The sequence below is a fragment of the Streptococcus cristatus genome, assembly GCF_003943505.1.
In the GTDB taxonomy this organism is placed as follows: domain Bacteria; phylum Bacillota; class Bacilli; order Lactobacillales; family Streptococcaceae; genus Streptococcus; species Streptococcus cristatus_E.
Window position 1 is genome coordinate 114,854 of the sequence record NZ_RJPS01000004.1, and the last position, 57,671, is coordinate 172,524.

Below are 57,671 nucleotides of genomic sequence, written 5' to 3' on the forward strand. Positions count from 1 at the left end.
ACCAGAAGTAAAGATGATGTAGTAATTATCATCGCCCTTGACTGGATGACTCATCTCATAGGCAGTCTTCTCTGCGTAAGCCGCTCGAACCTGATCCAGACTGAGAATGGCTGCATCTGTATCCGCCAGCGGAAAATCCGCAATGGCGATAATCAAGCTTGGCTCAGCTACTTCCACGATAGCCGTCACGCGCTCCAAGGCTGAATGACTATCAATAGGAATATAGGCATGACCTGCCTTGGTCAAGGCCACAAAAGTAGCCAGCATTTCATACTCCTGACCACCGTAGACCACGACGGGTGACTTGGGAGCCAGCCCCAAGCTATCAATCTTGGCTGCCAGTGCATCGGAGTCGGCCTTTAGATCCCCGTAAGTATGAACTTGTCCGAGGACATTGTAGACAGGGAAATCTGGCTGCGTCTGAGCAAAGTGCTCAATCGCTTCAATCATATCTGTAATTGCTATATTTGACATGTGTATAGTACTCTCTTACATTAAAATTCATTGTAGATAAAGCCACCTTGACCTTGACCAAGATAACTAAAGAAATAAAGCAGGGCTACGAAAATTACAAAGTATAGCAATGTCTGCCCTACAAACTTATAAATCGTCTTATATTTCGTCATTTCAATCACTCTTATCTTTTTTTAGATAGACATAGATTATTTTACCATTTTATAGAGAAAGATTTCAATATAAAAGCTATCAATTGTGTAAAGTTCTTGTAAGGAAATAAATAGAAAAAGAGTTACTTCCCTTATCTTTCAAGGGTGAAATCCTTTTCAAAATCTATAAGTAAAATTTCTATATATTACTTGACTTTTAGCTCGAAAGAGGATATTCTATATGTAGAAAGTTTATATATAATATTTTTATATATAGGAGGTAGTACATGTATTTCCCTACATCTTCTACCCTGATAGAATTTCTGATTTTAGCAATTTTAGATAAAGAAGATTCCTACGGCTACGAGATTAGCCAGACCATCAAGCTCATTGCAGATATCAAGGAGTCCACGCTTTATCCTATCCTGAAAAAATTGGAAAAGAGTCAGTATTTAGAGACTTACTCTCAGGAATATCAAGGTCGAAAACGAAAATATTACTCTCTGACCCCAACGGGTCAGAAACAACTGGTCAGCCTCAAAAAGGAATGGGAGCTTTATACCAGCATGATTAAGGGCATTATCGAAGGGAGCATTCGCCATGACAAGAACTGAATATCTAGCCCAACTAGATCACTATTTGAAAAAGTTGCCAGCAAAAGACTATCAAGAAGCCATGGACTACTTCACCGAGTATTTTGACGAGGTCGGTCCAGAAGGCGAGGCAGCGGCTATGGCCGAGCTGGGCAGTCCAAAAGAAGCCGCTCACGAGATTATCATCAATCTTTTGGACAAGAAAATAGAGGAAGACAGCCAAGAAGCTGGCTCTGTCAAAAACAGCAAGCAGATCGTCCAGATTGCTATTCTGTCCATCTTGGCGGCTCCACTAGCAATTCCTCTATTAATTTTGGCCTTGACTTTGATTTTTACTTTCTTCCTCCTCATCAGTGTCTTTGCTTTTGTTATGGCCGTCTTTGCTTTTGCTATGTTTGCCATAGGGGCGAGTCTGATTTGGGACAGCCTGACTCTCGGCATGAGCACTTCTCTTCCTGCTTTTGCCCTCAGTTTGGGAATGAGCCTCTTAGCCTTGGGACTGGCTGGACTCTTCTATCTCAGCACTGGCCCTATCCTTCGCTTTATCAAACTGAGTTTTGTCAAACTCGCTCAAGCCTTGGCACGAAAAGGAGGCCGTCATGTCTAAAGTAAGAAAAACCATATTCCGCTTTGCTATTGCTGCCTGTCTGCTAGGAGTAGGCCTGATATTGGTCGGTCTAGCTAGTGGTGGTCTGCAGGATCTGGTGAAGAGCTCAGTCGCTAACACCAAGATGGCCAAGCAAGAAGAAACCTATGGCAATATCCATTCCTTAAATCTAGAGCTGAGCAACCGCTCGGTTATTATTGAAGAATCGCCCGATGATAAGGTTCATTTGACCTATTATCAAGGAGACGGCAAGACAACTGAAAAAATCAGTACTAAGGCCGAAAACGGTAGTTTATACATTAAGGAATCCAGCTTTTTTATCAACATTAACAGCGGTCTACGCTCTCTACTGGGCTTGATAAATGGAGATTTTGAAAGGACTCAACAAATCACTCTAAGCCTACCTAAAGGAAGGAACTTGGAGCAGGTCAAGGCCAGTTTAGCTAATGGCAGCCTATCAATCAATGACCTGACAATCAAAAAATTAAAAGCCGATCTCAGCAATGGTTCAATCGAACTCAGTCACAGCCAGATTGAGAGCGGTAGCATTGAAAGTGCTAATGGTAGCATAGAGCTAGTCCAAACCAGCCTGACCGATACGCAAATCAGTCTCGCCAACGGGAGTATTCATAGCGATAATCTGACCCTCAAGGGCAATATCAACATGTCCAGCGACAATGGCTCCATCGCTCTCCATCTCACTGAAGAGACCTACAAAGCGATCTCACTGGACCTGCAAACAGACCTAGGTGACATTGAACTGCCCAAGGATATGCAAACGAGCCACGACCAAGAGGACTTCATAGGCGATCGGGTCATTCATACCAATGAACAGGCTCAAGCCAAGCTGACCGCCAGCACCAGCACCGGCAGCATTGAGATTAGTCATTAAAAATGGAACGGAGCCTGATTGGTTCCGTTTTTTATGGTCAAAATGGTAAAATAAGATAGAGAGGTGTTTCGAATGACAAATTATAAATGGATATTTTTTGATATTGGTTCTACTTTAATCAATGAAGAGAAAGCTTATCAAGATAGAATTGAACAAGCAATTGCAGGAACAAATATCACTTATGATGCATTTTATCAGCAGATGCTACTATCATTTAAAAAGGGGCAAAAGGGAGATTTAATAGCATTACAAGAGTTTGGTCTAAAACGTCCGAAATGGAACTCTGAGCTAGAAATACTTTATCCAGATGCAAAAATAGTTTTAGAAACTTTGCATAATCGCTATAAAATAGGTGTTATTGCTAATCAGCTACCTAACTTAGAAAAGCGGTTAGAAAACTTTGGTATCAGACAATGGATTGACCTGATTATCTCATCAGCTGACTGTGGATTTTCCAAACCTAGTTCTAAAATTTTTCAACTAGCCCTTGAACAAGCTTCATGTTCTGCTTCATCTGCTATTATGATTGGTGACAGACTTGATAATGATATTGTGCCAGCTAAGGCATTAGGCATGAAAACTATTTGGATAAAACAAGGATTTAGTGCATATAGTCCAATCCAACCACCGTCAGAAGAACCTGATTTTACTATAAATTCCTTATCGGACTTGCTAAAAATTCTCTAATCCTACCTTTACTTCCTATAGCCTTTGTGTTATGATACTCTATAAAAAATTATCACAAGGAGGTTCCTATGAAAAAACTCACACCTGGTATGCATATTCGGGTCGTCAGCCCCTCGTCGTCAATCGAACACATTGGAGGCTTTGAGGCCAATCTAGCCGCCAAGGAGCGCTTGGAAAAGCTAGGATTTACTGTGTCTTTTTCGGAGCATTATCTGGAAAATGATATGTTAGGTTCTGCCTCCATCGAAAGCCGGGTGGCAGACATTCATGCTGCCTTCTCAGATGACTCCGTTGATGCTATTCTGGCCACCATCGGAGGTTTTAACTGCAATGAGCTCCTGCCCTATCTGGACTTTGAATTGATTGCTAGAAATCCTAAGATTTTCTGCGGCTACTCAGACACGACAGCATTGCTCAACGCTATCTATAGCAAGACCGGCATGAAAACCTACATGGGACCGTCTTACTCTAGCTTTAAGATGGATGCTCTGCAGGACTATCAGACCGAGAGTTGGCTCAAGGCTGTCAGCCAGACTTCTTATGAATTGACTCCTAGTGAAAAATGGGGCGACAATGCCTGGTATCTGCCCGATGCCCCACTGACCTTCCATGAAACAGAGTGGAAAGTTTATCATCACGGACAAGCCCAAGCCACTGCTATCGGCGGTAATCTCTCCACCTTCTCACTTCTGCGTGGAACACCCTATGCCCCAACAGATGAGAACTATGTCCTCTTTGTTGAAGAGGCGGAGGAAGATGATTATGTGGAGTTTGACCGCAATCTAGCCGCTCTCCTTCAGGCCTATCCTAACCCGCAAGCTCTTCTCATCGGCCGCTTTCCAAAAGAATGCCAGATGACAGAGGAGCTGCTCCTTTATATCTTGGATAAACATCCAATTCTAAAGACGATTCCCGTCCTCTATGACTTGGACTTCGCCCATACTCAGCCACTCTTTACCATTACCATCGGTGCTCAAGTGACCGTGGATACGGAGAAGATGTCTATCAGAATTGATGAATAAACAAGAATCCCTCCTTCCAGCTGGAAGGAGGGATTTCTCTATTTAGATTTTATTGCATTAAACTGTCATGATTGGGCTTAGTGTCCACCGGAACCTCCGCCTTGGCCGCCTGGGGCACCGCCGCCACCAGGGCCATCGGCTGTGATTTCGGTTCGGCTTTGCCCATTAACCGTGATGGTCCCGCCCGTATAGGTGGCTGTTCCGTCAAAGTCAAAGGCAGATACAGTGGACGTGATAGCTAAGTTGCCACCCGCCATGATGATATCGCCGTTGGAGTCAAGGGCGTCTGTATCGCCTTGACCGACCTCGACCTTGATATCACCACCAGTAATCTTGATGAAAATCTCAGCCCCAGTCGCTGTACTAGCTGCATTGATCCCATCATCCGTCGCATAAAGATCAAGTGTACCACCATTAATCGTGACATTTGTTCCCTCTAAAGCTTCGACACTGGACTTAACTGTGATCGTTCCGCCGTCAATCACCGCTGCATTGCTGGCATGAATGCCGTCATCGCCAGCATTAATCGTAATGGTCCCAGACTGAATATAGAGATTTCCGAGCGAAGTGTCCTCATCATTATCAGCGTGGATCGCATCCTCCGTCGCGGTAATATCCAGACTAGCCTCCTTGATGTTGATAGCATCATTGGCTGACAAGCCATTCTTATAGCCTTTAATCGTATAAGTCCCGCCTGTGATGCGCAGGTCATCATTAGACTCGACCGCGTTACCGTATTTTCCTTCGATGGTCAGACTGCCTGAGCCGTTGAAAGTCAAGTCGTCCTTACTATAGATGGCTGCATCGTAGTCAGTATTGGTGTGATTGGCTGAGTCAGAAATGCTATTCTTACTGCCTTCAGCTAGGGTAATAAAGGTTTTATCCGCATTTTCTACCACAATGGCTGCATCCGTCCCTGTCATAGTCACACCATCCAAGACGATTTGTACCTTGTCTTGATCGCCAGCCTTGACGACAATCTGCACATTTTCACTGCTGCCAGAGAGGACATAAGTCCCAGCTGCCGTAATGGTCACCGTGGATCCAGAAACGCTCGCTCCATCACCAGATGTCTTGGCTGTGGAGCCGCTCAAGCTAATCTTGGTCGCTGTCGACTCATCATAAGAAGCATCCTGATCACGATCCGTGAAATAGCTAGATGTGTCTGTCTTTGTCGTACTGGTAGCCGTTTGAATGGTCGTGGTACTAGCACTCGTACTAGTGCTGGACTGGCTGGTCAAACTACAAGCCCCCAAGGTGACGCTCATTAGCGCTAGGGGCACCATTAGTTTTATTTTCTGAAATATTTTTTTCTTGCCTGTTTTCATGATTGGCCTCTTTCTAGATATTATAATTCATTTTCTTTCGTAATATAGCGGCTTATGGCAATCTCTAGATTTCCATTGCGCGTGCGCAAGGCATCGATGAGCTCTTTTTCGGTCATTCGACCATTCAGCTGAATGATGTATTTAATCTTGAACAAACTTCCCATATCAGAGGTTTTGACATTGGCCAGTTCAACATGATTGACAGCTTTGTTGAAAATATCATCAAAAATGCTTTCATAGTCCAAACTTTCTGGTATAACGATAGTCAGCTGGCGCATGGAATGCTTCATCTGCCCAAAATTAACCACCTCAAGCAGCAGCATGACGAGCGACATGATGAGGGTAAAGACGGTCGCAAAGACCAGATAGCCCATTCCGATAGCAATCCCGATTGTCATGACCAGGAAAATGGACACCAGCTCCTTGGCTCCTCCCGGTGCGGAACGGAAACGAATCAAACTGAAGGCCCCCATGACAGCAACCCCTGCTCCCAAACTTCCATTGACCAAGAAGATAACAATTGCAATCAAGGTCGGCAAAAGCGCCAAACTCATCACAAAGGATTTGCTGTAAACCGTCTTAAACTGGTAAACCTTGGCAACGACCAAACCCAAAAGCAAGGACACTCCGATTGCCAGCATCATCATAGTCGGATCTACGGCCGTATCGGTAAAAATATCATAAAATAAGTGACTAAGCATGATTTACAACTCCTTTATAGTCTGTCGTTTTCTTGTAAGCAACCCCGTATTTGGAAAAGGAGCTTGGGAAGACCTGATGGCGATCCAAAATCTCACTCAGCCAGAGCGGATAGGCTCCTGGCACCTTGACTTCCATAATCACATGATGATCTGTTAGAAGATTTTCCCCATAATGGCCATGCAAGAGGCTCAAATCATAGTTGCGGTAGGTCAAATCGTGGTCAATGGTAATCCGAACATTGGGATCCTCAATCCCCTTCATAGAATAACGATTGTAGTAGATATACATCATGGGCTGCAGACCACCATAGCGCTGACTCAGCCAGTCGATTTCCTCACGAATCTGACAATCTTCAATCTTACTGTGATCGCCCTCCAAGTAAGCCTCTGCAGCGACTAGATCTGTCGAAATGCGGCGTTTGTAGACAATCTTGCGCACTTTTTTCTTGATTTCCAAAAAGACTTGACTGTCTTCTTTCGGATGTTCATCGTAAGTCCGCACGCGCAATTTTTCTTTAAAATACGGCTTTTCCAAGGACTCACGAATCATTTGATAGGTCGGGGTGTCGTAGTAAAGATTATTAATGGTCGAATAAGCATGCTCATCCTCCACCAGATGGCCTTCAAATTCGGTCAATAAATCAGCCAAAGTTTCTTTGGAAATAATATATTTGGTTTCAAATCGTTGAAATTTGTCTTTAAATGTTTTTTTAGCCATGGGTTTTTCCTCTTTCTTGTAACTAGAGCCATTTTACGGATGAAAACTTAAAGCAAGGCTAAAGAAAACTTAAAGAAAACAAAACATTATTATTTTCATATCAAATAAAATAGACTTGTGGAGAACATCTATACAATAACATTCTCTGCTGTTTAACGACTGTTTCACGTGAAACAAAAAAACTTGGTTCTGTTCACAAAACCAAGTTATTCCTTTCGAAGAGAAAATAGTCTGCCCTCTTCTCTATCTTAAATGATTTTCTTCTTATCAGGACGATAGGTCATTGTGCCTAAGACCATGAAAAGCAGTAAAGTCGCGGTCAAGAAAGCTAGTTGGCCACCGATTTGACCATTCATCGAGATCGTTTCCCGCAGTCCTGACACCGCATAGCTCATCGGTAAGATTGGATTGAGCTTTTGGAAGATTTCTGCCGTTAGGGGCAGCGGATAAGTACCAGCGCTGGAAGCCAGTTGCAGGAGTAAGAGGATTAAGGAGATAAAGGCCCCGACCTTACTATCCCAAGTGACTAGAGCCGTCACAACTGCCATAAAGGCCATGCTGGCTAAAACAGTCAAGGCCAGCGTCATCCATTCATAGTTGGCCTCAAGACCAATCAAATGAACCGCTCCGTAAACCAAGATGCCAGCCAAAACAGAAATCAAACCATTGACCTCCAGACGAGCCTTGAGCCAAGCTTTGCGAGAAGCTGGAACTTGACCAGAAGGGAGCGTGCCGAAAATAACATTGGTCGAAATCGCTGCTACAAAAAGAGCAACAGAAATCATGTAGGGGGCCATACCAACACCATTTTTACCAACCTGATCTTTATCTGTCTTTTTCAGCTCGACAGGGCCAGCCAAGGCAGCCGCATTGTCCTCTGTCACTGAAAGCTCGGATAATTGACCCTTGGCACCCGTCAACCCTGTATTTAGAGTCTGAGCACCGATTGATAAATCTCCCAGCCCACTAGTTAAAGTGAGACTACCAGTCGCTAACTGCTGAGAACCATCCGTCATTTGAGTGGCACCCGTAGATAATGTTTGCATACCTGTGACCAAAGTAGATGATTTATCATGTAATTGAGAGAGGCCTGAGCTGATTTGACCGATTCCTGAAGTCACTTGGTCATTATGGCTCGCTAGATTGGCCGCTCCTTGAGAAAGCTGATCGACACCTGTAGTATAAGCGGCTACTCCCTGAGCTACTTGAGAAAGGCCACCTGTATAAGCCGTAATACCTTGAGAAAGGGTCGCTGAACCAGTGCTGGCAGAGGATAGAGCTTCATTTACCTGACCCAAGCCACCATAAAGACCACTAATCATAGCTGAAGCACCTGGCAGGACTTGGTTGGCTGCTGCCGACAGCTGACTTGCCTGACTGCTGGCTGTTTGCATACCTTGCAGATTCGTTTGGATAGCTTGGACTTCCTGTACAATAGCTGCTGCTGCACTACTGCTAGAATCAGTACCGCCTGCTAGAGCTGCTTTTAGTTCTTCTTGCTCATCGGTAGAAAGTTTTTGGTAAGCAGCTGTTCTTTCCAAAGCCGCTACGGCTGCCGCCCGATCACTTTGTGCACTACTTGCCAAAGACTGGGCATTGGTCGCAATCGTCGTGAGAGAAGCCGCAATTGTTTCCGTTGGCAAACTCGTTCCTGATGTGGCATTCTGAATAGCTGTATTTAGCTGATCTAGACCTGCCGTCAACTGAGCAACCTTTTCTTGATTAGCAGTAACACTACTATTAACAGATGATTGCAGTTCTGCCAAACCACTATTTAGTCGCTCCACACCAGCAACTAATTCCTGTGAATTGCCCGTCAGTTGGTTGGTTCCATTCAGTAATGTTTCTGACTGAGCGGTTAATTGACTGGCACCAGCTGAAAGCTGCCCAACTCCATCTGTATATTCCGTCATCTTGCTAGTAAAAGTTGGCAAGCCAGCATTGATCTGAGCCACTCCATTTGTATATGCTACCAGACCAGTTGACAGCGCTGTGGCTCCATCTGAGAAAGTGAGGCTGGACTGGGCTAGGCTTTCCAAGTTAGTAGACAGCTTTTGGCTACCATTTGCCAATTCCTGACTGCCTTCGGCCAATTTAGCAGTCCCATCTGCGGCTGTTCCAAGTCCACCTTTTAGCTTATCCATACTCGCAAAAAGGCTTGTCACATAGCTGTTCGTAATCTTCTGACTGACAGACTGCTTCATCGAAGTCATGGCAGAATCGCTCATTTTACTAGCGATAAAACTATGCCCACTGGATGTTTGATAGTGAATCGTGACTTGCTTGGGCTGATTGCTCAAGATACTAGCCGCATTGGCTGATAGATCCTTGGGAAGAGTCACCACCATGTAATAGTCGCCCTTTTCCAGTCCCTTCTCTGCCTGACTCTCATCCACAAAATGAAAATCCAGCGCTGCATTTTTCTTCATATCTTGGACCATATCTGACCCAATAGACAGGTCTTGTCCATACAGGCTCGCCTTCTGGTCCTGATTGACCACCGCTACTGGCAAATCAGAAAGTTTGCCATAGGGATCCCACATGGAACTCAAAAAAATCACATTATACAAGGCTGGAATCAAGGCAACCCCCAGCATGACCACAATAATCTTCGGTTTTTTGAAGATCGCTTTCCATTCTTTGAACATCTCTTCTCCTTTTTATACACGTTGTCTAAAAATTTGATATAATAGATTATACACAATAAAAAAATTAAGGCAAGCAGAAAATTCTATTTTTTGTACACCTTGTCTAATTTTGTACAATTCAATCATAAAGGAAGGATTAAAATGACAGAAAGTAATAAACGTAAAAAAACCAAGGCCATCATTGAGAAAGCTATGGTTGACTTATTGCATCAGGAGTCTTTTGACCACATTACAACAGTCGAATTGGCGCGAGCTGCCGGTATCAGTCGCAGTAGCTTTTATACCCACTACAAGGATAAATATGATATGATTGAGCGCTATCAGCAAGGGCTCTTTCATCAACTAGAATACATCTTTGAGCACAATCGTGAAGATGTTGCAGTCGCTATCACAGAGGTCTTTCAGTTCTTGACCCAAGAGCCTCTTCTGGCTGCCCTCTTGACGGAAAACGGTACTAGAGAAATCCAAAATTTCCTGCGCCATAAGCTCCAATCCTTACTTTCCCAAATCCTACAAGAACGGTTTCGACACAAAGCTTTCAATCAAATCGAAAAGGAATACGGCATCGTCTACCTCGTTAATGCTTTCTTTGGCGTCTACCAGATGTGGATCGCCCGAGGCAGTAAGGAAAGCCCTGAACAAATGGCTAATCTTCTTTTAAAGATGCTATAAAACTCAACAACTAATAAAGACTGGGAAATTTTGTCCCAGTCTCTTTTTGTTAATCGAATAAAAAAGAAGCCGAAAACGGCTTCTGAATAAATTTCCAATAGAAATTAAAGCATTTTGTTGTAGAATTCAACGACAAGTGCTTCGTTGATTTCTGGGTTGATTTCATCGCGTTCTGGCAAGCGAGTCAATGAACCTTCCAATTTTTCAGCGTCGAATGATACGAATGCTGGACGTCCAAGAGTAGCTTCTACTGCTTCAAGGATTGCTGGAACTTTCAATGATTTTTCACGAACTGAGATCACTTGACCTGGAGTTACGCGGTATGATGGGATATCAACGCGTTTTCCGTCAACAAGGATGTGACCGTGGTTTACGAATTGACGAGCTTGACGACGAGTAGTCGCAAGACCAAGACGGTAAACTACGTTATCCAAACGACGTTCCAAAAGAAGCATGAAGTTGAAACCAAGGATTCCGCCTTTGATTTTTGTAGCTTGTACGAACAAGTTACGGAATTGTTTTTCACCTACACCGTAAGTGAAACGAAGTTTTTGTTTTTCAGCCAATTGCAAACCGTATTCTGACAATTTAGAACGGTTGTTTGGTCCGTGTTGTCCTGGTACGTAGTTACGACGTGCCAATTCTTTACCTGTACCTGTAAGTGAAAGGCCAAGGCGACGAGCTTGTTTCCAAGATGGTCCTGTATAACGTGACATATGTATGTCCTCCTGATATAAATAATATTTCGGTGGAAATAGTCACTTAGAAAGCCCTGATTCGTGCAGATGCCCTTCGCCTAAACAGCCAAGGTTACTTTGTTATAAGACACCTGTTGACGAGCTTCATGCTTTCCTGCTGCTATTTCACACAAAGGCTATTGTACCATGAATAAAGTCAAAAGTAAAGGGGAATAAACAAAAAGAGTCTGGGACAAAAGTCCTAGCCTCTCAATTGTCTTTGGATTGTCGAGCAAGACGCAGTGGTTGAGTGGGCTCTATTACGCTGATTTCATCAGCTTTTACAGCCCTACTCAACTATGCGGAGGTGGGACGACGAAATCGAATTCTAACGAATTACCGATTTCTGTCCCACTCTCTAAAGTCATTTTTAGAAAACAAGGCAACTTATAGCCCCAAAAGCTTCAAAATCTCCTGCTTGTATCGCAGCTTTTGTAGTTCCTTATCCTCACTGTCTGACCAAGTCAGCTGGAGATTAGCTATGATTTGTCCAGGCCGATTTTTCAGGATATAGATACGGTCGCTGAGAGCCAGAGCTTCCTCGATGCTATGAGTAATGAGAAGAGTCGTCAGACCCAGCCTATGATGAATGTCCAGATACCACGCGTGCAGATCCATCTTGGTCAGCTCATCCAAGGCACTAAAGGCCTCGTCCAGAAGAAATAGCTTGTGCCCGAACATATAGGTCCTTAGCAGGGCCACGCGCTGCCGCATTCCCCCGCTCAGCTCATGTGGATACTTGTCTGCCACATCAAAGAGCCCGAACTCCTTCAAAATCTGGGTCGCCTGCTCCGTCGCTGCCTTTTTGGATACTTTTCGGATGAGGAGGGGCAAGATGACGTTGCCCAGCACTGTCTTGTGCCCCAGCAGCAAGTCCTTCTGCAGCATATAGCTCACCCGCCCCTTAGGATTTTCCTGCCCGTCTAGGACAATCCTGCCCGACTGGACCTCCAAAATCCCAGCAATCAGATTAAAGAGGGTCGTTTTCCCGACTCCACTAGGACCCAAAATCGCTACGATCTGGCCAGATTCTACCTCTAGGCTGATATCTTTCAAAATCTGCTGCTCATCATAAGCATAGCTTACATTTTCAAGTTTAATTTCTGTCATTATTTTATATAATCGTTGCTGAATCCCTTGTCAGTCAAATCATTGTTCACGATGCCATTGTTCTTGGCCCATTTGTAAAAGGCATTCCAACGGCTAGCCTCAAACTGACCCCACTTGTCCTTATCCGATGCATATTGCTCAGACAGATATTTTTGGGAAGCCAAGACAAAGTCACGCTTGCTTTTCAGCTCTGGCGCATGCTTGATTAAAATATCCGCTGCTTCTTCAGGGTGCTCCATGGCATATTGATAACCCTTCTTGATGGCCTGCAGGACCTTTTTCGCCTCGTCTGGATTCTTCTCCAGATAGTCATTATTGGCAATGATGACTGGAGAATAATAGTCAAACTCCTTTACATAGTCCTTCATGTAAAAGAAATTAGTATCCATGTCCTGAGTCTGAGCCATGATGCCGTCCCAGCCATGATAAATCCAGGCCGCATCAAACAAGCCATTTTCAATCGGCGTAATAGAGTTGGAATCGTTGTTGGGAACTTTTTCTACCGCATCAAACTGACCGCCTTGGCTTTCGACCAAAGTTTTGAGCATGCCTAGCTCCACTGGATCATTCCAAGTACCGTATTTCTTGCCAGCCAGATCCTTAGGGCTTGTAATCCCAGCAGATTTTTTGGAAATAATGCCCGAAGTATTATGCTCTACAATAGCCGCGACAGCTGTGATTTCTGCGCCCTTATCCAGTTTTTTAGCCATAGAGTCCTGGAAGTAAATACCAAAAGGTGCCTTGCCGTTGATAATCAAATCCGAACTGCTATCTTCAGGCGGCAACTTGATATCCACATCCATACCTGCTTCCTTGAAGTAGCCCTTTTCCTGAGCCACATAAAGGCCGGTATGGTTGGTGTTTGGTGACCAATCTAGGATAAAATCAATCTTTTTGTCCTTACTAGCAGACTCTGAGCCTGACTTGCTGCAAGCCGCTAGGCCAAAGATAGAAACGGCAGCCAAGCCTGCCAGCAATATTTTATAAGTTTTTTTCATTATAATCCTCTTTTCTTTTTTGGAAATAGCAGAGCTGAGCTCCTATTTCCATTTAATAACATATTTTTCACTGACAGCCACCAGCTTCATCCCCAGAAGACTGATAACCGAAACCAATATGATAATGGCAAACATGGTATCGTACTGGAAAAGTTTCTTGGACTGAATCATATAAACACCCAAGCCTTCAAAACCGCCCAACCATTCGGAAACCACAGTCGTGATAAAGGCATAGGAAACACTAACACGCAAGCCCGCATAGAAATAGGGCAGACTAGCTGGAATCTTAAAATGCCAGAGAATCTGCCAGCGATTGGCCTGCATAAGCTCAAATAGCGTCAGAGTATCCCGATCACAATGCCGAAAACCATCCAGAATACTGACGATAATCGGAAAAGTCGTCGTCAGAGTAATGAGCACAATCTTAGGCAAAATCCCATACCCCAGCCAGAGAACCAGAATTGGCGCCAAAGCAATGGTCGGAATCGTCTGCACCACGACCATCATGGGATAGATCAGATCATTGAGCCAGCTCATGCTGTCCATGAGCACAGCTAGTATACAGGCCAAGATGACACCCAAGACTAAACCCAGCAAGGCTACTTTTAAGGTGGCCCAGCTATGACTTGCTAGAAAGCCCGCATCTCTGATAAAGGCCTGACCGATCTCCAGAGGCGTCGGCAGGATAAACTTGGGCAAGAGCTTGAGCCAGCCCATGACCTGCCAGATGACAAGAATTACCAGCATACCCAAAAGGCTAATCTGCTGCCGCAGGATATTTTTCAAGTTTTTCATCAATACTTAAAATCTTTCCATAGTTTATTTTCACATTCGCAAAAACATTGTCTGCCTGAGTGCCTGCAAGTTCAATCGCCTGCTGCAGAATAGGAAATAAAGTCTCCCATTCCCCTTCTAAAACGGTCTCAAAAGGCGTCACGACCATCCTCACTGGCTGTTTTTGCAAAAACTCAATCACTTCCTCTATGACTGCCAAACGATTCACATCATGTGACAAAGGAAGAATTTGTAAAGCGATACTGGCTTTCATCTCTTCACCTCCTTACTTTCATGCTTCATCTGAGAATAATGTATGCAGATAGGATTAAAATTCACAAGAAAATAACTTGGTTTTTAAACAAAAAGACAGCGAGCTCCCTTTATAAACACCTTGCTTTCCATACAAAAACACCTTCTCCAATATGGAAAAGGTGTTGCACGCATTAGTAAACTAAAGATTGGTGAATAATCCCCATTTTAGCAAAACCACAAGGTCTTTACAAATACAATTCCCTACGCTGGCATTACCCAGATCAGATGCGGTCGAAGCTTACACTTCCTCTCAGACTGTACACAGACTCCCATATATAGGATTATGATAACGCAATCATCAGCAAATGTCAAGATTGGAGCTTGGACTCACTACTTTTCAACTACAAGTGAATCAAACGATCATCAATCAGACAAACTCTCCTTTCGCAGCCAACAAAGCCTCCATAGCCCTGATATTCTCTGACTCACTTATGGATAAGATGGTTTCAAAACCCAGTTCAGCTGCCGTATCCAAGTTAGCCTGAATATCGTCAATGAAAACGGATTCTGTCGGATCAATCTCGTACTTTTTCAGCAGTTTTTGATAAATCTCTGGCTCTGGCTTGACAACCCCGACTTCTGAGGAAAGAATATAGCCCGACAGTAGTGGATAGATGGGTAGCAAACCAGCTTTTTCAATATGATAAAAAATCTCGCAAGTAGTTGACAGGATGTAAATGCGATAGCCTTGATCAGCCCATAAGCCAATCTGCTCCTGTAAACCACTGTAAACCTCCACAACCTCATACCAATTGTATAAGATATTCTGAACAGCAGAATGATACGAATCTTCCAGCTGAGCTAGCACTTCGTCACAAGCTTCTTTCAAGCTTAGCTCTCCCTTGTCTGTTTGATGCCAGACACCCGACTCAAAAATGACCTGTCTAAGAAACTGTCGCCGCTCTTTCTCAGGTTCAAAAGAGGTCAAGATTTTCTCAGAATTCCATTCAATCAAGACATTTCCTAAGTCAAAAACCAAGTTTTTTATCATTTCCTTCACCAGCTCTTTCCCTTTTATAGAAGCTTTCGTAAATTCTAGCTCATGCCACTGCAAATCTGCCATTCCAACCTATCTTGACTATCCCTAATATAGCATGTTTAGGTTAAGAAAAATCCCAGAAATGAACTGTTCCTCAAAGTTGGGTTTTGCCCAACTCTAGGAAACAATACAAAGTTCTGGAATCACCTATTATTCTTAGTCAAAATAGCGAATTAAATTTTTCTCTGTCAAAATATCTGAGTAAGTATAGGACTCCACATAGGTGTTAGCAATTTCACCTGGTTGGCCTCCTTCATTTTCATACTCAACGATAAATAGAGAAGGATAAACTTCAATCAAGCGACCTTGTTTNCTCTTTTGGCGCTTACGGCCATTTTCNAAGGTCATCTCTACCATNTGCCCCTCGTGAGCCTTGATGTCCTCCTTGATTTTCTTCATTTTTGCTACATCTGTAAATGCATCACTCATACTATACATCCTCTCTTTTAGAAATACTTGAAAATTTATTATATTCTTTTTGGAAAATTAGCTCAACCGTACCACGCGCTCCGCTCCGGTTTTTCTCAATAATGACTTCAACCTTATTGTTCGGAATGCCCTCCTCTTCCTCACCAGCCCGCTCATAATAGTCATCCCGGTAAAGAAAGGCTACGATATCCGCGTCCTGCTCGATAGACCCAGACTCCCGAATATCTGATAGTACTGGGCGCTTATCCTGCCGCTGCTCCACGCCACGCGAGAGCTGACTCAGAGCAATAACCGGCACCTTGAGCTCCTTCGCTAAAATCTTAAGCTGGCGGGAAATTTCCGAAACTTCCTGCTGACGGTTTTCACGACCCGTTCCTGTAATCAACTGCAAGTAGTCAATCAAAATCAGGCCAAGATTCCCTGTCTCCTGAGACAACTTACGAGCCCGCGAACGAATCTCTGTAATCCGAATCCCTGGCGTGTCATCAATATAGATACTCGCATTGGCCAGATTTGCCGTCGCAATGGTATATTTTTGCCATTCTTCATCTGTCAATTGCCCCGTACGGATAGAATGAGAATTAATCACTCCTTCTGAAGCCAGCATCCGGTCTACCAGACTCTCTGCCCCCATTTCTAGGGAGAAGATAGCCACTGTCTTATCAAGCTTAGTCCCGATATTCTGAGCGATATTGAGGGCGAAGGCCGTCTTTCCGACCGCAGGACGAGCAGCTAGGATGATTAACTCTTCTTCGTGCAAGCCCGTCGTCATCTTATCCAGCTCACGATAACCCGTCGCAATCCCCGTAATATCAGTAGTTTGCTGAGAACGGGCTTCTAGATTAGCAAAATTAAGATTTAGAATATCTTGAATATTTTTAAACCCACTGCGGCTGGCCGTTTCACTGACATCAATCAGAGCCTTTTCTGCTCCTGCAATGATTTCCTCGGATGGTCTTTCCCCATCATAGGCTTGGTTTATGGATTCTGTCAAGCGCGAAATCAGCCGGCGCAAGATTGCTTTTTCAGAGACGATCTTGGCATAGTACTCTGCATTGGCAGAAGTCGGCACAGAATTAACGACCTCCACCAGATAGCTCAAGCCACCAATATTCTGCAAGTCTCCTTGGCTATCCAAAATATTGCGAACGGTGGTCGCATCAATAGCATCCCCACGATCCGCCAAGTCAATCATGGCCTTAAAAATCAGACGATGGGCATATTTAAAGAAATCCCCAGGCTCAATATATTCACGGACAAAGACCAGTTTGCTCTCATCGATGAAAATGGCCCCTAGTACAGACTGTTCTGCTAAAATATCTTGAGGCTGAGCTCGCAACTCATCAATCTCTGCCATAGGTGAATCCTTCCTTTAATTCTTTTTACCCTTCCGTAACCCGCAGGCGAATCACACCTGTCACATCTTGGTAAATCTTTACAGGAACATCAATCAAACCAATCGAACGAATGGGAGAATCAACCTTGATATTCCGTTTGTCAATTTTTAGACCAAATTGCTTTTGTAGTTCATCAGCAATTTTTTTGTTAGTAATCGAACCGAAAGTCCGTCCGTCTGGTCCTACTTTCTCTGTAAAAGCAACAACTGTTGCTTCTTCTTCCAACTTAGCTTTGATAGCTTGAGCCTCTGCCACCATTTCTGCGTGGGCTTTTTCTTGAGATTTTTGCTTTCCTCTCAGCTCACCGATAGCTTGTGCATTGGCTTCCTTAGCCAGATTTTTCTTAATCAGGAAATTTTGAGCATAGCCAGTAGGTACTTCCTTGATTTCCCCTTTTTTCCCTTTTCCCTTTACATCTGCTAAAAAAATAACTTTCATTTTATTTCTCCTTTTCTAGTGATTCTTCATTATCCATCACTTGATCCATAATCTCTTGATTTAGACGTTGAGTGACTTCAGCAACCGTTTGATCACTGACTTGCGCTGCTGCTAGATTAAAGTGGCCGCCACCACCCATTTTCTCCATAATCCGCTGAACATTGATCTTGCTGCGACTACGAGCTGAAATGGATACGTAACCTTCGGTATTCTTGCTGACTACAAATGTTGCTTCAATGCCCGACATGGCAAGCATGGTGTCAGCCGCCTTACTAATGACAACTGTATCATAGCCGACATTTTCAGGACCTGCTGCTACAATCACATTTGGTAAAAGCTTCTTACCAGTCAAAATCAGCTCATTGACTGCTCGATACTCTTCAAAATTCGTCGAAGAAATATCCTGAATGACGACACTATCACTGCCCCGAGCACGCAAATAACTGGCTACATCAAAGGTTCGACTGGTCACTCTGGAAGTGAATTTCTTGGTATCCAGCATAATCCCAGCCATAAGCAGGCTGGCTTGAATTTTATTCAGGCGATTCTTCTTGGAATTTTGAAACTGAATCAGCTCCGTTACCAATTCGCTGGCACTGCTGGCCCCACTTTCGATATAGGCGATAACTGCATTTTCAGGGAAATCCTCATCACGGCGGTGATGATCCACCACAATCGTCTGACTAAATCGGTCAAATAATTCCCTTGAAAGCGTTAAGGCCAGCTTCGAGTGATCCACCATTATCAAGAGCGAACGACTGGTCACTCGGTTCATGGCTTCCGAAATCGACAAAAGATAATCAGCGCCTTCCGACGTCAATTTTTGAATGGAGCGATAGATGTCTGAGCCCATCTGTTGGTCATCATACACAACATAGGCTTTCTCAATGATATTGCTAGCAAAAAGCTGCATACCCACTGCGGAGCCTAAGGCATCCAAATCAAGATTGCGATGACCAACCACAAAAACCTGATCTACACTCTTGATTTTATCTGAAATAGCTGCCATCATAGCCCTCGTACGCGTACGTGTACGTTTGACAGATGCAGCCGTTCCACCACCAAAGTAAACTGGATTCTTGGTCTCATCATTCTCTTTGACAACCGCTTGGTCACCACCCCGGACCTCAGCTAGGTTAAGATTAAGGAGGGCAATCTTACCAATTTCATCATGCTTACCATCCCCGTAAGAAAAGCCCATACTAAGCGTCAGGGGAAGTTTTCGACTCTTGGCTTCTGTCCGAAATTGATCAATGATCGAAAATTTACTATCCATCAGTTGTTCCAAAACCGTATAATCCGTGAAAAGATAATAACGATCCATCCCCACCCGACGGTAGAACATATGAAATTGCTCAGAAAACTCTGCTACAAAGTTAGCTACAAAACTATTGATATGACTAATATCTGAATCTGATACAGCATCTTCCAAATCATCATAATTATCAACTGAGACAACCCCGATAACTGGTCGCGTCGTAACGAGCCCAACTGTTGCTTCATACTCACTTGATGCATCAAAAAAGTACAGGACACTAGAAGTTGAATCAAAGTAAACAGAATACTGGTTATCTCCTACTGTTGCATAGCTACCCGATTTCGAAGCAGCAAGCTGGATAATTTCCTGCAGGAGATCACTATTTAGCTCCCCATCATCCGTTGTAAAAATCAATTCAGCATAAGGATTGAACCAGTCTACATCTCCACTATTTTCATTGATTTTAATCACACCAACTGGCATCTTATCCAACAAAGAAGCTAAACTTCCCTCTGCTTGATGATTGACATAGCGAATCTGCTCAAGCTCGTCCAATTCAGTCACTCTTTGCTGCTGAATAAATAGCCCAACCAAGAGCACCAGCACTATGAAAAGAGACACCAGCATAGGCAAACTATCACCAAAAAGGCGTAGACAAATAGCTAATATGATAAAGGAAGTAAACCCCACTATCGCAAAGTAGCTCGGGGAAAAACGAATTCTTTTCATTAAAAAACCTCTTATTGCGCCATTTTACCATATTTTCTTAAAAAAAGCGAGTTTTCACTGTCCTTGGACACTTATAAAGCAAGACAGAGTCAAGTCGCTCGGATTCTTTTCAGATAAGAACTTGTAAATCGTTTTCAAATCCTGTAAATTTTGTAAACATAAAAGTTTCAATAGTTGACAACTTTTGTAAACCATGTTTTATATCAAGAGTTTCTTTTATCAACTTTCGTTTACAATATTGTAAACCATATAAAAAACGCACCCTCTATTAAGACAGTGCGTCGATTGCTTATCATCTTGCTTTATTTTTAGAAATGCTTCTAGACTTGCCTTCTAAGTAAACCATCAAAATAGAAATATCTGCTGGATTGACACCCGAAATACGGCTTGCCTGACCAATCGTTTCTGGATTGATTTTCTTAAACTTCTGCCGCGCTTCTGTCGCAATGGAGTCAATATCATCCCAGTCAATATTTGCTGGAATCCGCTTTTCTTCCATGCGTTTCATCTTCTCAACCTGATCAAGAGCTTTAGAAATATAGCCTTCGTACTTAATCTCTGTCTCAATTAGCTCGATAATCTTTTGATCCAACTCTTCTGCCGCTGGACCAATGAATTGAACCACATCTTGATAAGACACTTCCGGTCGCCGCATAAATTCTTTGGCTGTCACTGCATCTGTCAGAGCTTTAAAGCCAAGCGCTTCTATCTTAGCATTGGTTTCCTTGACGGGTTTCAACTTGATGGATTCCAATCGCTTCATCTCGTTGTCAAATTGATTCTTTTTAATCTCGAAACGAGCCCAGCGCTCATCATCTACCAAACCAATTTCTCGGCCAATCTCTGTCAAACGCATATCAGCATTGTCATGGCGGAGAATCAAACGATATTCCGCTCGACTAGTCAAGAGGCGATAAGGTTCTACAGTCCCCTTGGTCACCAAATCATCAATCATGACTCCAATGTAACCATCACTACGCTTCAAGATCAACTCTGGCTTCCCTTGGATCTTCAAGGCCGCATTAATCCCAGCGATAATCCCTTGTCCTGCAGCTTCTTCATAACCAGAAGTTCCATTGGTTTGGCCTGCTGTAAAGAGTCCTGAAATTTTCTTGGTTTCTAAGGTTGCCCGCAACTGGTGAGGCATAATCATATCGTACTCAATGGCATAACCTGTCCGCATCATCTCAGCATTTTCTAGCCCCTTGATAGAGTGAACCAAATCCTTCTGTACATCTTCTGGCAGACTGGTTGACAGCCCTTGCACATAAACTTCTTCCGTATCACGACCCTCAGGCTCTAAGAAAAGCTGGTGGCGTTCCTTATCCGCAAAACGGACGATCTTATCCTCAATAGACGGACAATAACGTGGCCCTACTCCTTTAACGATACCTGAAAACATAGGAGCACGGTGCAGGTTATTTTGGATAATTTCATGACTTTCTGCATTGGTATAAGTCAACCAGCAAGGCACTTGATCTTTCACATAGTCCTCATCACGAGAGGTGTATGAAAAATGATTGGCTTTTTCGTCTCCTGGCTGAATCTCGGTTACATCATAATTGATCGACGATGCCTTAACACGTGGAGGCGTTCCGGTTTTAAAACGGCCAATTTCAAAACCTAGATCCCTCAGGTTATCTGCTAAAGGAATGGCTGCTAAACTGTGATTAGGACCAGATGAATACTTGAGATCACCAATGATAATTTCTCCCCGCAAGGCTGTTCCAGTCGTAACAATGACGGCTTTAGCCGCATACTCCTGATGGGTCGCTGTCTTAACCCCAACTACTTTACCATCTTCTACCAAGATTTCATTAATCATGGTTTGTCGCAAAGTCAAATTTTCTTGATTTTCAACAGTCTTCCGCATTTCTTTGGAGTAAAGCTCTTTATCCGCTTGCGCTCTAAGGGCACGAACTGCAGGTCCTTTGCCAGTATTGAGCATTTTCATCTGGATATAGCTCTTGTCAATATTCTTGGCCATCTCGCCGCCCAAAGCGTCTACCTCACGGACAACAATGCCTTTAGCAGACCCTCCGATAGATGGATTACAAGGCATAAAAGCCAGCATCTCAATATTTATAGTTGCTAGCAAAACTTTACATCCCATGCGGCTAGCAGCCAGCGATGCCTCAACTCCAGCATGGCCTGCTCCAATCACGACAATATCATAACTTTCAGTAAAATTGTGTGTCATCTCTTTTTCCTTCATTTTTTCACCAAAAAAGGCCAAGTCTCTAGAAGTGCAGGACAAAAAGCCTGCAACATCCATGAGCTTTGACCATCATAGGTATTGCTTATCTTATTGTAGCAAATTGAGCGAAATTGTCAATCTAAAGCAACTAAGATTGGCGAATCGCTTCAAAAGCTTCTTTATCAATCTCGACAGATTCAGAGAATGCATCCAGAACAATCCCTCTTAATGAAAATCTCCCTCTGCCTTCAACTGCAAACAATCAATCTGTGACAGGCAGTTGCAACCAAGAAAAGCGATCATAGTATTCTTTTGGAATCTCTTGCTCGTTTGAGAAAGAGGGATAGAAATAATCATCTCCCTTCTGCAGAATATCGGGTTTTAGGCGAGCACCCTCTTGGCCTTCACTCTCATCCATTAGATAAGCATTGAAAGGAACCCAAACCTTAGATTGCTTTAATACCTTAAATAATGCCTCTATAGATTCTGTCGTTTTCTCATGCAAATACTGCTTCTTATAGTCAGAAAGAGTTTCAAGTTCCTCCTTCTTAACAGTCTTTTTCTTAAAAAATTGAAACATTCTCGTTCCTCTTGTAGCTACTTAAATGTACTGCAAGACTTGACCATTCTTATAAGCTCTGTCAATCAAGCCACCACCTAAGCACTCATCTCCATCATAGAAAACGACTGCTTGACCTGGAGTAACTGCCCTTTGTGGTTGATAAAAGTTGACAACAGCCTTGTCACCCTTTACAGTAACTGTCACCTTAGAATCTGGCTGCCGGTAGCGAAACTTAGCTGTACATTCCATAGTAAATTCTTCTGGCATTTCTTTTGTGAAATGAACCTGACTAGCGTCAAGGCTGGTTGACATTAAATGGTCATGATAGAATCCTTGACCAACATAAAGAATATTTTGGCTAAGATCTTTTCCGACCACAAACCAAGGTTCGTTGTCACCGCCCTGCTGACCACCAATTCCAAGACCACCCCGCTGGCCAATGGTATAATACATGAGTCCTGCGTGCTGTCCCATATCTCGGCCATCCATTGTCATCATGCGACCAGGCCGGGCTGGTAAATATTGACTCAGAAACTCTTTAAAATTCTTCTCACCAATGAAGCAAATACCAGTTGAGTCTTTTTTCTTAGCAGTGGCTAAGCCGGCTCTTTCAGCAATCGCTCGAACTTCTGGCTTTTCTAAATGCCCCAGAGGAAACATGGTCTTTTGCAATTGTTCCTGTGATAGCTGGCTCAAGAAGTAGGTCTGATCCTTATTGTTATCCTTGCCACGTAACATGTGAACTAGACCATCTTGGTCTCTCTTTACCTGAGCATAATGACCCGTTGCCACGTAATCCGCTCCCAGTGTCAAGGCATAGTCAAGGAAGGCTTTAAACTTGATTTCCTTGTTACACATAACATCTGGGTTCGGAGTCCTACCAGCGCGGTATTCCGCTAAGAAGTATTCAAAAACGCGATCCCAGTACTCTTTCTCGAAGTTGACAGAGTAGTAAGGAATGCCAATCTGATCTGCAACAGCTGCTACATCCTTGTAGTCTTCTGTGGCTGTGCAGACACCAAATTCATCTGTATCGTCCCAGTTTTTCATGAAGATGCCAATTACATCGTAACCTTGCTCTTTCAAGAGTAAAGCAGTTACTGATGAATCGACACCTCCGCTCATACCAACGACGACACGAGTCTTAGAGTTATCACTCATTGTGTTCTCCCATCTTTTCGTTATTTCACGATTGAAGGTCGTGCTGTGCTTTCAACGATTGAAGGTCGCTTGAGCACGGTCTATTATAGCATGATTTAGCAAGGAGAACAACGAATAACCTTTGCTCAATCTGATAAGCTTTTAAAGTTGTCAATTTGGTTTACATTGTTGTAAATATCTTGATATAGAAACCATGTACTCTAACCAAGAATTTACTCGTAATTACAAAAAGGGACTAGAATATAAACTCCAATCCCTGTAAATATAATTTTTCCTAAAATCTTAATACCAGCCATTTGCTAACCAGAAATTTTTAGCAGCCGACCATGAGCCATAGCGACCTGCTACATAAGCATCCGCTGTCTTCTCTTGATTTTCTGATGATAAATCTCCATTTAGATAGGTGATAGTCAACTGATAGCGACCATAGTATTGCCCATTTTGCGCTGTATAACTGCCGCTGGATTCTTTTTGAGCAATCCACTCCTTAGCCTCTGCCTCCTCAGCACTCAAGCCAGAACTTGGACTTACCACTGTTTCTTCAGCCTTATCTGATTTTTCAACAGTCATCTGCTCAGACACATCATCATCCAGCTCTAAAACCTGACCAATACTAATCAGGTCGATATTGCTAATCTTGTTTTTTTGCGCAATCTTGTCAACAGTCATCTGATGAGAAGCAGCAATCGCTGACAAGGTATCACCTGACTTGACAGTATAACTTTCTGCATTGACTACAATAGGAAGCAAAACAGCAGCTCCTGCCATCAAACTGAGTAAGCCTGCTTTCATCATTCTATTTTTAAAATACAAATTCATGTTTAGAATTCTCCTTTTCTGTGATATATCTATCCTAAAGCAAAAGTATTACAGAACCTTATTACTTTGATGAATTATATTACAGACTATTGAAGAACTTGTAAAAACAGACATGTATTTTGAATTTTTTTGATAGTTTAAAGGCTATCCCGAGCTATTTCTATGTTTTTTGCTCCATTTAAATCGAACTATATCGTAGAAGAAAAATAAAACTATACCTAAAATGAAGGCTGCTGTTCCTTCCTTTAATCCCCTTGGAACAAATGATAGGGTAACTCTGCCTGCTCCTCTGCTCACATCAAGTTTCATAAAACCATTCTGCGCACGTTTTAACGGTACCTTCTTGCCACCTACACTAGCCGTCCAGCCTCTGTCATAAGGAATGGTGAAAAAGAGAGAACTATTTCTATCCGCTTGATAATCAACCGTTACCGTATTGGATTTTGTCGTCACAGAAACTTCTTGTTCTTTCAATTTACTTATTAACTGCTGATATTTATTCACATCCACAGAGAAAAATTCTGGCTGGTTAAAAGACACAGTCCGATTCTCTGGAAAAGAAAATTGGATAGAAACCGTCTGTGCTTCCTTAAAATAACCAATATTCAAAAATGGAAAAACATTATGAGTTGAGTAACGATTCGTGATTCCATTTACAGTGATATTGACATCCATTTGATTATCGTTTGAAAAATCAAGATCTGCAAGGTTGACATAGACTTGACTACCTGCAGGCACCTCAATTGTGTAAGTAATGCTAGCATAGCTTAACTGAGCATCATTTTCAATGCTTGCAGTTACTTTCCCTTCAGTTTCTTCCTCATTACCAACTATAGAAATCCGCTCATAATATTTATGCTTCAAACCTGATAATTGATTTAAAAAGGCTGTTTGATTGTCAAGCGTTAAATTTGTAAACTTGACATCTTTGTAAACATCATTGGTTAAGAAAGCCAAGCCCAAAGTATAATTGTTCTCATACAGTGTCATTGACCGCTCAGTCTTCTCTGCAGAAAAACCAAATTTCTGTGGGTCTCTTTCAGATAAGTTATATCTTACAGCAAAGATACTATCCATCAAAATAGTATTATTTTGATAGCGGAGATTGAGATTAGTTCCTGCCGATTTAAATCCTAATTTATCTAAAGTTGAGCTAGCTTGCGTATTTCTGACTGATGAAAATTGAGAAATTCCATTATAATTAAATTTCATACTGTCATTCCCAGTCTGAGGATCAAGCCTCTCTGTTCGAAAGAAATCTCTATTTTCCCTCTTACTATAATTGACAAGTTTGTCAATTTCATCCATCTTTTTCGAATAGGAAGAACGACTTGCAAAGACCCATTCTTTAGCAATACCATCGACCTGATAATAAGAGTTTAAGGTGAGCTCAAAAACCACAAAAAACAGTAAAGATAGTGTAAACATACTCTGCCTAACGTGACAACGAATAAAAGCAAAGCTGATTAAGAGATAGGCAAAGAAAAACTCTAAAGTAAAAATGTAATTTTCAGGACCAAGAAAATCATAGCGTTTACTATAGTATAAAGTGGCTAGAAAACCAAAAGAAATGAGCAGGAAGCTAAGGAATACTTGCCACCATTTAACTTCCTCCAAACGATTGAGCGTTTCTGCAGCCATCAAAGTGATAAGAAGAGAAAAAAGCCAAGAATAGCGATGTAAAAACATATTTGGCGCATGCATTCCCTGCCAGAGTAAATCCAAATACTGCAGTCGAAAACTCACTGTAAAAATGCCAATCAAGAAAATGTAGGCCAGTTTCACACGAAGCTTAATACTTTTTATAGTGAAAAATAAGATACTTAAAATGAGAGGAAATAGACCAACATAAATCATAGGAATAGAGCCATACTTAGTTGTATCAAAACTTCCTATAAAATTTTTAGCAAAAATATCTAGATACCAACTTTTCTCAGTAAACAAGCCTTCAACCTTTGTCAAGGTCTCACCATGTGAACTCAGATCTAGATAAGTCGGCAAAATCATAATTAGACTAGTAAGCCCTGCTAATATTGACACGATAGCAAAATCAGGAAAAGACCGAATCCTGGCCTTAAAGTCCCAAGAAAGCTGAACAAGATACCAAAGAACTAAAAACAGAGCCATCATGTAACCAAAATAATAATTCTGGATAAAGAGGATTGACAAGCTTGTAAAGTATAAAACTCTCCCTTCTCCATTCATCAACTTGTGTAAACCAAAGATGATAAGAGGCACCAATATAAATACATCTAACCAAGTTTTTATTTCTAGTTGACTGACTGAGAAACTCATCAAGGCAAAGGAAGTTGACAGAATCAAGATTAGTGTGTCTGGAATTTTTTTAAATATCCCTTTAATACTGATACAAGTTGTCAAGCCAATCAAGCCAAACTTGATAAGAGTAAACAAGTAGACTGCATCCGGCATTGATTTTAAATCGAAAAAATAGAGGAAGGGAGAAAGGAAACTTCCTAGATAATAGCTGGAGAGAGCATAAAAATTTTGCCCTAATCCACTTGAAAATGTGTAAAAAAGACTATCCGTTCCATGAAGGATATTCCTCAATGTCGTATCAAATACGACATACTGATGGAAGCCGTCTCCAAGTAACGGCGAGGTACCGCTTCCCCAGTAAATACCTTGACTCAGATAAACAAAACACATAATGAGAAAAGGTAAGGTGAAGGAAGCTAAATAAAGCCAATTTTTCTTAAAAAAATATCTGATTTTTTCCATGTTTCTTATAGAGAAAGAGGCCGAAACGTTGTTTCATGCCTCTGTAAACTTCTGTCAACTTATGTTGACAACTTATTAATCTTTCCAAAGTTCTTTGACTTTTGCCTGAACTTCTTGATTTTCCAAAAATTCATCATAAGTTTCGTCAATGCGGTCAATCACACCATTTTTTGAGAGAACGATGATATGGTTGGCCAAGGTTTGAATAAACTCATGGTCATGGCTGGCAAAAATGATCGACTCTTTAAAGTTCTTCAAACCATCATTAAGACTAGAAATAGATTCCAAATCCAAGTGATTGGTGGGATCGTCCAAGACCAAAACATTTGACTTAAGAAGCATCAGTTTAGACAGCATAACCCGAACTTTTTCTCCACCTGACAAGACGTTGACAGACTTGTTAACTTCATCGCCAGAGAAGAGCATCCGACCCAAGAAACCGCGAAGGAAGGTATTATCATCCTCTTCCTTGCTCGCAAATTGACGGAGCCAATCAAGAATAGATTCACCGCCCGCAAAGTCGCGAGAATTATCTTTTGGCAAATAAGAACGACTGGTTGTGACGCCCCACTTGACAGTTCCTTCATAGTCGATATCTCCCATCAAGGCACGAATCAAGGCAGTTGTCTGGATATCATTTTGTCCAATCAAAGCTGTCTTATCGCCAGGACGCAGGATAAAGCTGATATTGTCAAGAATAGTCTCGCCATCAATCTTGACAGAAAGATTTTCTACTGTCAAGAGATCGTTCCCGATTTCACGTTCTGCTTTAAAGCTGATAAATGGATATTTCCGACTTGACGGAACAATTTCTTCCAATTCGATCTTATCCAGCATCTTTTTACGAGAGGTTGCCTGTTTAGACTTAGAAGCATTGGCTGAGAAGCGAGCCACAAACTCTTGCAATTGCTTGATTTTTTCTTCCGCCTTAGCATTTCGGTCAGCGAGCAACTTAGCTGCCAATTCACTTGATTCTTTCCAGAAATCATAGTTTCCGACATAAAGTTTGATCTTACCAAAATCAAGGTCAGCCATATGCGTACAAACTTTATTTAAGAAGTGACGGTCGTGGGATACGACAATAACTGTATTTTCAAAATCAATCAAGAAATCTTCCAACCAAGTAATAGACTGGATATCCAAACCATTGGTCGGCTCGTCTAGAAGCAAGACATCAGGTTTACCAAAAAGAGCCTTGGCAAGAAGAACCTTGACCTTGTCTCCGTTCGTCAATTCACTCATATTTTGATAATGCAATTCTTCTGGAATATTGAGATTTTGTAGCAATTGAGAAGCTTCGCTTTCAGCTTCCCAGCCACCCAACTCAGCAAATTCACCTTCCAGCTCAGCCGCTCGAACCCCATCCTCGTCAGAAAAGTCAGGCTTCATATAGATGGCATCTTTTTCTTTCATAATGCTGTAAAGGTGCTCGTTTCCCATGATAACAACATCAATGGCTCGCTCATCCTCATAGTCAAAGTGATTTTGACGCAAAACAGAAAGTCGCTCATCTGGCCCTAAAGAAATATGGCCTGTCGTTGGCTCGATATCCCCAGCTAAAATCTTCAAGAAGGTAGACTTACCTGCACCATTAGCTCCAATCAAACCATAGGTATTTCCTTCTGTAAATTTAATATTTACTTCATCAAATAATTTTCGATCACTGAAACGCAGTGACACATCAGATACTGTAAGCAATGATTTTCTCCTATATATGTGATCTCCTCCATTTTACTAGAAAATTCTTCTTTTTTCAAATTATTATGGGATAAAAAACTATTTTAAGAGATAAATATGCTGTCAATTTTGTAAAGATGCTGTAAACATAGTGTCAATTAGTTGTTTTTTTGAGCTGCGTTTCTTCTTTTTTCTTCTAGCTTCTTCCGAATTTTCTTTGAAAATGATATAATGAGAGCAATACTAACTGAGGAGCAAGCAATGACAAAACCCATTATTTTAACCGGAGACCGTCCGACTGGAAAATTACATATTGGTCATTATGTCGGAAGTCTACGTAACCGTGTCCTTTTACAAAATCAAGACAAGTATGAGATGTTTGTTTTTCTGGCGGATCAACAAGCTCTGACAGACCATGCAAAAGATCCACAAACAATTGTAGAATCAATTGGCAATGTAGCCTTAGACTATCTAGCAGCTGGACTTGATCCAAAAAAAGCAACTATTTTCATCCAAAGTCAAATTCCAGAATTGGCAGAGCTGTCAATGTACTACATGAATTTGGTGTCTTTAGCTCGTTTAGAGCGCAATCCGACTGTCAAGACAGAAATTACTCAGAAAGGTTTTGGAGAAAGTATCCCGACTGGATTTTTGGTTTATCCTATCTCTCAAGCTGCTGACATTACAGCCTTTAAGGCAAATTATGTACCTGTCGGAAATGATCAAAAACCAATGATTGAGCAGACACGTGAAATTGTTCGTTCTTTCAATCATGCCTATAGCTGTGAGGTTTTGGTGGAGCCTGAAGGAATTTATCCAGAAAATGAAGCAGCTGGGCGTTTACCAGGGCTTGATGGTAATGCTAAAATGTCAAAATCATTAAACAATGGGATTTATCTAGCGGATGACATGGATACACTCAAGAAAAAGGTCATGAGTATGTACACCGATCCCGACCACATCAAAGTTGAAGATCCAGGAAAAATCGAAGGTAATATGGTATTCCATTATCTGGATGTTTTTGGTCGACCAGAAGATGCTGCTGAAATTGCGGCTATGAAAGAACACTACCAACGTGGTGGTCTGGGTGATGTCAAAACTAAACGCTATCTCCTGGATATTTTAGAGCGGGAATTAGGACCAATCAGAGAGCGTCGTCTCGAATTTGCAAAAGACATGGGCCAAGTCTATGACATGCTAAAAGAAGGCAGTGATCGTGCTCGACAAGTTGCTGGACAAACCCTGTCAGAAGTCAAAAATGCAATGGGAATTAATTACTTTAAATAACGAACAATAATAGCAGATTACATCAAAAACCATCGTCTTTTGCCTGAAAAAGAGATGGTTTTTAATTTTTGCATAATAATCATTGACAAATGCCTATAGAATGGTATGATATTAACAATAAAAAGACGAGCCCTGCTCAATATATAAGAAAAGAGGAAACTGTGGATGTCTAACTGGGACACTAAATTTTTGAAAAAAGGTTTTACCTTTGATGACGTATTGCTTATTCCAGCTGAAAGTCACGTGTTGCCAAACGATGCTGATTTAAGTACAAAACTTGCTGAGAATTTAAAATTAAATATCCCAATTATTACTGCGGCTATGGATACAGTTACCGAAAGTCAAATGGCGATTGCCATTGCCCGTGCCGGCGGTCTAGGTGTCATCCACAAAAATATGTCTATTGCACAGCAAGCTGATGAGGTTCGTAAGGTAAAACGTTCTGAAAATGGTGTCATTATCGATCCATTCTTCCTTACTCCTAATCATACGATTGCTGAAGCAGATGAATTGATGGGTCGATACCGCATCAGTGGTGTGCCAGTGGTTGAAACGATGGAAAATCGTAAATTAGTCGGTATCTTGACTAACCGTGATTTACGCTTTATTTCAGATTATAATCAACCAATTTCCAACCACATGACCAGTGAAAATCTTGTTACAGCTCCAGTCGGAACTGATCTGGCAACAGCTGAAAGAATTCTGCAAGAACACCGGATTGAAAAACTACCTTTAGTAGATGAAAACGGTCGCCTTTCTGGCCTCATCACCATTAAAGATATTGAAAAAGTGATTGAATTTCCAAATGCAGCAAAAGATGAATTTGGTCGTCTGCTAGTTGCTGGTGCGGTAGGTGTCACTTCAGATACATTTGAACGTGCAGAGGCCCTCTTTGAAGCAGGAGCAGATGCCATTGTTATTGATACAGCACACGGTCATTCAGCTGGCGTTCTACGTAAAATTGCTGAAATTCGTGCACACTTCCCAGACCGCACCTTGATTGCTGGAAATATTGCAACTGCTGAAGGAGCACGCGCTCTTTATGAAGCAGGTGTTGATGTGGTTAAGGTCGGAATCGGACCAGGTTCTATCTGTACAACTCGTGTCATTGCTGGTGTCGGTGTCCCACAAGTCACAGCAATCTACGATGCAGCTGCAGTTGCGCGTGAGTATGGAAAAACCATCATTGCTGATGGAGGAATCAAGTATTCAGGTGATATCGTCAAGGCTCTTGCTGCAGGTGGAAATGCAGTTATGCTTGGCTCCATGTTTGCTGGAACAGACGAAGCACCAGGTGAAACTGAAATCTTCCAAGGACGTAAATTTAAAACTTATCGTGGAATGGGCTCTATCGCAGCTATGAAGAAAGGCTCCAGCGATCGCTACTTCCAAGGTTCTGTCAATGAAGCTAATAAGCTAGTTCCAGAAGGAATTGAAGGGCGTGTAGCTTATAAAGGAGCGGCTGCAGATATCGTCTTCCAAATGTTGGGCGGGATCCGTTCTGGTATGGGATATGTCGGTGCAGCTAATCTGCAAGAACTTCATGAAAATGCTCAATTTATTGAGATGAGTGGTGCTGGTTTGAAAGAAAGTCACCCTCACGATGTACAAATCACTAATGAAGCTCCAAACTACTCTGTCCAATAAAATTATAAAGAAAAACAACCTTGTCAACTCCTTGACAAGGTTGTTTTTTTAGTTTACAAAGTTGTAAATCAAATTTACAACTATTTTACTCATTTGTAAAATTAAGGTTCTCTTCTTTCTTTATTACACCCTGACTTATCTGAAAAATATTGATATCATCTGGTAGATTTTGTAAGTGATCTAAGCTGGTTGTCGTAATGAATGTCTGGATGTTTTGAGAGATAGTTTCTAGTAATTTTAATTGACGCATGTTGTCAAGTTCGCTCATTACATCGTCAAGCAATAATATAGGAGTATCTTTCGTAAGATTTTCGATGAGTTTAATTTCAGCTAATTTAATAGATAGGACAAGGCTACGATGTTGGCCTTGGCTACCAAATCCAGCTTCCATATCATTGATAAAAAAGTTGATATCGTCTCGGTGAGGTCCGACACCTGTATTTTTTTTGAAAAGATCACGTCTACGACTTTCTGATAAGGCTGCTCGAAAAGAAGCTTCCAAGTCTTCGAGGCATGAAAACGGAACAGAGGATAAGTACTTGATTGTCAATTTCTCTTTCCCTTGAGAAATATCGCTATGGCTTTCCTGAGCAAAACCTTCCAGCTTTTCAATAAATTCTAAGCGATGTTGCATGACACGACAACCAAAATCAATCAGTTGCTCATCTAAAACAGAGAGAAAGGTTTCATCTATCTTATCATTGGACTTAAGATAAGCATTTCTTTGCTTGAGCACATGATTGTAGCTAGATAAGTCAGCAAGGTAGATGGGCTTGATTTGCCCAAGCTCAATATCAATAAATTTTCGGCGTAAAGCAGGGGCGCCTTTAATGAGCTGTAAATCTTCTGGAGCAAACAAGACAACATTGACAACCCCTATATAATCTGATAATTTCCCTTGTTTTAAATGATTTATCTTGGTGATTCTCCCCTTTGGTGTCAACTCGATGTCAAGTGGGATTTTACCCGTTGTTTTTTCAATGATTCCTGAAATTTGAAGATTTTTCTCTTGAAAATGAATCAAATCCTTATCGGTTCGGGTTCGGTGACTGCGAGTAAGGGCTAAAAAATAGATGGCTTCTAGAATATTGGTTTTCCCCTGTGCATTTTGCCCCAGAAAGATATTAAGGCCAGGATCAAAATTAACCTCTGCAGCTTGGTAATTACGAAAATGTTTAATTTTCAGTGTTTTTAACCACATGGCTTAGGTTCCTGGAAAGCGAACAGGTGCTTTTTTGCTTCTCTGCTCGGGCTTTCTTTTCTTCTGTTCTTTTTTTGATGGTTGAGATTTTTTCAAGTCCTTATTCATGGCTTTAACTAAGTCTGTCACTCTTTTTTTCTCTACTTGCTCCTCTTGATGTTCAAGGATCTCCTCCTGACTTGGGGCAAGGAGGACAATCTCCAGTTCTTGGTCTGGGAGAGAGACGACATCTCCAATTCTAAGTTTTTTTCCTCGTCTATTTTCTAGTTCGCCGTTAAAAAAGACCTGATTATCTGCTAAAAAGGACTTGATTGCTCCGCCACTTTGGATGATACCGACTTCTTTTAAGAGAGCCTGTAGAGTAATGTATTCGTCAAATAATTTATATTCCATATTTCACCTCAACCCTTGTCATTATATCATAATTTAAGCAGAAACTGTTCCGTGGTAGCCTCATTCAAGGACAAGTTTTACTAGAAAAACAGAAAACGCTTTAATCACTAAAAATGCCGTTCCTTACAAAGCATTAAACAGCATTTCATGTTATAATAGAAGTCTATATTATTCGGTATGAGGAGCGCAATGGAAATCATAAAAGGAGTACATCTTCACTTCATTCAATCAGAAAAATTTAAAACTAATAAAATTAAAGTGCGATTTTCAGCTCCTATGTCTGAAAAAACAATAGCTGGGCGGGTTCTTACGGCCAGTATGCTAGAGACTTCAAATGCTCTTTATCCAACATCGCAAGCCTTTCGAGAAAAATTAGCGAATTTATACGGTGCTAATTACTCGACAAGCCTTTCACGACGGGGATTAGTGCATTATCTGGATATCAATCTTTCTTTCGTGCGGGATCAATTTTTGAGCCGAAAAAATGTGTTGGCAGATGAAATGCTAGATTTTTTGAAGGCTAGTTTCTTTTTTCCTCTGTCAAATGGAAAGGCTTTTGATACTAAAACCTTTGAAATTGAAAAGAGAAATGTTTTAACAGACTTGGAAGCTGAAATTGAGAATCATTTCTACCATGCTCACAGAGAGTTAAATAATTTATTTTACGATTTACCAGAAATGCGGATTCCACGCGTGGGAACAATCGAGCTAGTAGAAAAAGAAACAGCTGAAACTAGTTTTGCTGCTTTTCAGCAAATGCTAAATCAGGATCAAATTGATTTTTTCTTCATCGGTGATTTTAATGAGATTGCTGTCCGTGAGAAAATCCAAGAATTCCAGTTTTCTGAACGAGAGCAGCCTTTACAGCTTAGCTACCAACAAAACTATTCAAATATAACTAGAGAAAAGCTGGAGCAGCGAGATGTAAATCAGTCGATTGTTGAACTGGCCTACCATTTTTCTAGTCAATATGGGGATCGCAGCCACTTACCACTGATTGTTTTGAATGGCTTATTAGGAGGATTTGCCCACTCCAAACTCTTTGTCAATGTTCGGGAAAAAGAGAGTTTGGCCTACACCATTTCTAGCAATTTTGATATTTTTTCTGGTTTGATGCGAATCTATGCTGGAATTGACCGAGCAAATCGGACAAAGACCATAGCTTTAATCAACCGCCAAATTCTAGATTTGAAGCGGGGCCATTTCACAGATGAGGAACTTGAACAAACCAAGAATATGCTAAAAAATTCGATCCTTCTGGCTCAGGATCGACAAAACACCTTAATTGAGCGTGCTTACATGTCCTCTGTTCTAGGGAAAAAATTTCTGTCACTAGAGGCTTGGCTGAAAGCATTAGAAAATGTCAGCAAAGCTGATCTTATAGAGGCAGCCCAACAGTTGAAATTACAGGCGATTTACTTTATGGAAGGGAAATAATGCAGAATCCAGGTCTAGAAAAAATCAATTATATAGCCGTGGGAGAAAGCATCTATCGGGCGGTGCTAGCAAATGGATTGCAGGTTTACCTACTCCCTAAAAATGATTTTAATGAAACCTACGGCATCATCTCAACCCATTTTGGCTCTGTTGATACTAAGGTTGTTTCACGTGAAACAAAGCAAGTTTCTCATTATCCAGCAGGGATTGCGCATTTTTTGGAGCACAAATTATTCGAGCGTGAAAACGGCGAGGATTTGCTGCAGGAATTTACCAAGTTTGGCGCAGAAAGTAATGCCTTTACAAGCTTTACACGAACCAGCTATCTGTTTTCTACGACAAACTGTGTAGCAGAAAATCTAAAGCTGTTGCAGGAACTCGTTTCCCAAGCTAATTTTTCAGAAGCATCTGTTCAGCGTGAGCAAGGAATTATCCAGCAAGAAATCGAGATGTACCAAGACGATCCAGATTATCGGCTCTTCTTTGGTGCTTTGAGTAATCTCTATCCTCAAACTCCACTAGCAGAAGATATCGCCGGAACGACAGAGTCAATCATGGATATTACTATGGAAGATCTGACAGAGAACTTTGAGCTTTTCTACCGTCCGTCCAATATGACTTTATTTATCATTGGTAATTTTGATTTGGAGTCCACTTTTGAAGACATTGTCCAAACACAAAAGACCTTATCGCCTCAATTATTAACTGAAACGATTGAAAAAGAGCCTCTCATCTTACAGACAGTAATTCCAACCTCTACTAGTCGGATGGAAGTTGCCAGTCCTAAGTTGGCGATCGGTATTCGTGGCAAAGATGCGATACAGGATACGGAGCTTTATCGCTATAAAATTGCCCTGAAACTACTTTTTGCCATGATGTTTGGTTGGACTTCCAAGCGTTTCCAGACCCTGTATGAAAATGGCAAGATTGACAATTCGCTCACTCTTGAAGTAGAGGTGGAAAAGGATTTCCACTTTGTCATCCTAACTATGGACACGCAGGAACCAGTAGGGATTTCTCATCAATTCCGCTCAGCCATTCGGAAGTTTGCTCAAGATCCAGATGTCACAGAAACACATCTAGACACCATTAAAAGTGAAATGTTTGGAGATCTTCTGCACGGTCTAAATTCTCTTGAATACATGGCAACCCAGTATGAACCGCATTTAAAAGGTGAAAATCTTTTTGATTTACCTAAGATTTTACAGGATATCACTCTAAATGACGTCTTAAAAGTCGGATGTCGCTTTATTGACCAGTGTGATATGACAGATTTTACTATTTTCCCAAAATAGTTCCGAGTTTATTTCAAAATTTTGTTAGAATAATGTCTAAGAGAAAAGGACTATCCCTATGAGAAAAAAAACGATAGGAGAGGTACTCAGACTTGCTCGAGTAAATCAAAAACTTACTTTAGCAGATGCAGCCAAAAAAACAGATATAAAAACTGACTACCTAAAGGCTCTTGAAAACAATCAATACGAAAAATTTCCGAATACCTTTTACGTCCGTAGCCTGCTACGAAAATATGCTTGGGCCTTGGATTTAGACGAGACAATTCTTTTAGAGGCCTACGACACAGATAATACTGTCGTTTATGACGAAATTGAATTAGCTGAAAACGAAGAATTTCGAAGTAGAAAATATAAAAATCGTTCTTTCTCGCTTCCGCTCTTTTATTTCCTAGTAGTTGCCTTGTCTATCATTATTTTTGTCACCTATTATGTTTGGCAATATGCAAATATAACTACTCCGCAGTTTAGCAGCTCCGATAGTTACAGCCTCGGCTCTAGCTCAAGTCTCGAAGATCGTTCAACTCCACCTGAGACCTCCACCACAGACTCTAGCTCAACAAAAGAAAAGCTGGAAGTCACTGGAGAAGGAAACTATTTAACTGCAAAATATCGCGGTGAGTCGCAAACTACTCAGTTAACAATCTCAGCAAGCAACACCTCAAGCTGGATTAGTGTGACAAATACAGACTTGGCAGCAGGTACAACCCTTACTCCAACCCAATCAAACCAAACAGTGACACTCTCTCCCAATACCACTTATACAATTACCTTAGGAGTTGTAAAAGGCGTCACTGTCACTGTCGGCAATCAGAAAATAGACCTATCTACCTTGACCAGCGACAGTGCTATAATTACCCTTACAATTGAATCTTAAAGGAAGAATGATGAAAAAAGAAAATATTCCCAACGCTTTAACCCTTGCCAGAATTGCCTTAATTCCAATCTTTATTTTGATTTTGACTTTTGGGCATTCGCCAGCCATGCATATCCTAGCTGGAATCATTTTCGCCCTTGCCAGCATCACAGACTACCTTGATGGCTATCTGGCGCGCAAGTGGCAGGTCGTGACCAATTTTGGAAAATTTGCTGATCCCATGGCCGATAAATTGCTGGTTATGTCCGCTTTTATCATGCTGATTGAAATGAAAATGGCTCCTGCTTGGGTGGTAGCTATCATTATTTGCCGAGAGCTGGCCGTCACTGGTTTGAGACTTCTCCTAGTCGAAACTGGCGGAACAGTTCTAGCGGCCGCTATGCCAGGCAAGATCAAGACTTTCACGCAGATGTTTGCCATCCTCTTTCTTCTGCTCCATTGGACGTTACTCGGTCAGATTCTCCTTTACATAGCCCTGATTTTCACTATTTATTCTGGCTATGGTTATTTCAAGGGCAGTGCCTATCTCTTTAAAGATACATTTAAATAATATGGAAAATATCATTGAAGTAAAAAATCTTAGTTATCGTTATGACCATACCTCTGAAGATTATATTTTAAAAGACGTATCGTTTCACGTGAAACAAGGAGAATGGTTGTCTATTGTCGGTCACAATGGTAGCGGAAAATCGACTACTGTTCGTTTGATTGACGGTCTTTTGGAGGCCGAGAGTGGCGATATTATTATTTCTGGAGATAAATTGACGGCTGATAATGTTTGGGAAAAACGTCGCCAAATCGGCATGGTCTTTCAGAATCCTGATAATCAGTTTGTTGGGGCGACTGTTGAGGATGACGTTGCATTTGGTCTGGAAAATCAAGGCATGGATTATCCCATGATGGTGAAACGTGTCCATGAGGCGCTGGAGCTAGTCGGCATGCAGAATTTTAAAGAGAGAGAACCTGCTCGACTTTCTGGCGGGCAGAAGCAAAGAGTCGCTATTGCTGGCGTAGTCGCGCTCCAGCCAGATATTATCATCTTGGATGAAGCAACAAGTATGTTAGACCCAGAAGGACGACTGGAATTGATTCGGACTGTCAAGGAAATTAAAGATAAGAATCATTTAACAGTCATCTCCATTACTCACGATTTGGACGAGATTTCGCTGAGTGACCGTGTACTTGTTATGAAAAATGGTCAGGTTGAGTCAACTGCTACACCGAGAGAACTCTTTTCTAGACCTGATTTGGAAGACTTAGGCTTAGATCAACCCTTTGTCAACCAGGTCAAATCTGCCATGATTCAAACTGGGCTCACTCTGCCAGAAACCTATTTAACTGAAAAAGAATTGCAGGAACAATTATGGGAATTACTCTAAATAAAGTCAGTTATACCTATCAGGCTGGAACTCCATTTGAGGGTCCAGCGCTTTTTGAAGTTGATTTGGAAATTAAAGATGGTAGCTATACGGCTTTGATTGGACACACTGGCAGCGGAAAATCAACCATTTTACAGCTCTTGAATGGCTTGCTGACCCCTAGCGAGGGCAGCGTGCAAGTCAATCATGTCACCATCACTTCAAATTCCGTTAACAAGGACATTAAACAAGTTCGTAAACAGGTTGGTTTGGTGTTTCAGTTTGCTGAAAGTCAGGTTTTTGATGAGACTGTTTTGAAAGATGTGGCCTTTGGTCCGCAAAATTTTGGTGTCTCTAAAGAAGAAGCCGAGGCTTTAGCGCGTGAAAAATTAAGCCTTGTTGGCATTTCTGAAGAATTGCTTAGCCGCAGTCCTTTTGAACTTTCTGGCGGTCAGATGAGAAGGGTCGCCATTGCCGGAATCCTAGCAATGGAGCCTGATATCTTGGTTCTGGATGAGCCAACAGCTGGACTTGATCCAGCAGGGCGCAAGGAATTGATGGAACTCTTTAAGAAACTGCATCAAGCTGGAATGACCATTGTTCTTGTAACCCATTTAATGGATGATGTTGCTAATTTTGCCGATACGGTCTATGTGTTAGAGAAGGGCTGCGTCGTCAAAAGCGGTCAGCCTGCTCAGGTTTTTCAAGATGTCGATTTTATGGAAAAGATTCAGCTAGGAGTTCCGAAAATCACGAAATTTGCCCAAGAATTAGCTGAAAAAGGAATAAAATTTTCTCATTATCCAATTACGATTGAGGAATTTAAGGAGATGATGCATGGATAAATTGATTTTAGGACGGTATATCCCAGGAAATTCAGTCATCCATCGATTGGATCCGCGCAGTAAATTGGTGGCCATGTTCTTCTTTATTTTATTAATTTTCTGGGCCAACAATCTCATCACTAATTTGCTGCTATTTGTTTTCGTTTTTACTCTGATTTTTCTCTCAAAAGTTCCTTTGACATTCTTCCTAAAGGGCATTCAATCCATGGTTTTCATCATTGCCTTTACCACCCTCTTCCAGTTATTTCTGACGGGGGGAGGCAAGGTACTTTTCCAGTTTGGTTTTATTAAAATTACGGAATTTGGTCTTTCTCAAGCGGGGATTATCTTTAGCCGTTTTGTTTTGATTATCTTTTTCTCAACCCTTCTGACCTTAACCACAACACCACTTAGCCTTTCAGATGCAGTGGAAGCTCTACTGAAACCACTCAAAGTCTTTAAAGTTCCTACGCATGAAATTGGCCTCATGCTTTCTATGAGCCTGCGTTTCGTACCAACTTTAATGGATGACACTACGAGAATTATGAACGCTCAGAGGGCTCGAGGAGTTGATTTTGGCGAAGGAACGATTGTTCAAAAGGTCAAATCAATCATTCCAATCTTAATTCCCTTATTTGCTTCTAGTTTCAAACGGGCAGACGCCTTAGCTATCGCAATGGAAGCGCGTGGCTATAGTGGTGGTGAAGGAAGAAGCCGCTATCGACAACTTTCTTGGAAAATGATTGACAATCTGGCTATTCTCTCTATTTTCCTGATCGGTATCTTACTCTTTTTCTTGAAAAAATAAAGAATAGTATAAGTTTGATAGCAATATTTTTGTTAGAGATCTAATGAAATACACTAAAAATCCTTTTAAAATAATATTTTTATGTGTAAATCTCAATATTTTTGTAATATTCGTACTTAAAATGTAATCTTTTAGTAATATTTAATGTGTATGATAGTATTATAACTAAAGGAGAAAACTTTTAAAATGAGTATGAAAGTGAAAAAATTGACTCTAGCAGGAACGATTGCTACAGCAACACTATTTGCATCAACTATTGTTGCTAGTGCTGAATCTTATACAGTAAAAGCTGGAGATACCCTATCAGAAATCGCTGAAAGTAAAAAAACAACTGTTGAACGTTTGGTAGAATTAAACAAAATTTCAAATCCAGATTTTATCATGACTGGACAAGTTTTGGAATTAGGTGATTTGAAAGATGTTGCAAAACAAACAACATCAGCACCTGCTGTCTCACCAGCGACACCAGCAGTCCCAGCTCCAGTAACTCCAGCTGCCCCAGTAGCTACGGAAACTCCAGTAACGACAGAAACTCCTGCAGTTACTGCAACTTCAGACTACTCTGCCTATTCATCAGATGTCGTACTCGCAAATGGTAATACTCCAGGTGCTGTAGGTTCTTACGCAGCTGCTCGTATGGCTGAAATGACAGGAGTGTCTGCATCTACATGGGAAAATATTATTGCTCGTGAATCTAACGGACAAGTCGATGCTTACAACCCATCAGGAGCAAGTGGTCTTTTCCAAACAATGCCAGGTTGGGGATCTACTGCAACTGTTGAAGATCAAATTCAAGCAGCTTACCGTGCTTACAGTGCACAAGGACTATCTGCTTGGGCTTACTAAAATAAGAAAAAATGACTAAAAATCTTTAGTCATTTTTTCTTACTCAAAGATACTATTTATTCTCCAAAAATTTCTTTTGAAAGTCTGCGGCCTGTAGGAGTTGTAGCTAGCCCTCCTTCAGCTGTTTCCCTGAAGGCAGTAGGCAGGCTAGAGCCGACCTGGTACATAGCATCAATGACTTCGTCAACAGGGATTTTGGACTCGATTCCGGCCAGAGCCATGTCCGCTGCGATGAAGGCATAGCTGGCTCCCATAGCATTTCTTTTAACACAAGGTACTTCTACCAGACCAGCCACAGGATCGCAAATCAAGCCCAGCATATTTTTGATGACAAAACAGATAGCTTGACTCGCCTGAAAAGCAGAGCCACCAGCAGCCAGAACCAAAGCAGCTGCACTCATCGCAGAAGCGGAGCCAACCTCGGCTTGACAGCCTCCTTCTGCACCGGAAATAGAAGCGTTATTGGCAATAACCAAGCCAAAAGCGCCAGCAGCCAGCAAAAATTCTAATTGCTGCTCCTCTGTCAAATCTAATTTTTCAATCGCTGATGTAAGCACGGCTGGCAAGCAGCCGGCACTACCAGCCGTAGGAGTTGCACAAACCAGCCCCATTTTAGCGTTGTGCTCATTGACTGCAATGGCATTTTTTGCAGCAGTCAGCACAGTGTGATCTGACAAGGCCTTCCCTGACTGGATATAGTGGTGCAGTTTGGCTGCGTCTCCACCAGTCAATCCACTGCGAGATTTACTCTCATCAAGCCCAAGTAAAACCGAAGCTTTCATCACCTCAAGATTTCGGCCCATCAGGCGTAAAACTTCGTCTCTTTCCCGACCTGTCAATTCATACTCGGTCGCAATCATTAATTCAGCGACATTGCCATTAAAGTCTAAATCAGCTTGCTCAACCAACTCTTTTATTGAATAAAACATCTCTTCTCCTATTTAAAGAAATTGACATTGTGAAGATGAGGAATTTTCCGAATCTCTTCGATAGCCTCTTCGCAACTACGACTATCCACCTCAATGATCATAATCGCTTTCTCACCCGCTTTTTCTCTAGTCACCGTCATTTGAGCAATATTGATATTGTAACGTGATAGAGCCTCCGTGACATGGGCAATCATACCTGGAACATCTTGGTGGACGATGATAATGGTTGGCGTATTCATGCTGAGAGAGACTGAGAAGCCATTTAACTCGGTCACCTGAATATTTCCACCACCGATAGATACACCCGTTACACTGATGGTCTTATAGTCATTCTTAACCGTGATTTTTGTCGTATTTGGATGAGGAGCATTGCTATCTTTCTGAATGGTCCAGATAATCTTGATACCGCGTTTATGGGCAATTTCAAGGCTGTTAGGAATTTCAGGATCATCCGTATCCATTCCTAAAATACCGGCTACCAAGGCCAAATCTGTACCATGTCCGCGATAAGTCTTTGCAAAGGAATTAAAAAGCTGAAATTCCACCTCGGTCGGTGTGTCATCAAAAATCGAAGATACGATCTTGCCGATACGCACAGCACCTGCAGTGTGACTGCTGGAAGGGCCAATCATGACCGGCCCGATAATGTCAAAAACAGATTGAAATTTTAATGATTTCATAAGAAACCTCTTGAACATATTTTCTAAAATTATTATATCAAACTTATCAAATTTCTGCCTCATATCACACAAAAAAAGAGGACAATTGTCCTCTTTTCATTCTTGGTAATTCGCATACCTGAAACTCTTTTACTCCGCCAGTAGGACTCGAACCTACGACATCATGATTAACAGTCATGCGCTACTACCAACTGAGCTATGGCGGATAGTATAGTCCGTACGGGATTCGAACCCGTGTTACCGCCGTGAAAAGGCGGTGTCTTAACCCCTTGACCAACGGACCATCTATGTTCTTTTCAGAACATATTCTATTATATCAGGTTTTGAATCTTTGTCAACAGTTTTTTTATTTATTTTTTAAAATTTCTTTTAAATGTTTTGTTCTTAGCCTAGAAACAGGGCAACGACGGCCTTCATAAAATATAATTTCCTTTGTTTTCTTATCATAATCGCAGATATTATCGATATTGACTAAGAAAGATTTATGGGAAGCAAAAAAACGTTGTGTTTTCTCATCCTGCTCTTGAACACTGGCAATCGTTCCATAAAATTCCTTTATAAAGTTTTTTCCGACCATCCGTAACTTATGAGAGGAGCTTGAGGTTTCGATATATAAAATATCATTAAATGGTACGCGCACATCATTGCCTCGATAGCTGTATTCAAAATAATCAACCATGTTAGTGTTTGTAATTAAGGTGTTTTTCGTATAAATGATACAATCTTTTATACGTTTTTTAAACGAATCATCGTTAATATCCTTGTCAATAAAATCAAGAGCAGATACTTTATATTTAAAGGTCATGGTCGCAAACTCTGATTTTGAAGTTACAAAGACAATAATGGCATATGGATTATGATGACGAATAAAACGAGCAACCTCCAATCCTTTGGTCTCTTCCCCTTTAATATCTATATCCAGAAAATAAATCTGATTGACATCTTCATTTTCGACGTAGTCCTTAAATTCCTGAATTTTTCCTGTGATTTTGACCTGGATATCAAGCCCCATTTCTTCAGCAATCTCTGCTAAAGTTTTTTCCATGCGGATTTGGTGAGCTAAAGTATCTTCTAATGCTAAGATTCTCATAAACTATTCCTTCTTTTAATTGTTAATACTTGGGTGAAATCATACTTACTTATTTCTGTATCGAGCATGATATATTCATAATTCTCTAAAATTTCTTTCAGATTATTTAAACCTAGGCCTCTTCGATAACCTTTCGTTGAGAACTCTGGTTCATAAATTTCTTCTAAATCTAATTTCCTTTGCTTGCGGGAATTTTTTACAACAAAAATGATTTCCGTATCGAGTTGAACTAAAGTTACATGAATCATTTTTTCATAGCTTTCGATTGCGCCTTCAACAGCATTGTTTAGCAATATACTAGCCATTCTTACCACATCTAATAGCTTAATCGGTAATTTCTCAACAGGATCTTTGACTTCGAATGTCAAATCAATCTGGTGCTCACGCGCTTTGAATAAAGTCTCCGTCATAACGCTTCGGAGAGCTGAGTCACCAACATTGTTCAAATCAAAATAGGTATATTTGTCCGAACGTAATTTCAAATTCGCATCGACTAAAACTTCTTGATATATTTTTTCAATTTCCTTGATATCTTGAGTATTGATGGCCGTCTGAAAGCTGGTCAGCATGCCAGCATAATCATGACGGAAACCACGAATTTCATTATAGAGAGAAACAATTTCATCTGTATACTGCTGCAGCTGCAACTGTTCCAATTCTCTTTGTCGAATCTCCTCTTCTTTTTCATACTTTTCCCGAATCGCCTTCAAATAGAAAAGAGTCGTCATAAAGATCAAGAAACAAATAGTCGCTAGCATACTACTAAAACTATTAAAATGATCGTCTTCACTTAACCAATGAGAAACATTTAATATGAGAATCGTTAGAAAATAATAAATATTAATCTTTTGAACTGTCTTTTTAAAGGAAGAGTCTTTAAAATCTCTCAGTTGAAATTCAAAATAATCAATGGATTTTAGCATAAACAAAACAGAGATACTGTTTATCGTGATATAAAAGATAGCCCAATTACTTTTTACAAATTGATCCCCTGTAATGGATGAAATAATAACTGAAAAAAAGGTAGACGAAGCCTGAGTTGCTAAATAAAGGAAAAAAGATAAAAATAAAGAAAGATAATTAGGCAACTTTTCTTTCTTATAAAAATAAGCATAAAAAAGGAAAGGTTGCACCATTAAAATGATGTAATAGAGTAATAAATTAATCAGAGATGCTAAAGGAGCAATAATAACTGTAAAAATACAAAGACAAATAAAGTAAAATCTAGATTTTACTTTACTCTCTACTTTTTTATATATTTTTACAATTGCAAAAATTTCTATTAATTCACATATAAACCATAAAATGAAGTTTAATATCATTTTTATCTCCTAATTACTTCCTTTACTTAAAAATAATTCGAGGAAGGCCTATCTTTCTAAAATCTCCTCCAAGAACTTCTTTAAGTTCTTTTTCATTCAAGACCGGGAATTGAGCGATTGTTTTAAAGTTTTTCTGAGTATTTTTCATAATAGATTCTCCTAAATATTTTTTCGTAAGTGTTACCTTACAAGATCTATTATAAATAAAATTTCAAATAATCTGTCATCTTTCCCTGAAATGTCATTTTTTATTCCTGAAATGTCGTTTTCTCAAAAATATAATAAAAAAACACGAAATTTTTCGTGTCTGAGTAATGCATATTATGATCCCAGCAGGATTCGAACCTGCGACCGTTCGCTTAGAAGGCGAATGCTCTATCCAGCTGAGCTATGAGACCGATACCTTTTCATTCTATCAGAAAAATCTAGTATCGTCAAGATTTACTTATGGTAGGGACTTCCCTGTTGAATCATGAAAGCCCGATAAATTTGCTCTACCAAAACAAGGCGCATCAATTGATGAGGCAGGGTCAATTTTCCAAAACTCATCAGTAGATTAGCTCTTTTTTTGACAGCAGGAGACAGACCCAAGCTGCCACCAATCACAAATGTAATATCAGAAAATCCACGAACTGTGATGTCATTCAAAATCGAACTAAACTCTTCTGAAGGAAATTGCTTTCCTTCAATAGCTAAAGCGACTACGAATTCTCGTTCAGAGATTTTTGCTAAGATCCTATTTCCCTCTTTTTCGAGGATTTGCTGATTTTCTAGCTCACTGGCCTTATCTGGTGTTTTTTCGTCTGCTAATTCTACAATTTCTAACTTAGAAAATCGACTCAGGCGTTTGGCATATTCAGCAATTCCATCCTTGAGATACTTTTCTTTTAATTTTCCAACGGTTACAAGCTTTATTTTCATATTTCCATTCTATCATATCCACATGGATTTCACACTTTATTCACATCAGTTTTTTATGGAAAACTGGTTGGATATATGTATTTTCTAACCTCTATCAACATTTTTTATAAGTTTTCCACAAGTTGTGGAAAACTTGTGAATTTTAAGTTATAATTAAGAATAGATTTCTATAATTTCATCAATTGTAATCAAGGAGGAAAATATGAAAAACGCTTCAAATTTCTTTAAAAAATCTTTGTTGCTTTTTATTGTTTTAGTTGTAGGATTTATCGGCGGAAGCCTAGGAAATTTAGCCACTGCATTTCTTAATAATAAAATGGCTAATATCAGTCCTTCTAGCTCAAAGACCACTGTATCAACGTCTTATAAAAACACAACCGACACCACAAAGGCTGTAAAAAAAGTGCAAAACGCAGTTGTATCGGTGATTACTTATACCGGTTCTAATCAGGAAGGAGTGATCAATAATGAATCAACCAGTGATCCTCAAGTAGCTAGTGAGGGATCAGGTGTCATTTATAAGAAGGAAGGAAAATATGCCTACCTTGTTACCAATACTCACGTGCTAAATGGAGCAAAAAATCCCGATATTCTACTAGCAGATGGTAGTAAGGTTCCTGGTGAAGTGGTGGGATCAGATGTTTATTCTGATATTTCTGTAGTAAGAATTAGCTCTGAAAAGGTGAAAGATGTAGCTGAATTTGGAGATTCCAACTCCCTAACAGTAGGAGAAACTGCTATTGCCATCGGAAGCCCTCTCGGAACAGAATACGCTAACTCTGTTACACAAGGAATCATCTCTAGTTTGGGTAGAAATGTAACTCTCCAATCTGAAGACGGCCAAAATATTTCCACGACTGCCTTGCAAACAGATGCTGCTATCAACCCTGGTAACTCTGGTGGTCCACTCATCAATATCCAAGGACAAGTTATTGGTATTACGTCCAGCAAAATCTCTCACAATGGTCAGACTGCTGTAGAAGGTATGGGCTTTGCAATTCCATCAAACGATGTTGTCAATATTATCAAGCAATTAGAGAAAACTGGAACAGTAACTCGTCCAGCTCTGGGTATCCAAATGCTCGATTTATCTAATATCGCCACTTCTGACTTAGCAAAACTACGTCTGCCTTCATCTGTAAAATCAGGTATCCTTGTCCGCTCTGTGCAAGAAGGAATGCCTGCTGAAAATAAACTTCAGAAATACGATGTCATCACAAAAGTTGACGATAAGGATGTTGAGTCAACCAGTGATTTACAATCTGCTCTCTACAGGCACTCTCTGGGAGATGAGTTGAAAGTGACTTACTTCAGGGATGGTAAAGAAGCTACTACAACCATTAAATTGACCAAATCAACCCAGGACTTAAGTGACAACTAATCCTTTACATAATTGTCAACACACCTTTACACGATCGTAAAGGTGTGCTATGCTATATACAAATGGAAAATTATCAATACATACCACTAAAAGACATTCGAACCAATCCTTATCAGCCTAGAAAAAGCTTTTCTCAAGAAAAAATAAATGAATTGGCAGCCTCTATTAAAGAAAATGGAATTATCCAGCCCATTATTTTGAGAAAATCTTCCTTATTTGGTTACGAAATTTTAGCAGGTGAAAGACGATTTCGAGCTGCTAAGATTGCTGGCTTAGAAAATATTCCTGCCCTCATTAAAGACCTCTCTGACGATGACATGATGAAGCAAGCCATCATCGAGAATTTGCAAAGAGAAGACCTCAATCCGATTGAAGAAGCAGAATCCTATCAGCATCTGATTGAGAAAGGATTGACCCATGAAGAAATTGCAAAAATCATGGGAAAATCTCGACCTTACATCAGTAATCTTGTCCGCCTGTTACAGCTGCCAGCTTTTATGATGGACGCTGTCAAAGAGGAAATGATTTCGCAAGGGCATGCTCGTCTCCTCATTCCACTCAAAAAGGAAGAGCAAGTTTTTTGGCTGGACAAAATCATTCAAGATAATTTATCCGTTCGTGCTCTCGAACTTTCATTACAAAAGAACAAAAAATCAAAGAACAAAAAGAACAAAGAAATTTTTGCCCATTCGGAAGAAGAAAGATTGAAAAAAATCCTTGGCCTCAATGTCTCCATTCAATTAAAAAATTCTTCAAAAGGAAAAATCGTTATTCCTTTTGAAAACGAGGAAGAGTATCAAAGAATTATAAACAGCCTGAAATAGGGCTGTTATTTTCTTTTTTCAAACTAACAGACTTTTCCACCTTTTAAAGCAGCCTAAAATATTGAAAAATAAGGATTTTATTAATAATCCACAATCTGTGGATAAGTGTTATAAACATTGTTAATTTTTCTCCACAAGTTGTGGAAAACTTAGCCTTTTTATGTTAAAATGAGAGTCGACATAGAGAATAATTTTTTGATAAGGAGGAGGCAATGACCAAAGAGCAAGAATTTTGGCGAAGAATTTTAGAACTTTCAGCTGCTCAACTAAAACAGACAACCTATGATTTTTTTGTTGCAGAAGCAAAATTAATAGCCATTGAAAATAACCAGGCCACTATCTTTCTGGATAGCCCAGTCAAACAGCTATTTTGGGAACAAAACCTAGTGGGCGTTATTCTCACAGCTGGCTTTGAAATTTTCAACGATCAAATCACGGCCAAATACGTCTTTGAAGAAACAGGACATGACAGTATTTCTAAACATCAGCTGGAAGAACTTCCTGAAAAAACTCCATTTCGGCCAAGTTTGCCGCCCATTGATACTGGATTAAAAGCTAAATATACATTTGATAATTTTGTACAAGGGGACGGGAATATCTGGGCTAAAGCAGCAGCCTTGGCTGTGTCTGAAAATCTAGCGACTACTTATAATCCCCTATTTATCTATGGCGGTCCAGGTCTAGGAAAAACCCACTTACTAAATGCTATCGGCAATCAAATTTTAGAAAATATTCCTGATGCGCGTGTAAAATATATTCCGGCAGAAACCTTTATCAATGACTTTCTGGAGCATCTAAGGCTCGGTGACATGGATAATTTCAAAAAAATCTATCGGAGCTTGGATTTGCTCTTGATTGATGATATCCAGTCTCTTGGCGGCAAAAAAGTCTCTACCCAGGAAGAATTCTTCAATACTTTTAATGCCCTGCACGGCGATAACAAGCAGATTGTGCTGACCAGCGACCGCAGTCCAGATCATCTTGATAATTTGGAAGAACGCTTAGTCACGCGCTTCAAATGGGGCCTCACTCAAAATATTACACCACCCGATTTTGAAACGCGGATTGCCATCCTCCGAAACAAAATCGAACATCTGAACTATATTTTCCCTAATGATACATTGGAGTACCTCGCCGGACAATTTGACTCGAATGTCCGTGATCTAGAAGGGGCCCTCAATGATATTACGCTCATTGCAAGAGTCCGCAATCTCAAGGAAATTACGATTGACATCGCTGCTGAAGCTATTCGAGCTCGCAAGCAGGACTCTAGTCAGGTGACAGTCATTCCGATTGAAAAAATCCAGTCTGAGGTCGGTAATTTCTATGGCGTCAGTGTCAAAGAAATGAAGGGAAGTCGTCGCGTCCAAAATATCGTTTTGGCTCGACAAGTGGCCATGTATCTAGCCCGCGAACTAACAGACAATAGCCTACCAAAAATCGGGCGAGAATTTGGTGGCAAAGACCACACAACTGTCATTCACGCGCATGGAAAAATCAAAAACCGACTCGAAACTGATGATAGCTTGCGACTTGAAATCGAAAATATCAAAAACAAGATAAAATAAGGGTGTGGAAAAGATTGAGCTAATCTTAAGTTTTTTCCACAGGTTGTGAACAAGTCTTAAAACTTGATTTTAGATACTTTACTCCATTTTTCCACAGCTTCCACAAGAACTACTATTACTATTAACTTAATAATCATAAATAATAAAAGGAGTCCCTATGATTCACTTCTCTATTAATAAAAATTTATTCCTACAAGCTTTGACTACAACGAAGAGAGCTATCAGTACCAAAAACGCTATTCCAATTTTATCAACGGTTAAAATTGATGTGACAAAAGAAGGTATTACTTTGATTGGTTCCAATGGTCAAATTTCCATTGAAAACTTCATTTCAGTGCAAAATGAGAATGCTGGGCTCTTGATTACTTCACCAGGTTCGATCCTCCTTGAAGCAAATTTCTTTATCAATGTCATTTCTAGCTTGCCAGATATCGTGCTTGATTTTAAAGAAATTGAGCAAAAACAAATCGTCCTCACCAGCGGCAAGTCAGAAATTACGCTAAAAGGAAAAGATGCAGATCAATACCCACGTATTCAGGAAGTCTCTACCAGCAATCCTCTGATTTTAGAAACGAAAGTCCTCAAAAACATCATTAATGAAACAGCTTTTGCTGCTAGTACGCAAGAAAGTCGTCCTATTTTGACGGGTGTTCATTTTGTCTTGACAGATAATCAATCCCTCAAAACAGTTGCGACAGACTCTCACCGGATGAGCCAAAAGAAAATTACTTTGGACAAGAAGGGGGATGACTTCGATGTGGTGATTCCTAGCCGTTCTCTGCGTGAATTTACAGCTGTTTTCACAGACGAAATTGAAACAGTAGAGGTTTTCTTTGCCAATAATCAACTTCTCTTTAGAAGTGAAAATATCAGCTTCTATACACGCCTACTGGAAGGAAACTATCCTGATACAGACCGCTTGATTCCGACAGAATTTTCAAGCGTTGTGACCTTTAATACCAATAATTTACGTCATGCCATGGAACGGTCTCGTCTTCTGTCCAATGCGACCCAAAATGGAACAGTGAAATTGGAAATTGTGAAGGGCATTGTCAGCGCTCATGTCCATTCACCAGAAGTTGGACGCGTGAATGAAGAAATTGATACAGAAAGTGTGTCAGGAGAAGATTTGGCCATCAGCTTTAATCCTACCTATCTGATCGAAGCGCTAAAGGCAGTCGACAGCGAGAAGGTGACCATCAGCTTTATTTCGGCTGTTCGGCCTTTCACCTTGGTGCCAAGTGAAGATGCTGAAAACTTTATCCAGCTGATCACGCCAGTCCGTACCAATTAGAAGATAATATTTAAGACAAGGTTGACTCGATCCGCCTTGTCTTATTTTGATCATTTACAAGCCAGCTGATTCCAAACTTGTGGTATAATACAGCTAGGATGGAGTGAAGCGCCAATCTGTATTTTTAAGATAATAAAAAAAGATTGTCAAAAGGAGAGAAGATGTACGAACTTGGAACTTTTGTAGAAATGAAAAAGCCCCATGCCTGTACCATTAAGTCAACGGGCAAAAAGGCTAATCGTTGGGAAGTCGTTCGCATGGGAGCAGATATTAAGATTCGCTGCAGCAACTGCGAACACGTTGTCATGATGAGTAGATATGATTTTGAAAGAAAAATGAAGAAGGTTATCGAATAGTCTAATTTTAAATGACCTACCTCATCAACAAAGAACGGATAAGACCAAGAAAGTCTTATCCGTTTTCTGCTTTTATTTAAGTTCTTCAAATTTGCCGTCTTTGACTTCTTTATAGCCAGAAGCTTCGAGGGATTTTACCGTTTCTTTATAACTGATATAATTAGCTTTTTGGTCTCCATCTGTTTGAATAAGCTGCTTGCTTTTCAGTTCTGAGATATCTGCCTTGCTAAAATCCATCGTCATCTTTTGCGTCAAATGATCGTCTTTATATTCGATTTTATTAGTAAGTCCTTTAATGTTTTCCAGCGTTTGCATGTAGCCTCCAATTTGTTCTTTGGCGGTATCTTTTGTCAATCCGATAGGCTCATAATAGAAAACATTGCTGGTTTCATTGTTCAGCAAATCATCGCCCTTATACTCAAGAGTAATCCGGCTGTCTTGCTTGGTCTTTTGGTCAATCAACTGAAAATAGGCTTTTTTAGGACTGCCACTGCAGGCAGCTAAAAAAAGTAAAGTAAACATGGTCAAGAAAGAAAGAATAAAAGTTTTAATTGTCATTTTTTTCATGGCTAACTCCTTTTATCAAAATATTAACTATATTATATCATTTTTTGTAGAAAATATTTTTTATTTCTATCCAGAAAGCAGGAAATTTTTCATTCAAATCCGCTGTTTAGGATAAGGATTTATGGTATAATGGTTTGGATTGAAAAGATGAATGGAGAAGATACGAATGGCTTTAACAGCAGGGATTGTTGGACTGCCTAATGTAGGCAAGTCAACTTTATTTAATGCAATTACAAAAGCAGGGGCAGAAGCTGCCAACTACCCTTTTGCGACCATTGATCCAAATGTCGGTCGGGTAGAAGTGCCAGATGCTCGTTTGGACAAATTAACAGAATTGATTAAACCTCAAAAGAAGGTTCCCACTACATTTGAGTTTACAGATATTGCTGGTATTGTAAAGGGAGCTTCAAAAGGGGAAGGTCTGGGAAATAAATTCTTGGCCAATATCCGTGAAGTGGATGCTATCGTCCATGTAGTCCGTGCCTTTGATGATGAAAATGTCATGCGGGAACAGGGTCGTGAGTCTGACTTTGTCGACCCTATGGCTGATATTGAGACCATCAATCTAGAGCTTATTTTGGCCGATCTGGAAAGCATTAACAAACGCTATGCGCGTGTTGAGAAGATGGCTCGTACCCAGAAGGACAAAGACTCAGTTGCAGAATTCAATGTTTTACAAAAAATCAAGCCGGTTCTGGAAGATGGTCTGTCAGCTCGCACAATTGAGTTTACAGAAGAAGAACAAAAAATCGTCAAAGGTCTCTTTCTCTTAACGACTAAGCCAGTTCTTTATGTGGCTAATGTCAGTGAAGATGAGGTGGCTGATCCAGACAATATTGACTATGTGAAGCAGATTCGTGAATTTGCTGCTACAGAAAATGCTGAGGTTGTTGTCATCTCAGCGCGTGCAGAGGAAGAAATTTCTGAACTAGATGATGAAGACAAGGCAGAATTTCTGGAAGCTATCGGCTTGACAGAGTCAGGTGTAGATAAATTGACACGTGCAGCCTATCATCTATTGGGACTTGGAACCTACTTTACTGCTGGTGAAAAGGAAGTCCGGGCTTGGACCTTTAAGCGTGGCATGAAAGCTCCTCAAGCAGCTGGTATTATCCACTCAGACTTTGAGAAAGGTTTCATCCGTGCAGTGACTATGTCTTATGATGATTTAGTGAAATATGGATCTGAAAAGGCTGTAAAAGAAGCTGGACGCTTGCGTGAAGAAGGAAAAGAATATGTCGTTCAGGATGGCGATATTATGGAATTCCGCTTTAACGTGTAAATTAAGTGTAAATTTAAAATACCTAGGTTGGAAAGAAATTTCCAGCCCTTTTGGCTTTTATAAAGGAGTAAGATGACAAAATTAATTGTTGGATTGGGGAATCCAGGAGATAAATATTTCGAAACAAAACATAATGTTGGTTTTATGTTAGTTGACAAGATGTGTAAAGAATTAAATCTAAAGTTTACAGCAGATAAGATTTTTCAAGCGGAAATTGCTTCAACTTTCTTGAATGGAGAAAAAGTCTATTTTGTAAAACCAACTACTTTTATGAATGAAAGTGGAAAAGCAGTCCATGCCTTGCTCACTTACTACGGATTGGATATAGATGACTTACTTGTTATTTATGATGATCTAGATATGGAAGTTGGGAAAATTCGTCTTCGTACCAAGGGTTCGGCTGGCGGGCACAATGGTATTAAGTCAATCATTAAACATATTGGAACACAGGAATTCAAGCGAGTAAAAATTGGCATAGGAAGACCTAAAAATAATATGTCAGTTATTCATCATGTTTTAGGGAAATTTGATCAGGAAGACTATATCAGTATTTTAAATACATTAGACAGAGTTGACAGTGCTGTAAATCATTATTTACAAACTGAGAATTTTGAGCAGACCATGCAACAATACAATGGATAAGACAATGAGACTACTTGATATATTTGGTCGAAACCGACAAATTGTAGACTGGAAGAAACAATTACAAAAGAAGACTCGGCAGTTAATGATGGGACTTTCAGCTTCGACAAAAGCTTTGGCGATTGCCAGTAGCTTAGAAGAGCAAGAGAAAATCCTAGTCATCACTTCGAGTCAAAATGAAGCAGAGCGTCTGGCTAGTGATTTGCTTTCTTTGTTGGGAGAAGAAAAAGTTTATACTTTTCTGGCAGATGATACCCCTTTGGCTGAGTTTGTTTTTTCATCTCAAGAAAAAATCTTTGCCCGATTAGAGGCCATGAAATTTTTATCAGACAAAGAGAAGAATGGGATTCTGATCATCAACGTCGCAGCCAGTCGTTTATTCTTGCCTAAGCCTGATATTTTTAAAAAATCTGAGCTTATCCTTTCTGTTACTGAAGAATATAACCTTGACAACCTAGTAAAGTCCTTGTCAAGTAATGGTTATAAAAAGGTTTCTCAGGTTCTCAGTCAAGGAGAGTATAGTCTGAGAGGGGATATTCTAGATATTTTTGAACGCTCGGCTCAATATCCTTATCGGATAGAGTTTTTTGGAGATGAGATTGATGGCATAAGGATTTTCAATCCTGAAAATCAACTTTCTCTTGAAAATGTGGAACAGATTTTGATAGAGCCTGTTACAGATCTTCTATTGACAGAAGAAGATTATGCAAGGGGACAGAAAAATCTAGAAGCGTCCCTCTCTACGGTTATTGATCCTTCTTTAAAATCCTATTTAGAAGAAGTATTAAGCTCTGTTAGCGAGCAATCTCATCATGCAGATATTCGCAAATTTCTTTCCTTCTTTTATAAGAAAGAATGGACTATTTTAGACTATCTACCAACTCACACTCCTATATTTTTTGATGATTTTCAAAAGATAATGGACAAGCATGCCCAGTTTGAATTAGAAGTTGCCAATATCTTGACAGATGATTTACAAAATAGTAAAGCACTGTCAAATCAACAATACTTTGCAAATAACTATCAGGACTATCGTAAATATAAACCTGCTACATTTTTTTCTAACTTCCACAAAGGCTTAGGAAATCTAAAATTTGATGCACTTTATCAATTCAATCAATATCCAATGCAGGAATTCTTTAGTCAGTTTCCTCTTTTAAAAGAAGAAATCAATCGCTTTAGGAAATCAGACTATACGGTAGTCTTGCAGGCAAATTCAGCCTCAAGTTTACAAAGTTTACATAAAACTTTACAGGATTATGAGATTCATTTAGATTACATCAAGGACAAAGACATCCATGACAAAGCTGTCCAGCTCATAGAAGGAAATCTAGTTCAAGGATTTAATTTTGTTGATGAAAAAATCGTTTTGATTACTGAACATGAGATGATTCAGAAAAAAATCAAACGTAGGATTCGTCGTCAAAATATTTCTAATGCTGAAAGGCTGAAAGACTATAATGAGTTGGAAAAAGGCGACTATGTGGTTCATAATATCCACGGTATTGGTCGCTATTTAGGAATTGAAACGATTGAAGTTTCAGGAGTTCATCGGGATTATTTGACGATTCAGTATCAAAATGCGGATCGTATCTCCATTCCGGTGGATCAAATCAACCTTCTGTCTAAATATGTAGCTAGCGATGGAAAAGCACCTAAAATTAACAAGTTAAATGATGGGCGTTTCCAAAAAACGAAGCAAAAAGTACAACATCAGGTTGAAGACATTGCCGATGACCTTATTAAATTATATGCAGAGCGTAGTCAATTAAAAGGTTTCCAATTTTCTAGTGACGACCAGTATCAAGTAGAGTTTGACAATGCCTTTCCGTATGTGGAAACAGATGATCAACTCAGAAGCATCCAGGAAATCAAGAAGGATATGGAGAGCGATCGTCCTATGGATCGCCTCTTGGTTGGCGATGTTGGTTTTGGGAAGACAGAGGTGGCTATGAGGGCTGCTTTTAAGGCTGTCAACGATCATAAACAGGTGGCTATCTTGGTTCCGACCACTGTTTTAGCTCAGCAACACTACACAAACTTTAAAGAACGTTTCAATGATTTTGCCGTAAATGTCGATGTTCTCAGCCGTTTTAGAAGCAAAGGGGAGCAAAAAGAAACTCTGGAAAAGTTGGAAAAAGGGCAGATTGATATTATTATCGGTACCCATCGCCTCCTATCAGCAGATGTGAAATTCTCCGATTTGGGACTACTGGTGATAGATGAAGAGCAGCGTTTCGGTGTCAAGCATAAGGAAAAGTTAAAGGAACTAAAAAAGAAGGTTGATGTTCTGACCTTGACGGCTACTCCTATTCCAAGAACCCTTCATATGTCGATGCTAGGGATTCGAGATTTATCGGTTATTGAAACACCACCGACAAATCGATATCCAGTCCAAACCTATGTTTTAGAGAATAATAGGACAGTTGTTCGGGATGCGGTTTTACGTGAAATAGACCGAGGCGGACAAGTTTACTACCTTTACAATAAAGTTGACACCATTGAGCACAAAGTTTCAGAATTAAAAGAGTTGATTCCAGAGGCTTCAATTGGTTATGTTCATGGACAGATGACAGAGGTGCGTTTAGAAAATACCTTACTAGACTTTGTTAATGGCGAATATGATATTTTAGTCACGACAACGATCATCGAAACAGGTGTCGATATTCCAAATGCAAATACTCTCTTTATCGAAAATGCTGACCACATGGGTCTGTCAACCTTGTATCAACTTCGTGGTCGAGTTGGCCGCAGCAATCGAATCGCTTATGCCTATCTTATGTATCGGCCAGATAAAACTCTAACTGAAGTTTCAGAAAAAAGACTGGAAGCCATTAAAGGATTTACCGAGTTGGGATCTGGATTTAAGATTGCGATGAGGGATTTGTCTATCCGAGGAGCGGGAAACATTTTAGGAAGTTCACAGTCTGGTTTCATTGATTCTGTAGGATTTGAAATGTATTCTCAACTTTTGGAAGAGGCCATTGCTAAGAAGCAAGGTAAGGAAACCAAGCGCCAAAAAAGCAATGCTGAAATCAATCTTCAAATTGATGCCTATCTTCCAAGTGATTATATTTCTGATGAACGTCAAAAAATTGAGGTTTACAAGAGAATTCGTGATATTGACAAACGTGTAAACTATGAACATCTGCAAGATGAATTGATTGACCGTTTTGGAGAATATCCGGACGTAGTGGCTTACCTATTAGAGATTGGCTTAGTCAAGTCCTATCTTGATCAGGCTTTTGTTGCACTTGCTGAGCGGAAGCAAGAGTCTGTCATTATTCGTTTTGAAAAAATCTCTCAGCAAATTTATCTGACCCAGGATTATTTTGAAGCTTTGTCAGCGACAAATCTAAAAGCTCGAATTGGAGAGCAGCAAGGCTTGATTGAAGTCATTTTTGATGTTCGGAATAAAAAAGATTTCGAGATTTTGGAAAACTTGCTGAACTTTGGTGAAAAACTGGTAGAAATCAAGAATCGAAAAGCTGAATAAACATTACAATTCGGTAAAATTTCAGCTTTTAAGCTTTGTTTCTTTCAAAAGAATGATAGAATATTAAGAGAAAATCGAGGAAAAGACTATGAGATTAGACAAATATTTAAAGGTATCACGCATTATCAAGCGACGCCCTGTAGCTAAAGAGGTTGCAGATAAAGGCCGTATCAAGGTAAATGGAATCCTGGCAAAAAGTTCGACAGATTTGAAAATCAATGATCAAATTGAAGTTCGTTTTGGCAATAAGCTACTAACAGTGCGGGTTCTTGAGATGAAAGACAGCACTAAAAAAGAAGATGCTGCTAAAATGTATGAAATTATCAGTGAGACAAGGATTGAAGAAAATGTCTAGAAATATTGTTCAAATAAATAATCGCTTTATCCAAGATGAAAATCAGCGTCGCAGATACCTCGATGAGGAGCGTCGGAAGCGAAATCGTTTTATGGGATGGGTTCTAATTTTAGTTATGCTACTTTTTATCCTTCCAGCCTAT

The 57,671-nt window shown here is 40.4% G+C and carries 57 protein-coding genes and 3 tRNA genes (2 of these 60 running past the window's edge); 26 read left to right on the forward strand and 34 right to left on the reverse strand.

Annotation, left to right across the window (positions count from 1 at the left end):
- Both dltA and D8792_RS05045 read right to left on the reverse strand, forming a co-directional pair.
- On the reverse strand, nt 1-474 hold the start of the coding sequence (gene dltA, locus D8792_RS05040) for a D-alanine--poly(phosphoribitol) ligase subunit DltA (RefSeq protein WP_125373154.1). 1,077 nt of this gene lie to the left of the window's left edge; the window shows 474 of its 1,551 coding nt (coding positions 1-474); the start codon lies at nt 472-474; its stop codon lies off the left edge, out of view.
- Between the two features lie 20 nt (nt 475-494).
- A complete protein-coding gene (locus D8792_RS05045) occupies nt 495-626 on the reverse strand; it encodes a teichoic acid D-Ala incorporation-associated protein DltX (protein WP_005591428.1) in 132 nt (43 codons plus the stop codon).
- A gap of 266 nt (nt 627-892) precedes the next feature.
- Here D8792_RS05045 and D8792_RS05050 point away from each other — a divergent pair, with 266 nt between their 5' ends.
- The 5 genes from D8792_RS05050 to D8792_RS05070 all read left to right on the forward strand — a co-directional run bounded on the left by D8792_RS05050 (nt 893) and on the right by D8792_RS05070 (nt 4,406).
- Nucleotides 893-1,219 carry a PadR family transcriptional regulator gene (locus D8792_RS05050; protein WP_125373155.1) on the forward strand — a complete coding sequence of 109 codons (327 nt, stop codon included), beginning with the start codon at nt 893-895 and terminating at the stop codon, nt 1,217-1,219.
- Nucleotides 1,206-1,805, forward strand: a complete 600-nt coding sequence (locus D8792_RS05055; protein WP_125373156.1) for a DUF1700 domain-containing protein — start codon at nt 1,206-1,208, stop codon at nt 1,803-1,805. Before D8792_RS05050 ends, D8792_RS05055 begins: the two co-directional genes overlap by 14 nt.
- The gene (locus tag D8792_RS05060; RefSeq protein ID WP_125373157.1) at nt 1,798-2,697 is read left to right on the forward strand and encodes a DUF4097 family beta strand repeat-containing protein; all 900 of its coding nucleotides are present in this window, start codon (nt 1,798-1,800) and stop codon (nt 2,695-2,697) included. The genes D8792_RS05055 and D8792_RS05060 overlap by 8 nt, the downstream gene beginning before the upstream one ends.
- A gap of 72 nt (nt 2,698-2,769) precedes the next feature.
- On the forward strand, nt 2,770-3,384 hold the full coding sequence (locus D8792_RS05065; RefSeq protein ID WP_125373158.1) for an HAD family hydrolase: 615 nt from the start codon (nt 2,770-2,772) through the stop codon (nt 3,382-3,384).
- 68 nt (nt 3,385-3,452) lie between these two features.
- A complete protein-coding gene (locus D8792_RS05070) occupies nt 3,453-4,406 on the forward strand; it encodes a S66 family peptidase (protein WP_125373159.1) in 954 nt (317 codons plus the stop codon).
- 77 nt (nt 4,407-4,483) lie between these two features.
- On the opposite strand, the gene D8792_RS05075 is transcribed toward D8792_RS05070, so the two are convergent.
- The 4 genes from D8792_RS05075 to D8792_RS05090 all read right to left on the reverse strand — a co-directional run bounded on the left by D8792_RS05075 (nt 4,484) and on the right by D8792_RS05090 (nt 9,801).
- Nucleotides 4,484-5,734 (reverse strand): carbohydrate-binding domain-containing protein, encoded by a 1,251-nt coding sequence (locus D8792_RS05075; protein WP_125373160.1) that lies wholly within the window; start codon nt 5,732-5,734, stop codon nt 4,484-4,486.
- A gap of 20 nt (nt 5,735-5,754) precedes the next feature.
- Entirely contained in the window at nt 5,755-6,435 is a 681-nt protein-coding gene (locus D8792_RS05080) for a DUF4956 domain-containing protein (protein WP_125373161.1), read from the reverse strand.
- Nucleotides 6,428-7,153, reverse strand: coding sequence for a polyphosphate polymerase domain-containing protein (locus D8792_RS05085; protein ID WP_125373162.1), 726 nt, complete (start codon nt 7,151-7,153; stop codon nt 6,428-6,430). The genes D8792_RS05080 and D8792_RS05085 overlap by 8 nt, the downstream gene beginning before the upstream one ends.
- Before the next feature lie 248 nt (nt 7,154-7,401).
- Nucleotides 7,402-9,801 (reverse strand): YhgE/Pip domain-containing protein, encoded by a 2,400-nt coding sequence (locus tag D8792_RS05090; protein WP_125373163.1) that lies wholly within the window; start codon nt 9,799-9,801, stop codon nt 7,402-7,404.
- 141 nt (nt 9,802-9,942) lie between these two features.
- Here D8792_RS05090 and D8792_RS05095 point away from each other — a divergent pair, with 141 nt between their 5' ends.
- Nucleotides 9,943-10,473 carry a TetR/AcrR family transcriptional regulator gene (locus D8792_RS05095; protein WP_125373164.1) on the forward strand — a complete coding sequence of 177 codons (531 nt, stop codon included), beginning with the start codon at nt 9,943-9,945 and terminating at the stop codon, nt 10,471-10,473.
- A 104-nt stretch (nt 10,474-10,577) separates the two neighbouring features.
- Here D8792_RS05095 and rpsD read toward each other — a convergent pair whose 3' ends face one another.
- The 16 genes from rpsD to D8792_RS05180 form a co-directional block, all read right to left on the reverse strand.
- A complete protein-coding gene (rpsD, locus tag D8792_RS05100) occupies nt 10,578-11,189 on the reverse strand; it encodes a 30S ribosomal protein S4 (RefSeq protein WP_000092756.1) in 612 nt (203 codons plus the stop codon).
- 408 nt (nt 11,190-11,597) lie between these two features.
- Nucleotides 11,598-12,320: an ABC transporter ATP-binding protein gene (locus D8792_RS05110; protein ID WP_125373165.1), complete on the reverse strand. Its 723-nt coding sequence runs from the start codon at nt 12,318-12,320 to the stop codon at nt 11,598-11,600.
- Complete coding sequence (locus D8792_RS05115; RefSeq protein ID WP_185758402.1) at nt 12,320-13,318, reverse strand: ABC transporter substrate-binding protein; 999 nt, start codon at nt 13,316-13,318, stop codon at nt 12,320-12,322. The genes D8792_RS05110 and D8792_RS05115 overlap by 1 nt, the downstream gene beginning before the upstream one ends.
- A gap of 42 nt (nt 13,319-13,360) precedes the next feature.
- Complete coding sequence (locus D8792_RS05120) at nt 13,361-14,113, reverse strand: ABC transporter permease (RefSeq protein WP_125373167.1); 753 nt, start codon at nt 14,111-14,113, stop codon at nt 13,361-13,363.
- Nucleotides 14,076-14,366, reverse strand: coding sequence for a thiamine-binding protein (locus tag D8792_RS05125; protein WP_125373168.1), 291 nt, complete (start codon nt 14,364-14,366; stop codon nt 14,076-14,078). The genes D8792_RS05120 and D8792_RS05125 overlap by 38 nt, the downstream gene beginning before the upstream one ends.
- Before the next feature lie 408 nt (nt 14,367-14,774).
- Complete coding sequence (locus D8792_RS05130) at nt 14,775-15,398, reverse strand: HAD family hydrolase (RefSeq protein WP_185758405.1); 624 nt, start codon at nt 15,396-15,398, stop codon at nt 14,775-14,777.
- Nucleotides 15,399-15,602: 204 nt separating this feature from the next.
- A complete protein-coding gene (locus D8792_RS05135; protein WP_125373169.1) occupies nt 15,603-15,875 on the reverse strand; it encodes a Veg family protein in 273 nt (90 codons plus the stop codon).
- A 1-nt stretch (nt 15,876) separates the two neighbouring features.
- Nucleotides 15,877-17,232 (reverse strand): replicative DNA helicase, encoded by a 1,356-nt coding sequence (dnaB, locus tag D8792_RS05140; RefSeq protein ID WP_005592121.1) that lies wholly within the window; start codon nt 17,230-17,232, stop codon nt 15,877-15,879.
- Nucleotides 17,233-17,257: 25 nt separating this feature from the next.
- On the reverse strand, nt 17,258-17,710 hold the full coding sequence (gene rplI / locus D8792_RS05145; protein WP_125373170.1) for a 50S ribosomal protein L9: 453 nt from the start codon (nt 17,708-17,710) through the stop codon (nt 17,258-17,260).
- Nucleotide 17,711: 1 nt separating this feature from the next.
- Nucleotides 17,712-19,697, reverse strand: a complete 1,986-nt coding sequence (locus D8792_RS05150) for a DHH family phosphoesterase (RefSeq protein WP_185758403.1) — start codon at nt 19,695-19,697, stop codon at nt 17,712-17,714.
- 292 nt (nt 19,698-19,989) lie between these two features.
- Entirely contained in the window at nt 19,990-21,897 is a 1,908-nt protein-coding gene (gene mnmG, locus D8792_RS05155; protein WP_125373171.1) for a tRNA uridine-5-carboxymethylaminomethyl(34) synthesis enzyme MnmG, read from the reverse strand.
- A gap of 259 nt (nt 21,898-22,156) precedes the next feature.
- A complete protein-coding gene (locus D8792_RS05160; RefSeq protein ID WP_260470227.1) occupies nt 22,157-22,474 on the reverse strand; it encodes an SseB family protein in 318 nt (105 codons plus the stop codon).
- Nucleotides 22,475-22,495: 21 nt separating this feature from the next.
- Nucleotides 22,496-23,641, reverse strand: a complete 1,146-nt coding sequence (mnmA, locus tag D8792_RS05165; protein ID WP_260470228.1) for a tRNA 2-thiouridine(34) synthase MnmA — start codon at nt 23,639-23,641, stop codon at nt 22,496-22,498.
- A gap of 258 nt (nt 23,642-23,899) precedes the next feature.
- Nucleotides 23,900-24,436, reverse strand: a complete 537-nt coding sequence (gene apf / locus D8792_RS05170; RefSeq protein ID WP_125373173.1) for an aggregation-promoting factor — start codon at nt 24,434-24,436, stop codon at nt 23,900-23,902.
- Nucleotides 24,437-24,580: 144 nt separating this feature from the next.
- Nucleotides 24,581-27,175 carry a YfhO family protein gene (locus tag D8792_RS05175; RefSeq protein WP_125373174.1) on the reverse strand — a complete coding sequence of 865 codons (2,595 nt, stop codon included), beginning with the start codon at nt 27,173-27,175 and terminating at the stop codon, nt 24,581-24,583.
- A 75-nt stretch (nt 27,176-27,250) separates the two neighbouring features.
- Complete coding sequence (locus tag D8792_RS05180; RefSeq protein WP_125373175.1) at nt 27,251-28,873, reverse strand: ATP-binding cassette domain-containing protein; 1,623 nt, start codon at nt 28,871-28,873, stop codon at nt 27,251-27,253.
- 240 nt (nt 28,874-29,113) lie between these two features.
- Between D8792_RS05180 and trpS the strand changes: the two genes are divergently transcribed.
- Together trpS and guaB are read left to right on the forward strand one after the other, a co-directional pair.
- The gene (gene trpS, locus D8792_RS05185) at nt 29,114-30,139 is read left to right on the forward strand and encodes a tryptophan--tRNA ligase (protein ID WP_125373176.1); all 1,026 of its coding nucleotides are present in this window, start codon (nt 29,114-29,116) and stop codon (nt 30,137-30,139) included.
- Between the two features lie 165 nt (nt 30,140-30,304).
- Nucleotides 30,305-31,786 (forward strand): IMP dehydrogenase, encoded by a 1,482-nt coding sequence (gene guaB / locus D8792_RS05190; protein WP_125373177.1) that lies wholly within the window; start codon nt 30,305-30,307, stop codon nt 31,784-31,786.
- Nucleotides 31,787-31,871: 85 nt separating this feature from the next.
- On the opposite strand, the gene recF is transcribed toward guaB, so the two are convergent.
- Nucleotides 31,872-32,987, reverse strand: a complete 1,116-nt coding sequence (recF, locus tag D8792_RS05195; RefSeq protein WP_125373178.1) for a DNA replication/repair protein RecF — start codon at nt 32,985-32,987, stop codon at nt 31,872-31,874.
- 3 nt (nt 32,988-32,990) lie between these two features.
- Complete coding sequence (gene yaaA / locus D8792_RS05200; protein WP_125373179.1) at nt 32,991-33,380, reverse strand: S4 domain-containing protein YaaA; 390 nt, start codon at nt 33,378-33,380, stop codon at nt 32,991-32,993.
- A gap of 189 nt (nt 33,381-33,569) precedes the next feature.
- Between yaaA and yfmF the strand changes: the two genes are divergently transcribed.
- The 8 genes from yfmF to D8792_RS11690 all read left to right on the forward strand — a co-directional run bounded on the left by yfmF (nt 33,570) and on the right by D8792_RS11690 (nt 40,822).
- On the forward strand, nt 33,570-34,817 hold the full coding sequence (gene yfmF / locus D8792_RS05205; protein ID WP_312023815.1) for an EF-P 5-aminopentanol modification-associated protein YfmF: 1,248 nt from the start codon (nt 33,570-33,572) through the stop codon (nt 34,815-34,817).
- Nucleotides 34,817-36,112, forward strand: coding sequence for an EF-P 5-aminopentanol modification-associated protein YfmH (gene yfmH, locus D8792_RS05210; RefSeq protein ID WP_125373181.1), 1,296 nt, complete (start codon nt 34,817-34,819; stop codon nt 36,110-36,112). The genes yfmF and yfmH overlap by 1 nt, the downstream gene beginning before the upstream one ends.
- A 58-nt stretch (nt 36,113-36,170) precedes the next feature.
- Entirely contained in the window at nt 36,171-36,986 is an 816-nt protein-coding gene (locus tag D8792_RS05215; RefSeq protein WP_125373182.1) for a RodZ domain-containing protein, read from the forward strand.
- Between the two features lie 10 nt (nt 36,987-36,996).
- The gene (gene pgsA / locus D8792_RS05220) at nt 36,997-37,536 is read left to right on the forward strand and encodes a CDP-diacylglycerol--glycerol-3-phosphate 3-phosphatidyltransferase (RefSeq protein WP_125373183.1); all 540 of its coding nucleotides are present in this window, start codon (nt 36,997-36,999) and stop codon (nt 37,534-37,536) included.
- A 1-nt stretch (nt 37,537) separates the two neighbouring features.
- Nucleotides 37,538-38,365 (forward strand): energy-coupling factor ABC transporter ATP-binding protein, encoded by an 828-nt coding sequence (locus D8792_RS05225; protein ID WP_185758404.1) that lies wholly within the window; start codon nt 37,538-37,540, stop codon nt 38,363-38,365.
- Nucleotides 38,350-39,189 carry an energy-coupling factor ABC transporter ATP-binding protein gene (locus D8792_RS05230; protein WP_125373185.1) on the forward strand — a complete coding sequence of 280 codons (840 nt, stop codon included), beginning with the start codon at nt 38,350-38,352 and terminating at the stop codon, nt 39,187-39,189. The genes D8792_RS05225 and D8792_RS05230 overlap by 16 nt, the downstream gene beginning before the upstream one ends.
- On the forward strand, nt 39,182-39,976 hold the full coding sequence (locus D8792_RS05235; RefSeq protein ID WP_125373186.1) for an energy-coupling factor transporter transmembrane component T family protein: 795 nt from the start codon (nt 39,182-39,184) through the stop codon (nt 39,974-39,976). The genes D8792_RS05230 and D8792_RS05235 overlap by 8 nt, the downstream gene beginning before the upstream one ends.
- A 186-nt stretch (nt 39,977-40,162) precedes the next feature.
- A complete protein-coding gene (locus tag D8792_RS11690) occupies nt 40,163-40,822 on the forward strand; it encodes a LysM peptidoglycan-binding domain-containing protein (protein WP_005591387.1) in 660 nt (219 codons plus the stop codon).
- Between the two features lie 56 nt (nt 40,823-40,878).
- Here the strand turns inward: D8792_RS11690 and sdaAA are convergent, their stop codons facing one another.
- The 9 genes from sdaAA to rlmH form a co-directional block, all read right to left on the reverse strand.
- Nucleotides 40,879-41,751 (reverse strand): L-serine ammonia-lyase, iron-sulfur-dependent, subunit alpha, encoded by an 873-nt coding sequence (sdaAA, locus tag D8792_RS05245; RefSeq protein WP_125373187.1) that lies wholly within the window; start codon nt 41,749-41,751, stop codon nt 40,879-40,881.
- A gap of 8 nt (nt 41,752-41,759) precedes the next feature.
- Nucleotides 41,760-42,431 (reverse strand): L-serine ammonia-lyase, iron-sulfur-dependent subunit beta, encoded by a 672-nt coding sequence (gene sdaAB, locus D8792_RS05250; RefSeq protein ID WP_125373188.1) that lies wholly within the window; start codon nt 42,429-42,431, stop codon nt 41,760-41,762.
- Between the two features lie 132 nt (nt 42,432-42,563).
- Nucleotides 42,564-42,637, reverse strand: a tRNA-Asn gene (locus D8792_RS05255).
- A gap of 5 nt (nt 42,638-42,642) precedes the next feature.
- Nucleotides 42,643-42,714, reverse strand: a tRNA-Glu gene (locus D8792_RS05260).
- 63 nt (nt 42,715-42,777) lie between these two features.
- Nucleotides 42,778-43,521: a competence system response regulator transcription factor ComE gene (gene comE, locus D8792_RS05265; RefSeq protein WP_125373189.1), complete on the reverse strand. Its 744-nt coding sequence runs from the start codon at nt 43,519-43,521 to the stop codon at nt 42,778-42,780.
- The gene (locus D8792_RS05270; protein WP_048792297.1) at nt 43,518-44,843 is read right to left on the reverse strand and encodes a sensor histidine kinase; all 1,326 of its coding nucleotides are present in this window, start codon (nt 44,841-44,843) and stop codon (nt 43,518-43,520) included. Before D8792_RS05270 ends, comE begins: the two co-directional genes overlap by 4 nt.
- A gap of 22 nt (nt 44,844-44,865) precedes the next feature.
- The gene (locus D8792_RS05275) at nt 44,866-44,991 is read right to left on the reverse strand and encodes a bacteriocin (RefSeq protein WP_048792298.1); all 126 of its coding nucleotides are present in this window, start codon (nt 44,989-44,991) and stop codon (nt 44,866-44,868) included.
- A gap of 176 nt (nt 44,992-45,167) precedes the next feature.
- Nucleotides 45,168-45,241: transfer RNA gene (locus tag D8792_RS05280), tRNA-Arg, on the reverse strand.
- Between the two features lie 43 nt (nt 45,242-45,284).
- Nucleotides 45,285-45,764 carry a 23S rRNA (pseudouridine(1915)-N(3))-methyltransferase RlmH gene (gene rlmH / locus D8792_RS05285; protein WP_125373190.1) on the reverse strand — a complete coding sequence of 160 codons (480 nt, stop codon included), beginning with the start codon at nt 45,762-45,764 and terminating at the stop codon, nt 45,285-45,287.
- Nucleotides 45,765-45,966: 202 nt separating this feature from the next.
- On the opposite strand from rlmH, the gene htrA reads away from it, so the two are divergent.
- The 5 genes from htrA (at nt 45,967) to D8792_RS05310 (ending at nt 51,187) form a co-directional block, all read left to right on the forward strand.
- A complete protein-coding gene (htrA, locus tag D8792_RS05290) occupies nt 45,967-47,145 on the forward strand; it encodes a serine protease HtrA (RefSeq protein ID WP_125373191.1) in 1,179 nt (392 codons plus the stop codon).
- A gap of 62 nt (nt 47,146-47,207) precedes the next feature.
- The gene (locus tag D8792_RS05295) at nt 47,208-47,969 is read left to right on the forward strand and encodes a ParB/RepB/Spo0J family partition protein (protein ID WP_125373192.1); all 762 of its coding nucleotides are present in this window, start codon (nt 47,208-47,210) and stop codon (nt 47,967-47,969) included.
- Between the two features lie 212 nt (nt 47,970-48,181).
- A complete protein-coding gene (dnaA, locus tag D8792_RS05300; protein ID WP_125373193.1) occupies nt 48,182-49,537 on the forward strand; it encodes a chromosomal replication initiator protein DnaA in 1,356 nt (451 codons plus the stop codon).
- A gap of 157 nt (nt 49,538-49,694) precedes the next feature.
- The gene (gene dnaN, locus D8792_RS05305; RefSeq protein WP_125373194.1) at nt 49,695-50,831 is read left to right on the forward strand and encodes a DNA polymerase III subunit beta; all 1,137 of its coding nucleotides are present in this window, start codon (nt 49,695-49,697) and stop codon (nt 50,829-50,831) included.
- Nucleotides 50,832-50,992: 161 nt separating this feature from the next.
- Nucleotides 50,993-51,187: a DUF951 domain-containing protein gene (locus D8792_RS05310; protein WP_005591376.1), complete on the forward strand. Its 195-nt coding sequence runs from the start codon at nt 50,993-50,995 to the stop codon at nt 51,185-51,187.
- Nucleotides 51,188-51,259: 72 nt separating this feature from the next.
- Here the strand turns inward: D8792_RS05310 and D8792_RS05315 are convergent, their stop codons facing one another.
- Complete coding sequence (locus D8792_RS05315; RefSeq protein ID WP_125373195.1) at nt 51,260-51,754, reverse strand: DUF1307 domain-containing protein; 495 nt, start codon at nt 51,752-51,754, stop codon at nt 51,260-51,262.
- Nucleotides 51,755-51,920: 166 nt separating this feature from the next.
- Here D8792_RS05315 and ychF point away from each other — a divergent pair, with 166 nt between their 5' ends.
- From ychF to D8792_RS05340, 5 genes are all read left to right on the forward strand, one after another.
- Nucleotides 51,921-53,036, forward strand: coding sequence for a redox-regulated ATPase YchF (gene ychF / locus D8792_RS05320; protein WP_125373196.1), 1,116 nt, complete (start codon nt 51,921-51,923; stop codon nt 53,034-53,036).
- A 72-nt stretch (nt 53,037-53,108) separates the two neighbouring features.
- Entirely contained in the window at nt 53,109-53,678 is a 570-nt protein-coding gene (gene pth / locus D8792_RS05325) for an aminoacyl-tRNA hydrolase (protein ID WP_125373197.1), read from the forward strand.
- A complete protein-coding gene (mfd, locus tag D8792_RS05330) occupies nt 53,671-57,174 on the forward strand; it encodes a transcription-repair coupling factor (RefSeq protein WP_125373198.1) in 3,504 nt (1,167 codons plus the stop codon). The genes pth and mfd overlap by 8 nt, the downstream gene beginning before the upstream one ends.
- An 88-nt stretch (nt 57,175-57,262) precedes the next feature.
- The gene (locus tag D8792_RS05335; RefSeq protein WP_005591371.1) at nt 57,263-57,529 is read left to right on the forward strand and encodes an RNA-binding S4 domain-containing protein; all 267 of its coding nucleotides are present in this window, start codon (nt 57,263-57,265) and stop codon (nt 57,527-57,529) included.
- On the forward strand, nt 57,522-57,671 hold the beginning of the coding sequence (locus tag D8792_RS05340) for an FtsB family cell division protein (RefSeq protein ID WP_015604164.1). Its footprint extends 219 nt past the window's final position; only the first 150 of its 369 coding nucleotides appear in the window; the start codon lies at nt 57,522-57,524; the stop codon falls past the right edge of the window. Before D8792_RS05335 ends, D8792_RS05340 begins: the two co-directional genes overlap by 8 nt.

Excerpts from the sequence above, each read along its gene's own strand:
- D8792_RS05045 (WP_005591428.1), bottom strand. The coding sequence starts at position 626 with ATGACGAAATATAAGACGATTTATAAGTTTGTAGGGCAGACATTGCTA.
- D8792_RS05050 (WP_125373155.1), top strand. The coding sequence starts at position 893 with ATGTATTTCCCTACATCTTCTACCCTGATAGAATTTCTGATTTTAGCA.
- D8792_RS05055 (WP_125373156.1), top strand. The coding sequence starts at position 1,206 with ATGACAAGAACTGAATATCTAGCCCAACTAGATCACTATTTGAAAAAG.
- D8792_RS05060 (WP_125373157.1), top strand. The coding sequence starts at position 1,798 with ATGTCTAAAGTAAGAAAAACCATATTCCGCTTTGCTATTGCTGCCTGT.
- D8792_RS05065 (WP_125373158.1), top strand. The coding sequence starts at position 2,770 with ATGACAAATTATAAATGGATATTTTTTGATATTGGTTCTACTTTAATC.
- D8792_RS05070 (WP_125373159.1), top strand. The coding sequence starts at position 3,453 with ATGAAAAAACTCACACCTGGTATGCATATTCGGGTCGTCAGCCCCTCG.
- D8792_RS05075 (WP_125373160.1), bottom strand. The coding sequence starts at position 5,734 with ATGAAAACAGGCAAGAAAAAAATATTTCAGAAAATAAAACTAATGGTG.
- D8792_RS05080 (WP_125373161.1), bottom strand. The coding sequence starts at position 6,435 with ATGCTTAGTCACTTATTTTATGATATTTTTACCGATACGGCCGTAGAT.
- D8792_RS05085 (WP_125373162.1), bottom strand. The coding sequence starts at position 7,153 with ATGGCTAAAAAAACATTTAAAGACAAATTTCAACGATTTGAAACCAAA.
- D8792_RS05090 (WP_125373163.1), bottom strand. The coding sequence starts at position 9,801 with ATGTTCAAAGAATGGAAAGCGATCTTCAAAAAACCGAAGATTATTGTG.
- D8792_RS05095 (WP_125373164.1), top strand. The coding sequence starts at position 9,943 with ATGACAGAAAGTAATAAACGTAAAAAAACCAAGGCCATCATTGAGAAA.
- rpsD (WP_000092756.1), bottom strand. The coding sequence starts at position 11,189 with ATGTCACGTTATACAGGACCATCTTGGAAACAAGCTCGTCGCCTTGGC.
- D8792_RS05110 (WP_125373165.1), bottom strand. The coding sequence starts at position 12,320 with ATGACAGAAATTAAACTTGAAAATGTAAGCTATGCTTATGATGAGCAG.
- D8792_RS05115 (WP_185758402.1), bottom strand. The coding sequence starts at position 13,318 with ATGAAAAAAACTTATAAAATATTGCTGGCAGGCTTGGCTGCCGTTTCT.
- D8792_RS05120 (WP_125373167.1), bottom strand. The coding sequence starts at position 14,113 with ATGAAAAACTTGAAAAATATCCTGCGGCAGCAGATTAGCCTTTTGGGT.
- D8792_RS05125 (WP_125373168.1), bottom strand. The coding sequence starts at position 14,366 with ATGAAAGCCAGTATCGCTTTACAAATTCTTCCTTTGTCACATGATGTG.
- D8792_RS05130 (WP_185758405.1), bottom strand. The coding sequence starts at position 15,398 with ATGATAAAAAACTTGGTTTTTGACTTAGGAAATGTCTTGATTGAATGG.
- dnaB (WP_005592121.1), bottom strand. The coding sequence starts at position 17,232 with ATGGCAGAGATTGATGAGTTGCGAGCTCAGCCTCAAGATATTTTAGCA.
- rplI (WP_125373170.1), bottom strand. The coding sequence starts at position 17,710 with ATGAAAGTTATTTTTTTAGCAGATGTAAAGGGAAAAGGGAAAAAAGGG.
- D8792_RS05150 (WP_185758403.1), bottom strand. The coding sequence starts at position 19,697 with ATGAAAAGAATTCGTTTTTCCCCGAGCTACTTTGCGATAGTGGGGTTT.
- mnmG (WP_125373171.1), bottom strand. The coding sequence starts at position 21,897 with ATGACACACAATTTTACTGAAAGTTATGATATTGTCGTGATTGGAGCA.
- D8792_RS05160 (WP_260470227.1), bottom strand. The coding sequence starts at position 22,474 with ATGTTTCAATTTTTTAAGAAAAAGACTGTTAAGAAGGAGGAACTTGAA.
- apf (WP_125373173.1), bottom strand. The coding sequence starts at position 24,436 with ATGAATTTGTATTTTAAAAATAGAATGATGAAAGCAGGCTTACTCAGT.
- D8792_RS05175 (WP_125373174.1), bottom strand. The coding sequence starts at position 27,175 with ATGGAAAAAATCAGATATTTTTTTAAGAAAAATTGGCTTTATTTAGCT.
- trpS (WP_125373176.1), top strand. The coding sequence starts at position 29,114 with ATGACAAAACCCATTATTTTAACCGGAGACCGTCCGACTGGAAAATTA.
- guaB (WP_125373177.1), top strand. The coding sequence starts at position 30,305 with ATGTCTAACTGGGACACTAAATTTTTGAAAAAAGGTTTTACCTTTGAT.
- recF (WP_125373178.1), bottom strand. The coding sequence starts at position 32,987 with ATGTGGTTAAAAACACTGAAAATTAAACATTTTCGTAATTACCAAGCT.
- yaaA (WP_125373179.1), bottom strand. The coding sequence starts at position 33,380 with ATGGAATATAAATTATTTGACGAATACATTACTCTACAGGCTCTCTTA.
- yfmF (WP_312023815.1), top strand. The coding sequence starts at position 33,570 with ATGGAAATCATAAAAGGAGTACATCTTCACTTCATTCAATCAGAAAAA.
- yfmH (WP_125373181.1), top strand. The coding sequence starts at position 34,817 with ATGCAGAATCCAGGTCTAGAAAAAATCAATTATATAGCCGTGGGAGAA.
- D8792_RS05215 (WP_125373182.1), top strand. The coding sequence starts at position 36,171 with ATGAGAAAAAAAACGATAGGAGAGGTACTCAGACTTGCTCGAGTAAAT.
- pgsA (WP_125373183.1), top strand. The coding sequence starts at position 36,997 with ATGAAAAAAGAAAATATTCCCAACGCTTTAACCCTTGCCAGAATTGCC.
- D8792_RS05225 (WP_185758404.1), top strand. The coding sequence starts at position 37,538 with ATGGAAAATATCATTGAAGTAAAAAATCTTAGTTATCGTTATGACCAT.
- D8792_RS05230 (WP_125373185.1), top strand. The coding sequence starts at position 38,350 with ATGGGAATTACTCTAAATAAAGTCAGTTATACCTATCAGGCTGGAACT.
- D8792_RS05235 (WP_125373186.1), top strand. The coding sequence starts at position 39,182 with ATGGATAAATTGATTTTAGGACGGTATATCCCAGGAAATTCAGTCATC.
- D8792_RS11690 (WP_005591387.1), top strand. The coding sequence starts at position 40,163 with ATGAGTATGAAAGTGAAAAAATTGACTCTAGCAGGAACGATTGCTACA.
- sdaAA (WP_125373187.1), bottom strand. The coding sequence starts at position 41,751 with ATGTTTTATTCAATAAAAGAGTTGGTTGAGCAAGCTGATTTAGACTTT.
- sdaAB (WP_125373188.1), bottom strand. The coding sequence starts at position 42,431 with ATGAAATCATTAAAATTTCAATCTGTTTTTGACATTATCGGGCCGGTC.
- comE (WP_125373189.1), bottom strand. The coding sequence starts at position 43,521 with ATGAGAATCTTAGCATTAGAAGATACTTTAGCTCACCAAATCCGCATG.
- D8792_RS05270 (WP_048792297.1), bottom strand. The coding sequence starts at position 44,843 with ATGATATTAAACTTCATTTTATGGTTTATATGTGAATTAATAGAAATT.
- D8792_RS05275 (WP_048792298.1), bottom strand. The coding sequence starts at position 44,991 with ATGAAAAATACTCAGAAAAACTTTAAAACAATCGCTCAATTCCCGGTC.
- rlmH (WP_125373190.1), bottom strand. The coding sequence starts at position 45,764 with ATGAAAATAAAGCTTGTAACCGTTGGAAAATTAAAAGAAAAGTATCTC.
- htrA (WP_125373191.1), top strand. The coding sequence starts at position 45,967 with ATGAAAAACGCTTCAAATTTCTTTAAAAAATCTTTGTTGCTTTTTATT.
- D8792_RS05295 (WP_125373192.1), top strand. The coding sequence starts at position 47,208 with ATGGAAAATTATCAATACATACCACTAAAAGACATTCGAACCAATCCT.
- dnaA (WP_125373193.1), top strand. The coding sequence starts at position 48,182 with ATGACCAAAGAGCAAGAATTTTGGCGAAGAATTTTAGAACTTTCAGCT.
- dnaN (WP_125373194.1), top strand. The coding sequence starts at position 49,695 with ATGATTCACTTCTCTATTAATAAAAATTTATTCCTACAAGCTTTGACT.
- D8792_RS05310 (WP_005591376.1), top strand. The coding sequence starts at position 50,993 with ATGTACGAACTTGGAACTTTTGTAGAAATGAAAAAGCCCCATGCCTGT.
- D8792_RS05315 (WP_125373195.1), bottom strand. The coding sequence starts at position 51,754 with ATGAAAAAAATGACAATTAAAACTTTTATTCTTTCTTTCTTGACCATG.
- ychF (WP_125373196.1), top strand. The coding sequence starts at position 51,921 with ATGGCTTTAACAGCAGGGATTGTTGGACTGCCTAATGTAGGCAAGTCA.
- pth (WP_125373197.1), top strand. The coding sequence starts at position 53,109 with ATGACAAAATTAATTGTTGGATTGGGGAATCCAGGAGATAAATATTTC.
- mfd (WP_125373198.1), top strand. The coding sequence starts at position 53,671 with ATGGATAAGACAATGAGACTACTTGATATATTTGGTCGAAACCGACAA.
- D8792_RS05335 (WP_005591371.1), top strand. The coding sequence starts at position 57,263 with ATGAGATTAGACAAATATTTAAAGGTATCACGCATTATCAAGCGACGC.